General features: G+C 65.3%; 53 protein-coding genes and 1 tRNA gene (2 of these 54 cut by a window edge). 34 read left to right on the top strand and 20 right to left on the bottom strand.

The genetic code is table 11. The features are described from left to right. From atpA to AC1DHL_RS21840, 12 genes are all read left to right on the top strand, one after another. Window positions 1–1,186, top strand: the 3' portion of a protein-coding gene (gene atpA / locus AC1DHL_RS21895) for a F0F1 ATP synthase subunit alpha (RefSeq protein ID WP_478099109.1). The gene continues 368 nt to the left of window position 1, outside the view; 1,186 of the gene's 1,554 nt are visible here — the last part of the coding sequence; its start codon lies beyond the left edge, outside the window; the stop codon is at window positions 1,184–1,186. 21 nt (window positions 1,187–1,207) lie between these two features. Further along, window positions 1,208–2,083, top strand: coding sequence for a F0F1 ATP synthase subunit gamma (gene atpG / locus AC1DHL_RS21890; protein WP_478099107.1), 876 nt, complete (start codon window positions 1,208–1,210; stop codon window positions 2,081–2,083). Window positions 2,084–2,126: 43 nt separating this feature from the next. Then, window positions 2,127–3,542 (top strand): F0F1 ATP synthase subunit beta, encoded by a 1,416-nt coding sequence (gene atpD / locus AC1DHL_RS21885; protein WP_478099106.1) that lies wholly within the window; start codon window positions 2,127–2,129, stop codon window positions 3,540–3,542. Between the two features lie 9 nt (window positions 3,543–3,551). Then, window positions 3,552–3,971, top strand: coding sequence for a F0F1 ATP synthase subunit epsilon (locus AC1DHL_RS21880; RefSeq protein WP_478099104.1), 420 nt, complete (start codon window positions 3,552–3,554; stop codon window positions 3,969–3,971). 301 nt (window positions 3,972–4,272) lie between these two features. Beyond that, window positions 4,273–5,442, top strand: a complete 1,170-nt coding sequence (locus AC1DHL_RS21875; RefSeq protein WP_478163368.1) for an ROK family protein — start codon at window positions 4,273–4,275, stop codon at window positions 5,440–5,442. After that, entirely contained in the window at window positions 5,439–6,968 is a 1,530-nt protein-coding gene (locus AC1DHL_RS21870) for a sugar ABC transporter ATP-binding protein (protein ID WP_478163348.1), read from the top strand. Before AC1DHL_RS21875 ends, AC1DHL_RS21870 begins: the two co-directional genes overlap by 4 nt. Further along, complete coding sequence (locus tag AC1DHL_RS21865; RefSeq protein ID WP_478099101.1) at window positions 6,940–7,965, top strand: ABC transporter permease; 1,026 nt, start codon at window positions 6,940–6,942, stop codon at window positions 7,963–7,965. The genes AC1DHL_RS21870 and AC1DHL_RS21865 overlap by 29 nt, the downstream gene beginning before the upstream one ends. Before the next feature lie 67 nt (window positions 7,966–8,032). Then, the gene (locus tag AC1DHL_RS21860) at window positions 8,033–8,998 is read left to right on the top strand and encodes a substrate-binding domain-containing protein (protein ID WP_478163347.1); all 966 of its coding nucleotides are present in this window, start codon (window positions 8,033–8,035) and stop codon (window positions 8,996–8,998) included. A gap of 125 nt (window positions 8,999–9,123) precedes the next feature. Next, entirely contained in the window at window positions 9,124–10,290 is a 1,167-nt protein-coding gene (locus AC1DHL_RS21855) for a Gfo/Idh/MocA family protein (RefSeq protein WP_478163346.1), read from the top strand. A 41-nt stretch (window positions 10,291–10,331) separates the two neighbouring features. After that, complete coding sequence (locus AC1DHL_RS21850) at window positions 10,332–11,357, top strand: ligase-associated DNA damage response exonuclease (RefSeq protein ID WP_478163345.1); 1,026 nt, start codon at window positions 10,332–10,334, stop codon at window positions 11,355–11,357. Next, window positions 11,354–13,000, top strand: coding sequence for an ATP-dependent DNA ligase (locus AC1DHL_RS21845; RefSeq protein ID WP_478163344.1), 1,647 nt, complete (start codon window positions 11,354–11,356; stop codon window positions 12,998–13,000). The genes AC1DHL_RS21850 and AC1DHL_RS21845 overlap by 4 nt, the downstream gene beginning before the upstream one ends. A gap of 31 nt (window positions 13,001–13,031) precedes the next feature. Beyond that, window positions 13,032–13,604, top strand: coding sequence for a Crp/Fnr family transcriptional regulator (locus AC1DHL_RS21840; protein WP_478163343.1), 573 nt, complete (start codon window positions 13,032–13,034; stop codon window positions 13,602–13,604). An 11-nt stretch (window positions 13,605–13,615) separates the two neighbouring features. Here AC1DHL_RS21840 and AC1DHL_RS21835 read toward each other — a convergent pair whose 3' ends face one another. Genes AC1DHL_RS21835 through AC1DHL_RS21825 form a run of 3 tightly spaced genes read right to left on the bottom strand, consistent with a single transcriptional unit; the run spans window position 13,616 to window position 15,672 of the window. Then, window positions 13,616–14,125, bottom strand: coding sequence for a TPM domain-containing protein (locus AC1DHL_RS21835; protein ID WP_478163367.1), 510 nt, complete (start codon window positions 14,123–14,125; stop codon window positions 13,616–13,618). 11 nt (window positions 14,126–14,136) lie between these two features. Then, on the bottom strand, window positions 14,137–15,060 hold the full coding sequence (locus AC1DHL_RS21830) for a TPM domain-containing protein (RefSeq protein WP_478163342.1): 924 nt from the start codon (window positions 15,058–15,060) through the stop codon (window positions 14,137–14,139). A 15-nt stretch (window positions 15,061–15,075) separates the two neighbouring features. Continuing rightward, window positions 15,076–15,672, bottom strand: a complete 597-nt coding sequence (locus AC1DHL_RS21825; protein ID WP_478099085.1) for a LemA family protein — start codon at window positions 15,670–15,672, stop codon at window positions 15,076–15,078. Between the two features lie 45 nt (window positions 15,673–15,717). Between AC1DHL_RS21825 and AC1DHL_RS21820 the strand changes: the two genes are divergently transcribed. The 4 genes from AC1DHL_RS21820 to AC1DHL_RS21805 are packed head-to-tail and all read left to right on the top strand — an operon-like array spanning window position 15,718 to window position 18,514. Beyond that, complete coding sequence (locus tag AC1DHL_RS21820) at window positions 15,718–16,482, top strand: hypothetical protein (protein ID WP_478163341.1); 765 nt, start codon at window positions 15,718–15,720, stop codon at window positions 16,480–16,482. A gap of 44 nt (window positions 16,483–16,526) precedes the next feature. Continuing rightward, a complete protein-coding gene (locus tag AC1DHL_RS21815) occupies window positions 16,527–16,979 on the top strand; it encodes a YybH family protein (protein WP_478099081.1) in 453 nt (150 codons plus the stop codon). After that, on the top strand, window positions 16,979–17,941 hold the full coding sequence (locus AC1DHL_RS21810; RefSeq protein WP_478163340.1) for a YheT family hydrolase: 963 nt from the start codon (window positions 16,979–16,981) through the stop codon (window positions 17,939–17,941). The genes AC1DHL_RS21815 and AC1DHL_RS21810 overlap by 1 nt, the downstream gene beginning before the upstream one ends. A 27-nt stretch (window positions 17,942–17,968) precedes the next feature. Continuing rightward, window positions 17,969–18,514, top strand: coding sequence for a DUF2946 family protein (locus tag AC1DHL_RS21805; protein ID WP_478163339.1), 546 nt, complete (start codon window positions 17,969–17,971; stop codon window positions 18,512–18,514). Between the two features lie 59 nt (window positions 18,515–18,573). Here AC1DHL_RS21805 and AC1DHL_RS21800 read toward each other — a convergent pair whose 3' ends face one another. From AC1DHL_RS21800 to AC1DHL_RS21785, 4 genes are all read right to left on the bottom strand, one after another. Continuing rightward, window positions 18,574–19,197 (bottom strand): c-type cytochrome, encoded by a 624-nt coding sequence (locus tag AC1DHL_RS21800; RefSeq protein WP_478163338.1) that lies wholly within the window; start codon window positions 19,195–19,197, stop codon window positions 18,574–18,576. 191 nt (window positions 19,198–19,388) lie between these two features. Further along, window positions 19,389–20,798 (bottom strand): efflux transporter outer membrane subunit, encoded by a 1,410-nt coding sequence (locus AC1DHL_RS21795; protein ID WP_478163337.1) that lies wholly within the window; start codon window positions 20,796–20,798, stop codon window positions 19,389–19,391. Further along, complete coding sequence (locus AC1DHL_RS21790) at window positions 20,788–23,949, bottom strand: efflux RND transporter permease subunit (RefSeq protein ID WP_478163336.1); 3,162 nt, start codon at window positions 23,947–23,949, stop codon at window positions 20,788–20,790. The genes AC1DHL_RS21795 and AC1DHL_RS21790 overlap by 11 nt, the downstream gene beginning before the upstream one ends. 13 nt (window positions 23,950–23,962) lie before the next feature. Then, complete coding sequence (locus AC1DHL_RS21785; protein WP_478163335.1) at window positions 23,963–25,207, bottom strand: efflux RND transporter periplasmic adaptor subunit; 1,245 nt, start codon at window positions 25,205–25,207, stop codon at window positions 23,963–23,965. Between the two features lie 161 nt (window positions 25,208–25,368). Here AC1DHL_RS21785 and AC1DHL_RS21780 point away from each other — a divergent pair, with 161 nt between their 5' ends. The 3 genes from AC1DHL_RS21780 (at window position 25,369) to AC1DHL_RS21770 (ending at window position 29,374) form a co-directional block, all read left to right on the top strand. Then, a complete protein-coding gene (locus tag AC1DHL_RS21780) occupies window positions 25,369–26,007 on the top strand; it encodes a TetR family transcriptional regulator (protein ID WP_478163334.1) in 639 nt (212 codons plus the stop codon). A 44-nt stretch (window positions 26,008–26,051) separates the two neighbouring features. Beyond that, a tRNA-Arg gene (locus AC1DHL_RS21775) sits at window positions 26,052–26,126 on the top strand. A gap of 80 nt (window positions 26,127–26,206) precedes the next feature. After that, the gene (locus AC1DHL_RS21770) at window positions 26,207–29,374 is read left to right on the top strand and encodes a DEAD/DEAH box helicase (RefSeq protein ID WP_478163333.1); all 3,168 of its coding nucleotides are present in this window, start codon (window positions 26,207–26,209) and stop codon (window positions 29,372–29,374) included. Here the strand turns inward: AC1DHL_RS21770 and AC1DHL_RS21765 are convergent. Then, entirely contained in the window at window positions 29,352–30,332 is a 981-nt protein-coding gene (locus AC1DHL_RS21765) for a phosphorothioated DNA-binding restriction endonuclease (protein ID WP_478163332.1), read from the bottom strand. The genes AC1DHL_RS21770 and AC1DHL_RS21765 overlap by 23 nt on opposite strands. Before the next feature lie 157 nt (window positions 30,333–30,489). Then, window positions 30,490–30,720 (bottom strand): helix-turn-helix domain-containing protein, encoded by a 231-nt coding sequence (locus AC1DHL_RS21760; RefSeq protein ID WP_478163331.1) that lies wholly within the window; start codon window positions 30,718–30,720, stop codon window positions 30,490–30,492. A gap of 163 nt (window positions 30,721–30,883) precedes the next feature. Between AC1DHL_RS21760 and AC1DHL_RS21755 the strand changes: the two genes are divergently transcribed. From AC1DHL_RS21755 to AC1DHL_RS21745, 3 genes are read left to right on the top strand one after another with little or no spacing between them, the layout of a single operon-like run. Continuing rightward, window positions 30,884–31,570 (top strand): Bug family tripartite tricarboxylate transporter substrate binding protein, encoded by a 687-nt coding sequence (locus tag AC1DHL_RS21755; RefSeq protein WP_478163330.1) that lies wholly within the window; start codon window positions 30,884–30,886, stop codon window positions 31,568–31,570. A 17-nt stretch (window positions 31,571–31,587) separates the two neighbouring features. Next, window positions 31,588–32,562 (top strand): pseudouridine-5'-phosphate glycosidase, encoded by a 975-nt coding sequence (locus AC1DHL_RS21750; RefSeq protein WP_478163366.1) that lies wholly within the window; start codon window positions 31,588–31,590, stop codon window positions 32,560–32,562. Beyond that, window positions 32,559–33,287, top strand: coding sequence for a glutathione S-transferase (locus AC1DHL_RS21745; RefSeq protein ID WP_478163329.1), 729 nt, complete (start codon window positions 32,559–32,561; stop codon window positions 33,285–33,287). The genes AC1DHL_RS21750 and AC1DHL_RS21745 overlap by 4 nt, the downstream gene beginning before the upstream one ends. Window positions 33,288–33,340: 53 nt before the next feature. On the opposite strand, the gene AC1DHL_RS21740 is transcribed toward AC1DHL_RS21745, so the two are convergent. The 3 genes from AC1DHL_RS21740 to rsmI form a co-directional block, all read right to left on the bottom strand. Next, window positions 33,341–33,715: a type II toxin-antitoxin system RelE/ParE family toxin gene (locus tag AC1DHL_RS21740; RefSeq protein ID WP_478099031.1), complete on the bottom strand. Its 375-nt coding sequence runs from the start codon at window positions 33,713–33,715 to the stop codon at window positions 33,341–33,343. Next, entirely contained in the window at window positions 33,708–34,034 is a 327-nt protein-coding gene (locus AC1DHL_RS21735; protein WP_478099030.1) for a type II toxin-antitoxin system Phd/YefM family antitoxin, read from the bottom strand. Before AC1DHL_RS21735 ends, AC1DHL_RS21740 begins: the two co-directional genes overlap by 8 nt. Window positions 34,035–34,166: 132 nt before the next feature. After that, on the bottom strand, window positions 34,167–35,102 hold the full coding sequence (gene rsmI, locus AC1DHL_RS21730) for a 16S rRNA (cytidine(1402)-2'-O)-methyltransferase (RefSeq protein WP_478163328.1): 936 nt from the start codon (window positions 35,100–35,102) through the stop codon (window positions 34,167–34,169). Between rsmI and AC1DHL_RS21725 the strand changes: the two genes are divergently transcribed. Both AC1DHL_RS21725 and AC1DHL_RS21720 read left to right on the top strand, forming a co-directional pair. Then, the gene (locus AC1DHL_RS21725) at window positions 35,102–35,500 is read left to right on the top strand and encodes a YraN family protein (protein WP_478163365.1); all 399 of its coding nucleotides are present in this window, start codon (window positions 35,102–35,104) and stop codon (window positions 35,498–35,500) included. The genes rsmI and AC1DHL_RS21725 overlap by 1 nt on opposite strands. 86 nt (window positions 35,501–35,586) lie before the next feature. Further along, on the top strand, window positions 35,587–36,222 hold the full coding sequence (locus AC1DHL_RS21720; RefSeq protein WP_478163327.1) for an SIS domain-containing protein: 636 nt from the start codon (window positions 35,587–35,589) through the stop codon (window positions 36,220–36,222). A gap of 6 nt (window positions 36,223–36,228) precedes the next feature. On the opposite strand, the gene AC1DHL_RS21715 is transcribed toward AC1DHL_RS21720, so the two are convergent. Further along, window positions 36,229–37,710, bottom strand: coding sequence for a patatin-like phospholipase family protein (locus tag AC1DHL_RS21715; protein ID WP_478163326.1), 1,482 nt, complete (start codon window positions 37,708–37,710; stop codon window positions 36,229–36,231). A gap of 351 nt (window positions 37,711–38,061) precedes the next feature. Between AC1DHL_RS21715 and AC1DHL_RS21710 the strand changes: the two genes are divergently transcribed. Then, window positions 38,062–38,847 carry a BON domain-containing protein gene (locus AC1DHL_RS21710; protein WP_478163325.1) on the top strand — a complete coding sequence of 262 codons (786 nt, stop codon included), beginning with the start codon at window positions 38,062–38,064 and terminating at the stop codon, window positions 38,845–38,847. 19 nt (window positions 38,848–38,866) lie between these two features. On the opposite strand, the gene AC1DHL_RS21705 is transcribed toward AC1DHL_RS21710, so the two are convergent. The 3 genes from AC1DHL_RS21705 to AC1DHL_RS21695 are packed head-to-tail and all read right to left on the bottom strand — an operon-like array spanning window position 38,867 to window position 42,022. Then, window positions 38,867–39,787 (bottom strand): NAD(P)-dependent oxidoreductase, encoded by a 921-nt coding sequence (locus tag AC1DHL_RS21705; protein ID WP_478163324.1) that lies wholly within the window; start codon window positions 39,785–39,787, stop codon window positions 38,867–38,869. A gap of 22 nt (window positions 39,788–39,809) precedes the next feature. Continuing rightward, entirely contained in the window at window positions 39,810–40,946 is a 1,137-nt protein-coding gene (locus AC1DHL_RS21700; protein WP_478099018.1) for a PilT/PilU family type 4a pilus ATPase, read from the bottom strand. Between the two features lie 32 nt (window positions 40,947–40,978). After that, window positions 40,979–42,022 (bottom strand): type IV pilus twitching motility protein PilT, encoded by a 1,044-nt coding sequence (locus AC1DHL_RS21695; RefSeq protein WP_478099016.1) that lies wholly within the window; start codon window positions 42,020–42,022, stop codon window positions 40,979–40,981. 38 nt (window positions 42,023–42,060) lie between these two features. Here AC1DHL_RS21695 and AC1DHL_RS21690 point away from each other — a divergent pair, with 38 nt between their 5' ends. Then, window positions 42,061–42,747, top strand: a complete 687-nt coding sequence (locus AC1DHL_RS21690) for a YggS family pyridoxal phosphate-dependent enzyme (RefSeq protein ID WP_478163323.1) — start codon at window positions 42,061–42,063, stop codon at window positions 42,745–42,747. Window positions 42,748–42,774: 27 nt separating this feature from the next. Here the strand turns inward: AC1DHL_RS21690 and AC1DHL_RS21685 are convergent, their stop codons facing one another. After that, the gene (locus tag AC1DHL_RS21685) at window positions 42,775–43,689 is read right to left on the bottom strand and encodes a LysR family transcriptional regulator (protein ID WP_478163322.1); all 915 of its coding nucleotides are present in this window, start codon (window positions 43,687–43,689) and stop codon (window positions 42,775–42,777) included. 133 nt (window positions 43,690–43,822) lie between these two features. Between AC1DHL_RS21685 and AC1DHL_RS21680 the strand changes: the two genes are divergently transcribed. From AC1DHL_RS21680 to AC1DHL_RS21670, 3 genes are read left to right on the top strand one after another with little or no spacing between them, the layout of a single operon-like run. After that, window positions 43,823–45,190, top strand: a complete 1,368-nt coding sequence (locus tag AC1DHL_RS21680; protein WP_478163321.1) for an MFS transporter — start codon at window positions 43,823–43,825, stop codon at window positions 45,188–45,190. A 10-nt stretch (window positions 45,191–45,200) separates the two neighbouring features. Further along, window positions 45,201–45,704 (top strand): GAF domain-containing protein, encoded by a 504-nt coding sequence (locus tag AC1DHL_RS21675; RefSeq protein ID WP_478099009.1) that lies wholly within the window; start codon window positions 45,201–45,203, stop codon window positions 45,702–45,704. Between the two features lie 8 nt (window positions 45,705–45,712). Then, window positions 45,713–46,957: a metal-dependent hydrolase family protein gene (locus tag AC1DHL_RS21670; RefSeq protein ID WP_478099007.1), complete on the top strand. Its 1,245-nt coding sequence runs from the start codon at window positions 45,713–45,715 to the stop codon at window positions 46,955–46,957. Between the two features lie 12 nt (window positions 46,958–46,969). On the opposite strand, the gene AC1DHL_RS21665 is transcribed toward AC1DHL_RS21670, so the two are convergent. Then, complete coding sequence (locus tag AC1DHL_RS21665; protein WP_478163320.1) at window positions 46,970–47,449, bottom strand: Lrp/AsnC ligand binding domain-containing protein; 480 nt, start codon at window positions 47,447–47,449, stop codon at window positions 46,970–46,972. Between the two features lie 91 nt (window positions 47,450–47,540). On the opposite strand from AC1DHL_RS21665, the gene AC1DHL_RS21660 reads away from it, so the two are divergent. The 5 genes from AC1DHL_RS21660 to AC1DHL_RS21640 all read left to right on the top strand — a co-directional run bounded on the left by AC1DHL_RS21660 (window position 47,541) and on the right by AC1DHL_RS21640 (window position 53,579). Next, window positions 47,541–50,519, top strand: a complete 2,979-nt coding sequence (locus AC1DHL_RS21660; protein WP_478163319.1) for an L-glutamate gamma-semialdehyde dehydrogenase — start codon at window positions 47,541–47,543, stop codon at window positions 50,517–50,519. 84 nt (window positions 50,520–50,603) lie between these two features. Next, the gene (locus AC1DHL_RS21655; RefSeq protein WP_478099003.1) at window positions 50,604–51,875 is read left to right on the top strand and encodes a Glu/Leu/Phe/Val family dehydrogenase; all 1,272 of its coding nucleotides are present in this window, start codon (window positions 50,604–50,606) and stop codon (window positions 51,873–51,875) included. Then, window positions 51,872–52,498 (top strand): nucleoside/nucleotide kinase family protein, encoded by a 627-nt coding sequence (locus AC1DHL_RS21650; RefSeq protein WP_478163318.1) that lies wholly within the window; start codon window positions 51,872–51,874, stop codon window positions 52,496–52,498. The genes AC1DHL_RS21655 and AC1DHL_RS21650 overlap by 4 nt, the downstream gene beginning before the upstream one ends. A gap of 162 nt (window positions 52,499–52,660) precedes the next feature. After that, on the top strand, window positions 52,661–53,263 hold the full coding sequence (locus tag AC1DHL_RS21645; RefSeq protein WP_478099001.1) for a DUF2242 domain-containing protein: 603 nt from the start codon (window positions 52,661–52,663) through the stop codon (window positions 53,261–53,263). 55 nt (window positions 53,264–53,318) lie between these two features. Then, complete coding sequence (locus AC1DHL_RS21640; RefSeq protein ID WP_478163317.1) at window positions 53,319–53,579, top strand: hypothetical protein; 261 nt, start codon at window positions 53,319–53,321, stop codon at window positions 53,577–53,579. Between the two features lie 22 nt (window positions 53,580–53,601). On the opposite strand, the gene rocF is transcribed toward AC1DHL_RS21640, so the two are convergent. Further along, window positions 53,602–54,513: an arginase gene (gene rocF / locus AC1DHL_RS21635; RefSeq protein ID WP_478098998.1), complete on the bottom strand. Its 912-nt coding sequence runs from the start codon at window positions 54,511–54,513 to the stop codon at window positions 53,602–53,604. An 84-nt stretch (window positions 54,514–54,597) separates the two neighbouring features. Next, window positions 54,598–55,480, bottom strand: partial view of a WS/DGAT/MGAT family O-acyltransferase gene (locus tag AC1DHL_RS21630; RefSeq protein WP_478163316.1) — the 3' portion only. 620 nt of this gene lie beyond the right edge of the window; only the last 883 of its 1,503 coding nucleotides appear in the window; its start codon lies beyond the right edge, outside the window; its stop codon occupies window positions 54,598–54,600.

Here is a 55,480-nt window from a genome sequence, read left to right as displayed (position 1 = left end):
GGGTCCGGTCAACGCCAAGATGACCGATGTGATCGAGAAGGTTGCTCCGGGCGTGATCGCCCGAAAGTCGGTCGACCAGCCGATGCAGACAGGCCTGAAGTCCATCGACTCGATGGTGCCGATCGGCCGTGGCCAGCGCGAGCTGATCATCGGCGACCGCCAGACCGGCAAGACGGCCGTGGCCATCGACGCGATCATCAACCAGAAGGGTCAGAGCATGACCTGCGTCTACGTCGCGATCGGCCAGAAGGCTTCGTCGATCAAGAACGTGGTGCGCGCTCTGGAACAAGCCGGCGCGATGGAATACACCATCGTGGTTGCCGCCTCCGCCTCGGAATCGGCCGCCATGCAATACGTGTCGGCCTATTCGGGCTGCACGATGGGCGAATACTTCCGCGATCGCGGCCAGGACGCGCTGATCGTCTATGACGACCTGTCCAAGCAAGCTGTGGCTTACCGCCAGGTGTCGCTGCTGCTGCGCCGCCCGCCAGGCCGCGAAGCCTACCCCGGCGACGTGTTCTATCTCCACAGCCGTCTGCTCGAGCGCGCAGCCCGCGTGAACGCCGACTACGTCGAAGCCTTCACCAAGGGTGAAGTCAAGGGCAAGACCGGTTCGCTGACCGCACTGCCGATCATCGAAACGCAAGCCGGCGACGTGTCCGCCTTCGTTCCGACGAACGTGATCTCGATCACCGACGGCCAGATCTTCCTGGAAACCAACCTGTTCAACGCTGGTATCCGTCCCGCCATCAACGCCGGTATCTCGGTGTCGCGCGTGGGTTCGTCGGCGCAGACCAAGGTCATCAAGGGCCTGTCCGGCGGTATTCGTACCGACCTGGCGCAGTACCGTGAACTCGCTGCCTTTGCGCAGTTCGCTTCCGACCTCGACGAAGCGACCCGCAAGCAGCTCGACCGCGGCGCCCGCGTGACCGAGCTCCTGAAGCAGGCGCAATACAGCCCGCTGCCCATCTCGCTGATGGGTGCCTCGCTGTTCGCAGTGAACAAGGGCTTCATGGACGACCTCGACGTGAAGAAGGTGCTGCCGTTCGAACACGGCCTGCATCAGTTCCTCAAGTCCAGCCATGGTGCGCTGCTCGACAAGATCGAGCAGGCCAAGGCGATCGACAAGGATGCGGAAGCCGAACTGACGACCGCCGTCACCGCGTTCAAGAAGTCGTTCGCCTGATCGACCAAGCAAGGAGCCCCAATGGCAGCTGGTAAGGAAATCCGCGGCAAGATCAAATCGGTGGAGAACACCAAGAAGATCACCAAGGCCATGGAAATGGTGGCCGCGTCGAAGATGCGCAAGGCGCAGGAACGCATGCGTGCCGCCCGCCCCTACAGCGAGAAGATCCGCAACATCGCGGCCAATCTCGGCCACGCGAACCCGGAGTACACGCACGCCTTCATGAAGACGCACGACGCGAAAGCATCGGGCTTCATCCTTGTCACGACCGACAAGGGCCTGTGCGGCGGCATGAACACCAACGTGCTTCGCGCCTTGACCACCAAGATGCGCGAAGAGCAGTCGGCCGGTGTCGCCATCGAGGCGGTGGCAATCGGCAACAAGGGCCTGGGTTTCCTGAATCGTGTCGGCGCGCGCGTGGTGTCGCATGTCACCCAACTGGGCGACACGCCGCACCTCGACAAGCTGATCGGCCCCGTCAAGGTTCTGCTCGATGCGTATGCCGAAGGCAAGCTCAGCGCGGTCTACCTCTGCTACACCAAGTTCATCAATACGATGCGCCAGGAGTCGGTGGTCGAGCAACTGCTGCCGCTGCAGGCCGACTCGCTGAAGGTCGAGAAGGGCCAGCACTCGTGGGACTACATCTACGAGCCCGATGCGCAGAGCGTGATCGATGAGCTGCTGGTGCGCTACGTGGAATCGCTCGTGTACCAGGCCGTGGCCGAGAACATGGCGTCGGAGCAGTCGGCACGCATGGTCGCCATGAAGTCGGCCACCGACAACGCGGGCAACGTGATCAACGAACTCAAGCTGGTCTACAACAAGACCCGCCAGGCAGGGATCACCAAAGAGCTGTCGGAGATCGTTTCCGGCGCCGCGGCGGCCGCGGGCGTCTGAGCCCTTCGGACCTCAACAGATTTAAATTTTTATCGGAGCAGACATGGCTCAAGCAGAAGCAGTTCAAGGCAAGATCGTTCAATGTATCGGCGCCGTGGTCGACGTGGAGTTTCCGCGCGACAAGATGCCCAAGATCTACGACGCCCTGAAGTACGAAAGCGGCGGGCTGACCCTCGAGGTGCAGCAGCAACTCGGCGACGGCGTGGTGCGCACGATTGCGCTCGGCTCGTCCGACGGCCTGCGTCGCGGCCTGATCGTGACCAACACCGGCGCACCGATCACGGTGCCCGTCGGCAAGGCGACGCTGGGTCGCATCATGGACGTGCTGGGTCGTCCCATCGACGAGCGCGGCCCCGTGGGCCAGGAACTCCAGGCTTCCATCCACCGCAAGGCACCTGAATACGACGAACTCTCGCCCTCGCAAGACCTGCTCGAAACCGGCATCAAGGTGATCGACCTGGTTTGCCCGTTCGCCAAGGGCGGCAAGGTGGGCCTGTTCGGCGGCGCCGGCGTGGGCAAGACCGTGAACATGATGGAGCTCATCAACAACATCGCCAAGGCGCACTCGGGTCTGTCCGTGTTTGCCGGCGTGGGTGAGCGCACTCGCGAAGGGAACGACTTCTATCACGAGATGGCCGACTCCGGCGTCGTGAACCTCGAGAAGCTCGAGGACTCGAAGGTGGCCATGGTCTACGGCCAGATGAACGAGCCCCCGGGCAACCGTCTGCGCGTGGCGCTGACCGGCCTGACCATCGCCGAGTCGTTCCGCGACGAAGGCCGTGACGTGCTTTTCTTCGTCGACAACATCTACCGCTACACGCTGGCCGGTACCGAAGTGTCGGCTCTGCTGGGCCGCATGCCTTCCGCCGTGGGCTACCAGCCGACGCTCGCCGAGGAAATGGGCCGTCTGCAAGAGCGGATCACGTCGACCAAGGTCGGCTCGATCACCTCGATCCAGGCCGTTTACGTGCCGGCCGATGACTTGACCGACCCGTCGCCCGCCACGACCTTCGCCCACCTGGACTCGACCGTGGTGCTGTCGCGTGACATTGCCTCGCTCGGTATCTACCCCGCCGTGGACCCGCTCGACTCGACCTCGCGCCAGCTCGATCCGCTGGTGGTTGGCGAAGAGCACTACAACGTGGCCCGCTCCGTGCAAGGCACGCTGCAGCGCTACAAGGAACTGCGCGACATCATCGCGATTCTGGGCATGGACGAACTGGCACCGGAAGACAAGCTGGCCGTGGCTCGCGCCCGGAAGATCCAGCGCTTCCTGTCGCAGCCTTTCCACGTCGCTGAAGTGTTCACGGGCTCGCCCGGCAAATACGTGCCGCTGTCCGAGACCATCCGCGGCTTCAAGATGATCGTGAACGGCGAAGCCGACCACCTGCCGGAACAAGCGTTCTACATGGTGGGCGGCATCGACGAAGCGTTCGAGAAGGCCAAGAAGGTCGCTTAAGGAATCACCATGGCAGGCACCATTCACGTGGACGTGGTCAGCGCCGAGGAGTCCATCTTCTCGGGCGAGGCCAAGTTCGTCGCGCTCCCCGGCGAAGTCGGCGAACTCGGCATCTACCCGCGCCACACGCCGCTGATCACGCGCATCCGCCCCGGCGCCGTGCGCATCGAGACGGCTGACGGCGGGGAGGAATTCGTCTTCGTAGCCGGCGGCATCCTGGAAGTGCAGCCTACCTCGGTGACCGTGCTGTCCGACACCGCGATCCGCGGCAAGGACCTCGACGACGAGAAGGCGAATGTCGCCAAGGCCGCCGCCGAAGAAGCGCTGAAGAACGCCAAGACCGATATTGACATCGCGATGGCGCAGTCGGAACTTGCCGTGATGGCTGCTCAACTGGCCGCCCTGCGCAAGTACCGCGAGAAGAAGTAGCTCGCCCCCAGGTTGGCTCACTTCGTGTAGCCGCCCACCCCCTGCCGGGGGCAACACCAGTGGCCCGGCAAAGCCGGTTCCACGGTGTTTCTGGATTGAAAAGCCGCCTTTGGGCGGCTTTTTTCGTTTTTGGCGCCGATGGTCTCCATCTTCGATCTTTATTTGGTCGAAGTTAAGTCTTGTTTGGCTGAAGCTCCGCTCATAGTATTCGGCTTCGCTTCGGTTCTCATCGTGTCCGAAGCGGACAAGAACGAGACGGAGACAAAACGTGAGCCCCTGGAGTCGCCTGACGACGGATGAGCTGCAACTGCTGGAGACGACCTTCTGGTCGGCCGGCGGCTCGCGCCATCGCATGGCGGACGAGTTGGGCTTCTCCAAGAGCAAGGCGAACTCGCTGATCGCGGGGCTCGTCGAGCAGGGGCTTTTGGCCGAGGCGGGGCTCCAGCGTTCCACCGGCGGGCGGCGTCCCGAGAACCTCCAGTTGCATGCAGGGCTTGGCGTGTTGGTGGGCGTGGACATCGGCGCGACCAGTCTCGATGTCGCCGTCCTCGCACCCAATCTGAGCGTACTGGCCCATCACGCAGAGCCGGCCGATGTGCGCGAAGGGCCGGGCGTGGTGCTGGCTCGCGTCCGCAGTCTGATCCGGGAACTGCTTCAGAGGGCGGGCTTCGAGGCCAAACACGTGATCGGTATCGGCATCGGTGTGCCAGGGCCGGTCAACTTCGAGATCGGGCAGCTCGTGAACCCGCCGCTGATGCCGGCGTGGGACAGCTTTTCCATCCGCGACTACCTGCGCGAGGACTACGCTGCGCCGGTCTTCGTGGACAACGACGTCAACCTGATGGCGCTCGGTGAACTCTGGCGGCTGAAGCGTTCGCTTTCCAACTTCCTCGTGATCAAGGTCGGCACCGGCATCGGCTGCGGCATCGTGTGCCACGGCGAGGTGTATCGGGGCGCAGCAGGCTCTGCGGGCGATGTCGGCCATATCTGCGTTGATCAGGAAGGACCGCGCTGCCACTGCGGCAACCTGGGATGCGTCGAGGCGATGGCGGCCGGTCCGGCGATCACGCGCATGGCGGTCGAGGCCGCTGAGGCCGGCGAAAGCGCCGCGTTGGCCGAATGTCTTCGCACGCAAGGCCGCATCGAGGCCACCGATGTCGGCCAGGCGAGCCGCGCCGGCGACGCGGCGGCCAACGCCATCGTGCAGCGCGCGGGCAGCCTCATCGGGCAGATGCTCGCGTCGATCGTCAATTTCTTCAATCCGTCGCACGTCTTCATCGGCGGGGGCATCACGCGCATCGGGCCGCTGTTCCTCGCTGCCGTGCGGCAGAGCGTCTATCAACGTTCGCTGGCGCTGTCCACGAGGCATCTGGAGATCCAGTACACGCCGCTCGAAGGGCAGGGCGGCTTGATCGGCGCGGGCGTCCTGGCCATGCAGGAGACCCTCAAGGTGCGAGGCGTGGCGCCATGAAGGCAACCGCCGCCAAGCCCTCGCTCGTGAAGGCCGCCGTCGCGGTGGAATTCGAAAACGTCGAGAAATCCTTCGGCCCGGTACAGGTGCTGCATGGTGTCAGCTTTTCGTTGGCGCCAGGCCGCGTCTACGGCCTGCTCGGCGAAAACGGCGCGGGCAAATCGACGCTGATGAAGATCCTCGCCGGCTACGAGTCGCCGAGCGGCGGCAGCCTGCGCGTCAACGGCGAACTGCAGGTGTTCCACAGTTCGCGCGATGCCGAAGCGCTGGGCATCGTGCTGATCCACCAAGAGTTCAACCTCGCCGAAGACTTGAGCGTGGCGCAGAACATCTTCCTGGGGCACGAAAAGCGAAAGGGCTGGCTGCTCGACGATGCGGCCATGGTGCGCGACTCCGCCGCGGCACTGGCCCAAGTCGGACTTCGGATCGATCCGACGACCAAGGTGCGCCGGCTGATCGTCGCCGAAAAGCAGATGGTGGAAATCGCCAAGGCCATTTCGCGTCACGCACGCCTGCTGATCATGGACGAGCCCACGGCGACCCTGACGCCGGGCGAAACCGAGCGCCTCTTCAAGCTGATCGCCCAATTGCGTGCAGACGGCGTGACCATCGTCTACATCTCGCACAAGCTCGACGAGGTGGAGCGCGTGACCGACGAAGTCATCGTGATGCGCGACGGTCGCTTCGTGGCGCGTGCGCCGACCTCCGACGTCACGCGGCACCAGATGGCCAACCTGATGGTCGGCCGCGAACTGGCCGATCTCTATCCGCCGCGGGACGCGGTCGTCGCCAGCGCCGCCCCCGCGATGCAGGTGCGCAACTTCACGGTGCCGGGCTGGGCCGACAGCGCCAGTTTCGAAGTTCGCCCCGGCGAGATCCTTGGCTTTGCCGGCCTGGTGGGCGCTGGCCGCACAGAGTTGTTCGAAGGCCTGCTCGGCTTGCGCCCGGCCGGCGGCGTGGTCGAGATCGGGGGCCGCGCCGTTCAGTTTTGCAATCCGCGCGACGCCGCGAAACACGGCCTGACCTATCTCAGCGAGGACCGCAAAGGCAAGGGCTTGCACGTGCATCTCGGCTTGCGGCAGAACCTCACGCTGATGGCGCTGGAGCGCTACGCCGCGCCGTGGCTCAAGCCCGACGCGGAACGGGCCGCACTGGCCGAGGCCGTGAAGGACTACGGCATCCGCACCGGCAACCTCGATGCGCGCGCCTCGTCGCTGTCCGGCGGCAACCAGCAGAAGCTCGCGCTCGCGAAAGTGCTGCAGCCCCAGCCGAAGGTTGTCGTGCTCGACGAGCCGACGCGCGGTGTCGACGTCGGCGCCAAGCGCGACATCTATTTCCTGATCCAGCGGCTCGCCCGACAAGGGCTGGCCGTCATCGTCGTGTCATCCGAACTGATGGAACTGATCGGCCTGTGCCATCGCGTTGCCGTGATGCGCGCAGGCCGTCTCGTCACCACGCTCGACGCCGAACATCTCACCGAAGAGGAGCTGATCGCTCATGCCACTGGAACAGCCCCAGAGCGCTGACCCGCAAGCTCAGCCCGCGCACCGCAGCGAGGCCCGGCCGCGCTGGACCGAGCGTCTGCACGGCCTCGGCCCCGTGATCGGGCTGGTGCTGCTTTGCATCGCGGGCACGCTGCTCAACAGCGACTTCGCGACGCTCGACAACGCGATGAACGTGCTCACGCGCACGGCCTTCATCGGCATCATCGCGGTCGGGATGTGCTTCGTGATCATCTCGGGCGGCATCGACCTCTCTGTGGGTTCGATGGCGGCGCTGATCGCGGGTTGCGTGATCATGTTCATCAACGCCATGGGGCCGGCGCTCGGTTCGCCGTTGCTGGCGGTGATGCTGGGCGCGGTCCTCGCGGTGGTGCTCGGCGCGGTGTTCGGGCTCGCGCACGGGCTGCTCATCACCAAGGGGCGCATCGAACCCTTCATCGTGACGCTGGGCACGCTCGGGATCTTCCGCGCCTACCTGACCTACTTCGCCAACGGCGGTGCGCTCACGCTCGACAACGACCTCTCGGACCTTTACGCGCCGGTGTACTACGCGAGCCTGCTCGGCATTCCGGTGCCGGTGTGGGTGTTCCTGGTCGTCGCGGTCATTGGCGGCGTGATCCTCAATCGCACGGCCTACGGCCGCTATGTGCAGGCAATCGGCTCCAACGAACAGGTCGCGCGCTACGCGGCCGTCGGCGTCGACAACGTGAAGATCCTGACCTACGTGCTGCTCGGCGTGTGCGTCGGCATCGCAACCTTGCTCTACGTGCCCCGGCTCGGTTCCGCATCACCGACCACCGGCCTGCTGTGGGAGCTCGAAGCCATCGCCGCGGTGATCGTCGGCGGCACCGCGCTCAAGGGCGGCTCGGGCAGCGTCGTCGGCACGGTGATCGGCGCGATCCTTCTCTCGGTCATCAGCAACATCCTGAACCTCACCAGCATCATCAGCGTGTACCTCAACGCCGCGGTGCAGGGCTTCGTGATCATCGTCGTCGCCTTCCTGCAGAGAGGGCGCCGCTAGCCATGTTTTCAGCGTTTCCAGCGTTTCCCGTCCGTTCCGTTCCATCTATCCAAAGGAGACAAGCAGCATGACATCCATCACCCGACGCATCGCATTGAGCGCCGTTGCCGCCGCGGCCATTGCGGCCTTCCCGGCCCTCGCGGCCGCCGAGCCGGTCAATCTCGGCGTATCGATTCCCGCGGCGACGCACAGCTTCATGGGCGGCATCAACTACTGGGCCGAGCAGGCCAAGAAGGATCTCGAGAAGGAACACAAGGACCTGAAGATCACGATCAAGACGGCCGCCAATGCGCCCGAGCAGGCCAATCAATTGCAGGATCTGTCGACCGTCACCAAGATCAACGCGCTCGTGATCTTCCCGTTCGAATCGGCAGCGCTCACCAAGCCGGTGGCGCAGGTCAAGGCCAAGGGCACCTACGTGACCGTGGTCGACCGCGGCCTCACCGACACCAGCGCGCAGGACGCCTACGTGGCCGGCGACAACACGGCCTTCGGCAAGATCCCGGCCGAATACATCGCGAAGAAGCTGGGCGGCAAAGGCAATGTCGTCGCGCTGCGCGGCATCCCGACCACGCTCGACAACGAGCGCATGGACGCCTTCAACAGCGTGATGAAGAACTACCCCGACATCAAGATCCTCGATGCCAAGTACGCCAACTGGAACCGCGACGATGCCTTCAAGGTCACGCAGGACTACTTGACGCGCTTCAAGGACATCGACGCCATCTGGGCCGCCGACGACGACATGGCGGTCGGCGTGCTGAAGGCCGTCGAGCAGGCCAAGCGCAACGACATCAAGATCGTCTTCGGCGGCGCGGGTGCCAAGGGCATGGTCAAGACCATCATCGACGGCAAGGACCCGCGCATCGACGCCGACGTGAGCTATTCGCCCAAGTTCATCTACGACGCGATCAAGCTCACGGCCGAGGCGCGGCTGAAGGGCGAGAAGCTGCCGGCGACGACGATCATTCCTTCGGTGCTGATCACGAAGGACAACGCCAAGAGCTTCTATCACCCGGATTCACCTTTCTAAGGCTCGCCCCCAGGTTGGCTCACTTCGTGTAGCCGCCCACCCCCTACCGGGGGCAACACCAGCGGCCCGGCAAAGCCGGTTCCGCGGTGTTTCTCGAAGGGCGCGCTTCGCGGCGCTGGAATTCCATGAACCAAGATAACTCTCAACGCAAGCTGCGCTACGCCATGGTTGGCGGGGGGCGGGACGCCTTCATTGGCGCAGTGCATCGCAAGGCTATTGCGCTCGACGGGCAGGTCGAGCTGGTGGCGGGGGCGCTTTCTTCGAGTCCGGAGAAGGCGAAGGCCTCGGGGCGCGATCTGTTCCTGGCGGAGGACCGCAACCATGGGGACTGGCGCAGTCTTCTGGATGACGAGCTCAAGCGGCCGGCGGATGAGCGGATCGACTTCGTCTCGATCGTCACGCCGAACCACATGCACTATCCGGTGGCGCAGGCGTTTGTCGATGCGGGCTTCCACGTCGTTTGCGACAAGCCGCTGGTGCATACGCGCGAACAGGCGGATGCGCTGGTGGCGGCGGTGGCGCGGCAGGGCACGGTGTTTGGCGTGACCTACAACTACACCGGCTATCCGATGGTTCGGCAGGCGCGGGAGATGGTGCGGTCGGGTGAACTCGGCGAGATCCGGAAGGTGGTCGTCGAATACAACCAGGGGTGGCTCGCAGCGCGGCTGGAAGACTCGGGCAACAAGCAGGCGGCTTGGCGCAGCGATCCTGCACAAAGCGGGGCGGCCGGGGCGATTGGCGACATCGGCTCGCATGCGGAGAACCTTGTCGCGACCGTCACGGGGCTGGAGATCGAAAGCCTCTGCGCCGACCTGAGTTCGCTGGTGCCGGGGCGTCCGCTCGATGATGACGGCAGCATGCTGTTGAGGTTTCGCGGTGGGGCACGAGGGGTGCTGATCGCATCACAGATCAGCACCGGCCTCGAGAACGACTTGCGGCTGCGCGCTTCCGGCGCGCTCGGCACGCTGGAGTGGCACCAGGAGCGACCCAGCGAGCTGACGCATCTGCCGCACGACGGGCCGAAGCGCGTCTTCACGCGCGGCGGAAGCTGGCTTTGCGAATCGGCGCGGCGCGCGAGTCGGCTGCCGACGGGGCATCCGGAAGGCTTCATCGAGGCCTTTGCGAATATCTACGGCGGCGTGGTCGCGGATATCCGTGCGCGGTTGGCGGGCGTGGCTGCCGATCCGCTCTCGACGGACTATCCGCGGGTGGAGGACGGTGCGCGCGGCGTGCGTTTCATCGAACGCACGGTGACTTCGTCCGCCAGCACGGTCAAGTGGACGGGGTGGTAGCCGACATGACCAGAACGGCCCGGTCGGCTTAAGCTGGCGAGGTGTCGCGCGACCTCGTCATTGCCCGCCCCGAAGGGCTCTACTGTCCGCCGGGCGATTTCTACATCGACCCATGGCGGCCGGTCGATCGTGCGGTGATCACGCATGCGCATTCTGACCACGCGCGTATCGGCCACGGTCACTATCTGGCGCACACCGACAGCGAAGGCACGCTGCGCGTCCGGCTCGGCGAGATCACGTTGCAGACCATGCCCTACGGCGAGGCGATCTTGCATCACGGCGTACGAATTTCGCTCCACCCGGCCGGCCATGTGCTGGGGTCAGCCCAGATTCGCCTTGAACATGAAGGGCGCGTGTGGGTCGCGTCGGGCGACTACAAGACCGAAGCCGATGGCACCTGCACGCCGTTCGAGCCCGTGCCTTGCGACACCTTCATCACCGAATCGACCTTCGGCCTGCCGATCTACCGCTGGCCCGCACAGGCGAAACTCTTTGCAGAGATCAACGACTGGTGGCGCACCAACGCGGCGCAGGGGAGGGCCTCGGTGCTGCTGTGCTACGCCTTCGGCAAGGCGCAGCGCATCCTGCATGGCGTGGATGCGACGATCGGGCCGATCGTGGTTCACGGCGCGGTCGAGGCATTGAACGACGTCTACCGTGCGGCTGGCGTGGCGTTGCCGCCGACGCTGCGCGCGACAGATGCAGGCGTCGATGCGGCGTTGCTCAAGAAAGCACTCGTGCTTGCACCCCCCTCGGCCCACGGTTCGCCCTGGATGCGCCGCTTCGGCAACTACGCCGATGCCTTCGCCAGCGGCTGGATGCAACTGCGTGGCACGCGGCGCCGTCGCGGGGTGGATCGGGGCTTCGTGATGTCCGATCACGCTGATTGGGCGGGATTGCAAGCAGCCATCGCGGGAACCGGCGCGGGGCGCGTCATCGTCACGCACGGCAACGTGGCCGTGATGGTGCGTTGGCTCGGTGAGTTGGGGCTCGACGCGCAAGGCTTCGAGACAGAGTACGGCGACGAGGACCTGGAGCCGACCGGCACGGCGGTCGCGGCGCCATGAAGGCATTCGCCGCGCTCTACCGAGACCTGGATGCGACGACCTCCAGTCTCGCGAAGCAGGCGGCGCTTCAGCGCTACCTGCAAGTCGCGGCGCCTAAGGATGCCGCATGGGCGGTCTATTTTCTGGCCGGCGGAAAGCCGCGCCAGCTCGTGCCCACGAAGCTGCTGAGACTCCTGGCACAAGAAGCCGCGGGCCTGCCGGAATGGTTGTTCGACGAAAGCTACGAAGCCGTCGGCGACCTGGCGGAAACCATCTCGCTGCTGTTGCCGCCGCCCACGGAAGCGCACGACCTGGGGCTGGCGGACTGGGTCGAACAGCACCTTCTGCCGCTGCGCCAGATGACGCCGGAGGCCCTGTCGGATGCATTGCGCCGGCAATGGCGGCAATTGGCGCCGGAGGAGAGGCTCGTCTACTTCAAGCTGATCACGGGCGCGTTCCGCGTCGGTGTGTCGCGCCTGCAGGTGACCCAGGCACTCGCCGCAGTCGGTGCGCTCGATGCCAAGCGTGTCGCACAGAGGCTGATGGGCTACACGAACATCGGCGGCCAGCCGACCGCCGCCGACTATGCCGCGCTGATCGCGCCCGAGAACACCGGCGAACTGGATCAGCAGACGAGCGGACAGCCCTATCCGTTCTTTCTCGCGCATCCTTTCAACAATCCGCTCGATGAGTTCGATGCCACGCTCGGTGCGCCTTCGGCGTGGATCGTCGAGTGGAAATGGGACGGCGTCCGCGCCCAACTGGTCAAGCGCGCCGGCCAGGTATGGCTGTGGTCCCGCGGCGAGGAACTGGTGACCGATCGATTCCCCGAACTCGCGCAAATGGGCGAAACGCTTTCCGACGGCACGGTGATCGACGGCGAAATCGTCGTCTGGCGGGATGACCGCGTGCAACCCTTTGCCGATCTGCAGAAGCGCATCGGACGCAAGACGCTGACGCCGAAGCTGCTGCGCGAAATCCCTGTCGTGCTGCTCGCCTACGACCTGCTCGAATGGGAGGGCCGCGATCTGCGCGACTCGCCGCTGCAGGAGCGCCGGGGGCGTCTCGACGAACTGGTCACCGTCGCCCAGCATCCATCGCTCGTCGCCAGTCCCATGGTGCATGGCGACAGCTGGCAGGATCTCGCGCGACAACGCGAGGCTGCGCGTTCGATGGGGGTCGAGGGATTCATGCTCAAGCAGCGTGACGCGCGCTATGGCGTCGGGCGCACCAAGGACGTCGGTGTCTGGTGGAAATGGAAGATCGATCCTCTCTCCGTCGACGCCGTACTCGTCTACGCGCAACGCGGGCACGGGCGCCGCGCAAGCCTCTACAGCGACTACACCTTCGCGGTGTGGGACAGCGCACCCGACAACGCCGACCGCACGCTCGTTCCTTTTGCCAAGGCCTATTCGGGCTTGACCGATGCCGAAATGGCGAGCGTGGACGCGGTGATCCGCAAGACCACGATCGAAAGCTTCGGCCCCGTCCGCAGCGTGAAGCCGACGCTGGTCTTCGAGCTCGGCTTCGAGGGCATTGCACGGAGCGCGCGGCACAAGAGCGGCATCGCCGTGCGTTTCCCGCGGATGCTGCGCTGGCGCCAGGACAAGCCGGTGGAAGAGGCCGACACCCTCCAGACGTTGGAGACCCTGCTGCCGTCCTGACAGCCGAGGCGGGGCTGCCCGACAATGCGGCATGGACAATTCCCGTGACTCCTATCCCGCCGTCGATTTGCGCGAGCAGGCCGTCTACATGCTCACGCAGGCCGCGCCGATGATGGGCATGACCCCCAACGAGGCGCGGCTCGTGCTCGACGTGATGCGACCTGTGCATCTCCTGCCCGACACCTTGCTGTTCGAGGAAGGCGACACGGAGGACAACAACTACATGGTGCTCGTGCTCGATGGCCAGGTGCGCGCCACCAGCGCCGGACTGCCGGGCGAAGAAGTGGTGATCTCCGTCATCGGGCCGGGCAGCCTGATCGGCGAGATGGGCGTGCTCGATGGCGGTCCGCGTTCGGCCACCTGCACGGCGCTGACCGAGGTCAAGCTCGGCGTGCTGTCGCGCGAGGCCTTCATGGGGCTCATCAAGTTGCAGCCTGCGGCGGCGTCGCGGCTCGCACTGTCGTTGTCGAAAGGTCTCGCGGACCGTCTGCGTGAAAGCAATCGACGCCTGCGCACCTTGTCGCAGGTCACACGCGCCCTGCAATCCGAGCTGGATGCGGTGCACGCCGTCAACCGAAGGCTGCTGGACGCTCAGGGCTACTGAGGCGCAGCGCCTCAGAGGATGACGGGCGCGTCCGGGAGTTCGTTGCGGTCGGCCTCGCCTTCGGCCAGCGGAAAGTGTTCGACCAGCAGGGCCGACACTTCTTCGAGCGCCTGCGTGAGGCCATCCTCGAATCGGCCTTCGCGAAAGGCCGCACCCATGCGTTGAGCCATGGCGGCCCAGTCTTCATCGCTCACGCGCGAATCGATGCCGCGATCGGCCACGATCTCGATCGCATGCTCGGCCAGCAGCAGGTAGATCAGCACGCCATTGTTGTGCTCCGTGTCCCAGACCCGCAGCTTGCCGAACAGCGTGATGGCGCGCTCGCGCGGCGGCGCGTCTCGCCACAGGTAGGACATCGGCAGGCCGGCCTCGACGCAGATGCGGATCTCTCCGCTGTGCCGTCGTTCGCTCGCGCCCACGCGCCGCTCGAGGCGTTCGAGCACGTCGGGCGGCAAGGCCTTGCGCACCTCGGCCTCATCGACCCACCGGTGGCGCCAGAGCCGCGCGAAACGCGAAAGCATCGATGCCATGGTCACCAGTCCCCCGAGGCGCCGCCGCCGCCGAAATTGCCGCCGCCACCGGAACTGAAGCCCCCGCCGGAGGAACCGCCACCCCAGCCTCCGCCACCTCCGCCGAAGCCGCCTCCAAACCCTCCACCGCCAAAGCCTCCGCCCCGCCGACCGACGCCCGAGCCGAAGGCCAGCGACAGCAACGTGAAGAGCAGGGCGCCCAGGCCCGCCAGCACCGCGATCACGACGCTCGACGTCAGCACCATCACCACGACACCGGTGAGTCCGCCCATCGCCAGCGAGCCAGGGATCTTGCCGAAAATGCGTCGCGCGATCGGCCCCGCCACCAGCACGCCGACGAAGAGGAACACCGCGAGGTCTTGCCAGTTGAATCCGTTGTTGTTGCCGAGGCCGTCGCCGAAGTCGCCGCTGCGGGCATCGACCTCCGGCAGCGGCTCACCCTTGACGCGCGCGATCAACTGATCGGCCGCCGCATCGAGCCCGCCGGCGAAGTCGTTCTGCCGGAAACGCGGCTTCATCGCGTCGTCGATGATGTGCGCGGCGGCGAGGTCGGGCACCGCGCCTTCGAGCGCCTTCGCGACTTCGATGCGCATCTTGCGGTCGTTCTTCGCGACGATGACGAGAATGCCGTCGCCGACCTCCTTGCGCCCGATCTTCCACGCATTGCCGACGCGATTGGCATAGCTGGCGATGTCTTCAGGCTGCGTGGTCGGGACCATCAGCATCACGATCTGCGAGCCCTTCTGCTGTTCGAAGGCCTGCAGCTTGGCTTCGAGCGCCGCGCGCTGGGCATCGCTCAGCGTGCCGGTCTGGTCGATGACCCGCGCCTCGAGCTTCGGCACGGGCAACAGGCCCTGCGCGTGCGTACCGAAGACGGCCCACAGCAAGAGGACCGTCAGGGCGCGCAGGATGCGGGCAGCCGTCATGGCGATGGCCCGGGCCTACTTCTTCGGCGCGCTGAAGTCCACCGTGGGCGGGGTCGAGATCTGTGCCTCGTTCTGCACCGTGAAGTTGGGCTTGGGCTCGTAGCTGAAGACCTTGGCCGTCAGGTTCGTGGGAAAGCTGCGCGCCAGCACGTTGTATTCCTGGACCGTCTGGATGTAGCGGTTGCGCGCCACCGTGATGCGGTTCTCGGTGCCTTCGAGGGTCACGCGCAGATCGCGGAAAGCCTGGTTGGCCTTGAGATTGGGGTATTGCTCCGACACCGCCATCAGCCGCGACAGCGCGCTCGACAGTTCGCCTTGCGCCTGCTGGAACTTGTTGAAGGCCTCGGGGTTGTTGAGCGTCTCGGGCGTGACCTGGATCGACGTGGCCTTGGCGCGCGCCTCGATCACCTTGGTGAGCGTTTCCTGCTCGAAGTTGGCTTCGCCCTTGACCGTGGCCACGATGTTCGGCACCAGGTCGGCGCGGCGCTGGTACTGGTTGAGCACTTCGCTCCAGGCCGATTTGCTGGCCTCGTCGAGGCGCTGGAAGTCGTTGTAGCCGCAGCCCGCCAGCGAGAACGCCGCGAGGATGATCAAAAGCCAGCGTTTCAACATCACCAAGCCCCTTGTTGTGAAGTCGGCAAAGGTAGCATAGATGGAATGGCGGTCGATCCTCTCCAAGCGCTGCAGGCGGCCAACCGTGGGCCGGTGCCGAACATTGCGGCAAGTGAATCCAAGGGCACGCTGCTGATCTGCGGCGCGACCGGCGTGCTGGGCCAGGAGCTCGTCCGGCGCCTTGCCGGGAGGCACCGCTTTGATCACACCCTCGTGCTGGCGCGCGAACCGATTCGCGATGGGCTGCGCGGCGTCGAATCCGTACTGGCGCCGAACACGCCGATCGCCGAGTGGCCACGGGTCGAGGCCGATACGGCACTGGTCCTCTTCGAGCCGCCGCGGCTCTACTACGACCGCGAGCGTGCGCTCTGGACGCCCGAGCCGGCGCAACTGCTGGCGCTCGCGGCGTGGCTGCGCGCCTGCGGGGTGCAGACCCTCGCCATCGTGCAGCCGCACGCGCAGGGGCGGCTGCCGGAAGCACTCAAGCGCGGACTGGCGAGTCTCGATGAGCAGGCAGTGGTGGCGCAGGGTTTCGAACGCGTCATCCTCGTGCGTTCCGCCCAGAAGCCGATACAGGTCCGTTTCACGAATCCGGCCGAGCGGCTGGCGACATGGATGCTGTCCATCGCCCGCTTCATGGTGCCGACGAGCGAGCAGCCGGTGCGCGCGTCCAAGGTGGCTGAACTTGTCGACGTCGCACTGAGCATCGCGCCGCCGGGTGTGCGCGTGGCGGCGCCTGAATTGGTGTGGCAGGCGTCACAGGGGGATGTTCGCTCGGTGGTGGAGGGCTGGCTGGCCGGGCCTCCATGAAGCCCTCGTCCGAGGCAAAATCGGCGCTTCAGGCCGCATCACCCATGTCCACGAAGACCAAACTCCGCGCCGCGACTGTCGGCGGCACCGCCGACGATGTCGAAGCGGCTTTCTATGAGGCGCTGCAGCGCGGCGACGTCGATGCGCTGATGGACTGCTGGGCCGACGAGGATGAAATCTTCTGCGTGCATCCCGGCGGCCCGCGACTGGTCGGCGCGGACGCGATCCGAGCCGCTTTCGAACACATGTTCGGCAACGGTGCGATCCACGCGACGCCGGCGCGCGTGCGCAAGGTCGAATCGCTCGCGAGCGCGGTGCACAACGTGCTCGAGCGCATCGAGGTGCTGACCGCCGAAGGGCCGCGCCATGCCTTCGTGCTGGCGACCAACGTCTATCACAAGACGGCGCAGGGCTGGCGCATGGTCGCGCACCATGCCAGCCCGGGCAGCGTGCAGGACCCGGGCGACACCGGCGACGCACCGCAGACGATCCACTGATGCAATACGTCGCGCCGCGATGGTTGCCGGGCGGCAACCTGCAAACCATTTGGGCCGCGCTGTACGGGCGGCGCGTGGTGACACCTTTGCCCGACTATCGGCGCGAACGCTGGACCACGCCGGACGGCGACTTCATCGACGTCGATTTCCTCGACGCACCGGGCGAAGGGCCCAAGCCGTTGCTCGTGCTGTTTCACGGACTCGAGGGTTCGTCGCGCAGCCACTATGCCGAAGCGTTCGCGGCCTTCGCGAGCGAGCGCGGCTGGGACTATGCCGTGCCCCATTTCCGCGGCTGCAGCGGCGAGCTCAACCTGGCGCCGCGCGCCTACCACTCCGGGGACTTCGAGGAAATCGGCTGGATCCTGGCGCGGATGCGCGAGCGGCGCGAAGTCGTCAGGGCGGCGGGCGTGTCCCTTGGCGGCAATGCGTTGATGCGCTGGGCCGAGGAGGCGGGCAGCGAGGCGTCGAAGTTCGTGCGTGCGGTTGCATCCGTTTCGGCGCCGCTGGACCTGGCCGCGGGGGGCTCCGCCATCGGGCGCGGCTTCAACAAGCTGGTCTACACGCGCATGTTCCTCTCGACCATGAAGCCCAAGGCGCTGGCCAAGCTGGCGCAACATCCGGGCCTGTTCGATCGCGAAACGCTCATCGCGGCGCGGAACCTGTACGACTTCGACAACGTTTTCACCGCGCCGCTGCACGGCTTTCGCGACACGGATGACTATTGGACGCGCGGCTCGGCCAAGCCGCATCTGCACGCGATCCAGATTCCGGCGCTGGTCGTGAACGCCGCCAACGATCCCTTCGTGCCGGCCGACAGCCTTCCGCGGCCGGGGGAAGTCGGCCGCCACGTCACGCTGTGGCAGCCTGCCCATGGCGGGCACGTCGGTTTTCCGCTCGGAATGCCGCCCGGCCATGTGCGCGAAATGCCCGAGCGCGTAGTGACCTGGTTGGCGAACTGCTGACCGCCCCGGCAGGAGCAAAATTCCCTTATGGATGACATCGTCAAGCAAGCTTTGGCCAAGTGGCCGAACGTGCCGCACTGTTATGGATGGCTCGGCCTCGACGCACGCGGCAACTGGTACTTGCGAGACGACCCTACGCAAGCCGCAGGAACGTTCGCAATGGCCAAGGGGTCGATGCTGCGTCACGAAAAGCTGATCGAGTTCATCCAGCGCAACTACGAGCACGACGACCTCGGCCAGTGGTTTTTCCAGAATGGTCCGCAGCGGGTGTACGTCGAACTGGAAGTCGCGCCGTGGGTCTGGCGCATCGGCGAGGACTTCTCGGTCCGCTCGCATTCAGGCCTGGCCATCGAACCTTCCGCCTGTCTCCTCGATGAAAACGGCAAGCTGTATCTTGTGGCGCCCATCGGGCTCGGGCTGGTTCACACCCAGGATGTCGGCATGGCGTCGGAGGCCATCGAGCAGGGGCGATGGGTGCCGGAGGACGTGAGGGCGGATGATTTGCCCGGGCGCTTCGGATTCGTTGTGAGCCCCGCGGCGCGCCAACCGGCCAAGTCCGCTGCGTCTCACTGAGGACTGATCAGGCAATAAAAAAGCCCGCACATGCGGGCTTCTCTATTTCTGGGGTGATGCTATTGCTTGGTCTCGGCTGGTGCGGGCGCAGCTGCGGCGTCGGTTGCCGGTGCCGCCCCTTCCGCCGGAGCGGCAGCCGGGCGATCCGGCACAGGGAACGTGGCACCACCGGCATTCGCCATGTAAACCACTGCGCGACCCACTTCCAGATCCTCGAAATCACCGCCGCCTTGTGGAGGCATCGCGCCCTTGCCCTTGAGCGCATGCTCCAGCAGCGTCGCGTAGCCTTGACCGATGCGGGGGCCCCAGGCAGCGGCATCGCTGAAATGCGGGGCGCCGGGGATGCCCGGGCTGCCGTGGCAGATCACGCACTGCGCCTTGAACACCGCTTCGCCGGTGGCGAGGGGGCGGTTGGCGTCGCGGATCTCGATCGAGCCCACCTTCTTCAGGCGCTCGGCGATCTCTTTGTCGCGCACTTCCTTTGAAACACCGTAGAGCGACATGCTTTCGCCAACCGCGGAACCCGAAGGATGGGTGCCCGAGACCACGTACGAGACAAGGCCCGCAATGATCAGGATCGGAGCAACGAACGAGAAAAATACAGCGATCAGGAGTTGCTTGGGATTCTTGATCGGGCCGGTGTGGGCTTCTTCTGCGGCCTGGTAGTGCGGATCGTCGCTCATTGGGTCCTCAGTATCTGGGGCTCTTCGGGGGGCTTTTCTAAATCAACCGCGGATTATAGGGATGAGCACACCCCCAGGTTGGCTCACTTCGTGTAGCCGCCCACCCCCTTGCAGGGGGCGCTGCCGGCGGACCGGCGAAGCCGGATCCGCGGCAGCCCACGAAGGGGCGGGCGCTTTGCGCCGCCGTCGTCTTAGCGGGTGCTCCAGCCGCCGCCTAGGGTCTTGAAGAGCGTTACCTGGTTTTGCAGCTTCGATTGGCGTGCTTGCGCTGTCGCGAGTTGTGAGGTGTACAGGGAGCGTTGCGCGTCCAGCAGGTCGAGGCCGCTCGCGACGCCGTTGCGATAGCGGAGGTCCGACAGCTTGAAACGGATCTCTTCCGCGTTGGACTGAGCAATCAAGGCGCGGAGTTCATCGTCGAAGGTCGCACGGCCCGCGAGCGCGTCGGCGACCTCGCGGAACGCGTTCTGGATGGCCTTTTCGTACTGCGCCACGGCGATCTCGCGGCCTGCGCGCGCTGAATCCAGGGTCGCTTGATTGCTGCCCGCGTTGAAGATCGGCAAGGTGACCTGCGGTGCGAAGGTCCATGCCTTGGACCCGCTGCCGAAGAGTCCCGAGAACTCGGTGCTGGCGGTGCCGATCGACGACGTCAGCGTGACGCGCGGGAAGAAGTTGGCCCGTGCGGCGCCGATGTTCGCGTTGGCCGAAATCAATTGCTGCTCGGCCGCGCGGATATCGGGGCGTTCGGTCAACAGGTCCGAAGGCAGTCCGGCGGGCAGGTCCTGCATCGGCGCGAGGGCCTGCAGCCCTTCCTTGCTTCCTGTGGTGGCCTCGGGCGGCACCGGCGCGCCGAGCAGCAGTGCGAGCGCGTTCTCGTCCTGCATGCGCACGCGCTGCTGCTGCGCATAGGCGGCGCGGGCGGTTTCGGCCTGCGATTCCGCAAAGCGAAAGTCGATCTCGGAAGACACGCCGTTGTCGAACCGCATCTTCGTGAGCTTGAGCGACTCGTCGCGCGTCACCATGGTCTGGCGCGTGATCTCGAGCACTTCGTCGTCACCCAGCACCGCGAGCCAGCCGTTGGCAACCGCGGCAACCAGGCTGATCTGCACCGCCTTGCGCGACTCCTCGGTGCCGAGGTATTGCGCCAGTGCCGCATCCTTCAGGCTCGCGATGCGCCCGAAGAAATCGATCTCCCAGGACGTGATGCCGACGCCGACCGTGTAGACCGACGACACACCCGTCCCGACCAGCGAAGGCCGCTGACGCGTTTCGCTGGCGGCCGCATCGAGTGCCGGAAACAGCGCCGACCGCTGGATCTGGAACTGCGCGCGCGCCTGCTCGATGTTGAGCACTGCCACACGCAGATCGCGATTGTTGGCCAGTGCCATGTCGATCAGCTTCACGAGACGTGGGTCCGTGAAGTAGTCCTGCCACGCAATGGTCGCGGCCAGCGGTTGTTGCGCTTCAGCCGGCTGCGCGTTCGGAAACACTGCAGGCACGGGCGCCGCCGGTCGCTCATAGGTAGGAATCAACGAACAACCGCTCAGGAAAAGAGCCGAGGCCGTCGCGACAGCGGCCAGGCTGGGGGTGTACTTACTCTTCATGGTTTTCCTCAATACCCGCAGCCTGCGCATGGCGCTTGTCCATCTCGTGCTGGCGCTCGCTGCCCTTGAACAGCGTGCGCACAACCACGAAGAACACCGGCACGAAGATCACGGCGAGTGACGTGCCGGTCAACATGCCGCCGAGCACGCCGGTGCCGATCGCACGCTGGCTCGCCGAGCCGGCGCCGGAGGCGAGCACCAGCGGCAGCACGCCCAGGCCGAAGGCCAGCGAGGTCATGATGATCGGACGGAACCGCAGGTGGGCGGCGGCCAGGGCGGACTCGATCACGCCCTTGCCTTGTGCCTGCAGGTCCTTGGCGAATTCGATGATCAGAATCGCGTTCTTCGCGGACAGGCCGATGATCGTGATCAGCCCGACCTGGAAGTACACGTCGTTGGAGTAGGAGCGGATCAGCGTCGCGAGCAGCACGCCGAGCACGCCCAGCGGCACCACCAGGATCACCGACAGCGGAATCGTCCAGCTCTCATACAGCGCGGCGAGGCACAGGAACACCGCCAGGATCGCGAAGCCATACAGGATGATGGCCTGCGAGCCCGCGAGCTTTTCCTCGCGCGATTGCCCGGTCCATTCGTAGCCGAAGCCGGCCGGCAGTTGGGCAGCGAGCTTCTCCATCTCGGCCATGGCGGCGCCCGAGCTGTAGCCCGGTGCGGCGGAACCCGAAATGCGGATGGCCGGATAGCCGTTGTAGCGCACGGTCTGTTGTGCGCCGGTTATCCAGCGCGTACTCGCGAACGTCGAGAGCGGCACAGGCAGGCCCTGGGCATTGCTCGCATTGAGCTTGAGCAGGTCTTCCGGCTGCATGCGTGCCGGCGCGTCGGCCTGCACCACCACGCGCTGCAGACGACCCTGATTGGGGAAGTCGTTCACGTAGGAGGAACCGAGTGCTGTCGACAGCGTGGTGTTGATCGAATCGAAGGTCACGCCCAAGGCATTCGCCTTGTCGCGATCGATGTCGATCTGCAACTGCGGCGCGTCTTCCAGGCCATCCGGACGCACCTGCGTCAGCAGCGGGCTCTTGCTCGCCATGCCCAGCATCTGGTTGCGCGCGTTGACGAGCGCTTCGTGGCCCAGCCCCGCGCGGTCCTGCAGGCGGAAGGTGAAGCCGCTGGCGTTGCCCAGTTCGGGAATGGGCGGCGGGCTCAGCGGGTAGATGAACGCATCGCGCACGCTCGAGAGTGCACCGAAGGCGCGACCTGCCAATGCATCGGCGGAGTGCGCCGGGTCCCTGCGCTGGTCCCAGTCCTTGAGCGTCACGAAAGCGAGACCGGCGTTCTGGCCCTGGCCCGAGAAGCTGAAGCCCAGCACACCGACCATGCTCTCGACTTCAGGCTGCTTGAGGATGTACTTCTCGACATCCTTGATCACCGACAGCATGCGCTCCTGCGTGGCGCCCGGAGGCAGCTGCACGTTCACGATGATGTTCCCCTGGTCTTCCTGCGGCAGGAAGGAGGTGGGTAGCTGTCGATACACCAGCACCACCGCGCCGATGATCGCTGCGTAGATCACGAGATAGCGTGCAGCACGCCGGAGAATGCGCGACACCAAGCTCTCATAGCCTTTGGCCGTGCGCGAGAAACCGCGGTTGAACCAGCCGAAGAAGCCCGTCTTCGCGTGGTGATGACCCGCTTCGACCGGCTTGAGCAGCGTCGCGCACAGGGCCGGCGTCAGCGACAGCGCCATGAATGCCGAGAAGCCGATCGAGGCCACCATCACCGCCGAGAACTGCCGGTAGATGTTGCCGGTGGAGCCCGCGAAGAAGGCCAGCGGCACGAACACCGAGATCAGCACCACCGTCACGCCGATGATGGCGCCGGAGATCTGGCGCATGGCCTTGCGCGTGGCTTCGAGCGGCGATAAACCTTCCTCGCTCATGATGCGCTCGACGTTCTCGACCACCACGATCGCATCGTCCACCACGATGCCGATCACCAGCACCATGCCGAACATCGTGAGCACGTTGATCGAGAAGCCCAGCGCGAAGAGGACGGCGAATGTCCCCAGCAGCGCGATCGGCACCACGATGGTCGGGATGATCGTGTAACGCCAGTTCTGCAGGAACAGGAACATCACGAGGAACACCAGCGCCACGGCCTCGAACAGCGTCTTGACCACTTCGCGGATCGAGATGCTCACAAAGCGCGAACTGTCGTACGGGATCACCCACTTCACGCCCGGCGGGAAGAAGCGCGCGAGTTCCGTCATCTTGGCGCGGATGGCCTTCGCCGAAGCCAGCGCATTGCCGCTCGGCGCCAACTGGACACCGATACCGACGGCAGGCTCGCCGTTCAGGCGCGCGGACGTCGAATAGGCCTGGCCGCCGAGTTCGATGCGCGCGACATCCTTCAGCCGAACCGCCGAGCCGTCGGTGTTGGCGCGCAGCACGATGTTGCCGAATTGCTCGACCGTCGTGAGCTGGCCGTTGACCACCACCGTCGCGGCGATCGCCTGGCCCGGCACATTCGGCAGGTCGCCGATGATGCCGGAGGACACTTGCGCGTTCTGCGCCTTGATCGCCGCATTGACATCACCCGGCGACAGGTTGAAGCCATGCAGCTTGGCCGGATCGATCCACACGCGCATGGAACGCTCGGTGCCGAACAACTGGGCCTGGCCGATGCCGGAGACACGTTGGAGTTCGGGCACCACGTTGCGTGATGCGTAGTCGCCCAGCGCGATCGGATCGAAGGCGGGGTTGTCCGAAGAGAGGATCGTGAACAGCAGGAAGTTGTTGCGCGACTTGTCGACGCGCACGCCCTGCTGCGTCACCGCGGCCGGCAGGCGCGGCGTGGCGCGGGAGAGGCGGTTTTGCACATCCACCTGCGCGAGGTCGGGGTTGGTGCCCGTCTCGAAGGTGATCGTGATCGTGCCCGTGCCGTCGGCCTGAGCGACCGACTCCATGTAGATGAGACCGGGCGAGCCGTTCATCTCGCGCTCGATCACCGACAACACGCTGTCTTCCAGCGTCTGAGCCGATGCACCGGGGTAGGCCGTGCTGATGACGATCGCAGGCGGAGCCACCGGCGGATATTGCGAGATCGGCAATTGCGTGATTGCAACGCCGCCCATCACGATGATGAACAGCGCGATCACCCACGCAAAGATGGGACGATCAATAAAGAATTTAGCCATGCGGGCGCGCTCCTTACTGCTTCGCGGCGGGAGCCGGAGCTTCTGCCGCGGCAGCAGGAGCTGCCGTCTCGACGGGCTTCCATGGCACTGCCTTCACGGCCGTGCCCGGCGGCATCATCTGCAGCTTCTGGAAGCCGTCGACCATGACCTGCTCGCCGGCCTTCAGGCCTTCGAGCACCACCCACTGGTTGTTCTGCGCCGCGCTGATCTTGACGGTGCGCTTGGTGAGCTTGCCGTCGGCTTCGACCACCGTGAGCGTGTCACCCTGCTGCGTGCGCGTGACCGCCTGCTGCGGAACCGTGATGGCGTTGGCGGCCTGCGCCTGCTCCAGGCGGACCCGCACATACAGCCCGGGAAGTAGCGTGCCGTTGGGATTGGGAACCTCGGCGCGCAGCGTGACCTGGCCCGTCGTGGCGTCGACCGTCAGGTCGGAAAACAGCAGCCTGCCGGGCAGCGGATATTCGCTGCCGTCTTCGAGCACCACGCGCACGCTGGCGGCATTCGCGCCGCTGGCGCGCTTGAACTGGCCGGCTTCCATCGCACGGCGCAGCCGGAGAACGTCCGTGGCCGATTGCGTGAAGTTCACATACATCGGATCGATCTGCTGGATGATGGCCAGCTCGGTGGCATCGCTTTGGCCCACGAGCGCGCCTTCGGTCACCAGCGCGCGGCCGATGCGGCCGGAGATCGGCGCCGTCACGGCGGCGTAGCCGAGATTGATCTTGGCCGTCGTCAGCGCGGCACGGCTCACGCCCACGTCCGCTTCGGCCGTCTTTTGCGCGGCCACCGCGTTGTCATATTCCTGCTTGCTGACGGCGTTGACCGCTACCAGCGGCTTGTAGCGATCGGCCAGCGCCTTCGCCTGCACTGCATTGGCTTCGGCGCGCGCGAGGCTCGCCTCGGCACTGCGCGCGGCAGCAGCGTATGGAGCGGGATCGATGCGGAACAGCAGCTGCCCGGCCTTCACGTCGCTGCCTTCCTTGAAGACACGCTCCAGCAGGATGCCGGCCGCGCGTGCGCGCACCTGGGACACCCGCGACGCTTCGAGCCGACCCGGAAGCTCGGTGATCAGGCCGACATTCGTCGGTGTGGCGACCACCACGCCGACTTCAGGCGGCGGTGGCGCCGCGCCGCCGTGCCCGGCCGGGGCATCGCCCTTGCCGCAGGCCGTCAGTACGAGGAGCGCGGCGGTGGCGGCTGCAATGGCCGCGTTGCGCGGCGAAAACAATGGGTGGCGCGAGACATGCAGGACGGGCATGCGATTCCTTTGAAACGAGGACTGGGACGGCGAATGCCCGCGCGGTTGCCAAAGGCAATACGGCGAGGTCGGCCATCGGGAAAGGGCCGTAGTTTACATACATTCATGCATGTATAGTGACAGCCTTGCGCAGCGTAGTGAATTCTATAAAAGGGGACAAGGTGGTTCGTCGTACCAAGGAAGAGGCACAGGAGACTCGGCATCGCCTGCTCGATGCGGCCGAAGTGCTTTTCCAAGCGCAGGGCGTATCGCAGACCTCGCTGCAGCAGATTGCCCAGCACGCCGGCGCCACGCGCGGCGCGATCTACTGGCACTTCAAGGACAAGGCCGACCTGTTCAACGCGATGATGGATCGCGTCACGCTGCCGCTGGAGGCTGCCGCGCAGAAGGTGGCCGGCGGCCCCGACGCCGACCCCGTCGAAGACGTCGAACGCATGATGGTCGAGGCCCTGAAACAGATGACCAGCGACCCCCAGGTGCGGCGCGTGTTCGAGGTGGCCACGCACAAGGTCGAATACACGCACGACATGGAATCGGTGCACCAGCGGCACCTGGAAGCACGCAACGCCTGCGTGGTCGATTTCGAGAAGGCCCTGCTCGGCGGCGCCCGCCGCGCCCGGATCCGGATGCCGATTCCTGCGGCGGCGGCGGCGCAGGGGCTGCATGCGCTGATCAGCGGGCTGATCCAGGACTGGCTGCTGGACCCCGAGGCCTTCGACCTGGTGTCGACGGGGCGGCGAACGTTCCGGGTCTATCTTTCAGGGCTGGGGTTTGTGCGGCCTTTGGCGAGCGCTGGCTGATAGGCGATAATGCAAGGCTCCTGACGCGGTCAGGAGACACCCATCTCGCTGTATTTCAACGGATAGAATTCGGCCCTCCGAAGGCTGAGATCCAGGTTCGATTCCTGGCGGCGGGACCAGATTTGCAACGTTTCACCGAGCATCAGAAACCCGCACGCTTTCCGGCGTAGCGGGTTTTTCTTTGACCCCGAGGAGCGCGATGGCATTGATCGATGGCCTGTACGACTTGTTGTTGACCGAGGGCCTGGCTCGGTCGCTCGCAGCTATTGACCCAAACAGCGCCGACGTACAGACCCTTAGGGGCGGTGGAGCCGAGTTCCTGGCTGACGTCATAACTCGGCAACTCGGGGCCATCCTTGACGATGTCACCGGTGACGATGCAGACAAGCCTAAACGGCAGCTTGAACTAGTCAATGAACTCCTGGTAATGCTTCGGCAGAGGCTCGCAGTTGGCGACAACTCGATCAAGCCCATCGCCTCCGCCGAAGTCATAGACCTAGTGGCGTCGCCGCTGCGCGTTCTCAAGGCTGTCCAACTCGATCGTCAGTTCCCCCTGTCGCCCGAGATTGGTCTTGCCGCCCCTTGGCTTTTCACGGCGGGCAAGGGTTCGCCGTCCCTGTTACAGGAGATTCGGCGCGAACTCGCCTCAAGTGACCAAGTGGACATCCTTGTCAGCTTCATCACAGTATCCGGCGTCCGTAAGCTGCAGGACGTTTTTCAGCAGATCACGGCCATGGGCGCACATGGCCAAGGCGCCACGCGGTTGCGAATCCTCACGACGACTTACACAGGCGCCACAGAGGCCCGGGCCTTGGATGAACTGGCTCGTTTGCCGGGATGTGAAGTGCGCGTGTCGCTCGACGGCCGGCGCACTCGCTTGCATGCGAAGGCTTGGCTGTTTCAGCGCAAGACAGGCTTCGGCTCAGCCTATGTCGGCAGCGCCAACCTGTCAGGTGCGGCACTGACCGGTGGGCTGGAGTGGACCGTCAAGCTGACTCAGCGCGCTCAAGAAGCCCTATTCGCTCGGGCCGTAGCTCATTTCGAGACGTTGTGGGCCGACAGCGAGTTCCAGCGCTATGACCCAGACAACGTCAGCCATCGGCAGGCACTGGCGGCCGCGCTCGGCCGCGAGTCCTTCGGTGGCGAGCCTACAGCCACGATCAGCTTTTTCGACCTGCAGCCCAAGACCTATCAGCAAGACATGCTGGAGCAATTGGTCGCAGAGCGCGCCCACGGTCGCAGTCGCAATTTGTTGGTCGCTGCCACTGGCACTGGCAAGACGGTGGTGGCGGCGTTTGACTATCGGAACACCTGTCGTACTGAAGGAGGACGTCCGCGTCTGCTTTTTGTGGCCCACCGTGAGGAAATCCTGCGCCAATCCCTGCGGACCTATCGCGAGGTATTGCGCGACCCAGAGTTCGGGGACCTGCTTACCGGTAGCCATCAGCCCGAGCGCTGGGACCATCTCTTTGCCACCATCGATAGCGTAACCAGCCGCGATCTGGTGGCAACCGTTGGCGCCGATCACTGGCATACCGTCGTGGTGGATGAATGCCATCGACTGGCGGCCGATCGGTTCGACGCCTTCGCTAAGGCTGTTCGCCCCAGCGTTCTGCTCGGCTTGACCGCGACGCCCGAGCGCAGCGATGGGCAACCCATCGCACAGTATTTCGATCCACGCCCAGACGGCAGCCCGGCGGTCGAACTGCGGCTATGGCACGCACTCGATTTGCAACTGCTGGCGCCATTCGAGTACTACGCCTGCGACGACGCCACCGACTTTTCGGCGGTGCCGTGGGATAAGCCGGGCGAACGTGAGGCCGTGGACAAGTTGGTCACGGGCAATGATGTGCGCGCTCGGCTCGTGATCAATGAATGGTGCCGGCTGGCGTCCGACGCATTGCGGTCCCGCGCTATCGTTTTTTGCGTGTCGGTCGCTCACGCCGAGTTCATGACCGATTGGCTCAACCGCGCCGGGTTGCCGGCGGCCTGTGTCGTGGGTACGACGGCGAGCGAGGACAGGCGCAGAGCGCCCCAACGCCTGCTCAGCGGCGAACTGTGCGCACTGGTGACGGTCGACCTTTACAACGAAGGCATCGACCTGCCCATGGTCGACACACTGTTGCTGCTGCGGCCTACGCAGAGCCCGGTGCTGTTTCAGCAGCAGATTGGCCGCGGGCTGCGACTAGCACCGGGAAAGGAGAGTTGTCTTGTGCTCGATTTCGTTGGCCAGCATCGCACTGAATTTCGATTCGACCGCTTGTTGTCGAGCCTGACCGGTTTGTCGCGCCGCGAACTGGTCGATGGCGTCGAGAACGGATTCGGCAGCCTGCCACCTGGCTGCCACATCCACCTTCAACGACAGACCCGGGAGCAGGTGCTGCAAGGCCTGCGGGCCTTGACGACGCAGAATTGGCGCCGCCTCCGAACCGAGTTGCAGACCTATGCGGCCCTGCGCGGCCGCGCGTCGGTGCGGTTGGCGGATTTCCTGCACGACCAAGCTCTGGAGCTCGAAGACGTCTATCGCAGCGGTACCGGCCAGGGCCGCAGCGGGTGGACGGCGCTGAAAAGGGACTCAGGACTGATCGCCGGTGAGGGAGGCCCCGAGGAGGACTACTTCAGCCGCCGTTTCGGCGACCTACTTCATGTGGATGATCCATATCGGCTCGACGTGATGACGGCGCTAGGCGAACGTCATGTCCATCAGCAGGCATTCGATGAGAAGGGCGCCCTGTGTGTCCAGATGCTGGCCTACCAGATTGATGGCCGCCACGAGCAGGCGGCCGGTCACGATGCTTTCGTCGAACGCCTCGATCGACACTCCGACATCGCCTCGGAGCTTGTCGAATTGTCTGGCTTGCTACAGACCCGCAGCAGCCTCAGCCCAACCTCAGTGCCAGGACTCGAAGACACACCGCTGTGCCTGCACGCCGCCTATGGTGCGCGTGAGGTGCTCACGGCAGTAGGCTGGTTGACCGCATCGCGACGTGCGCCGTTCCAGGCCGGTGTGTTGCCGCTGACCAGCCGAAAAACCGAATTATTGTTTGTGACGCTCGACAAAAGTGAGGGCTATCACGATCGAATCTCCTATCACGACTACGCGATAAGCGCCGAGCTCTTCCACTGGCAGACGCAGAATAGCGCTGGCCCGGATACACCGAGCGGCCGGCGCTATATGGAGAGTTCGGTCAACGGTTGGCAGTTCCAGCTGTTTGTTCGTCCGCGCAAAGGTGATGCGTACCGCGCTTGTGGGCGCGTGAAGCTAGAGTCAGCCGAAGGCGACCGCCCCATGAGCATCATTTGGAAGCTGGAAACGTCGCTGCCTGCTCGGCTGTTCAGGGAGTTCAGCGTGCTGCGCGGGGTGTAGCGCCAGCAGTTGTGATTTGCCGCGCCGGAATCTTGAACACGTTCTTCGTGTTCCACGCCAAGAACTCTGGCGCGGGTAGCAGGTCGCCGTGCTGTGGCGCTTGGATCAGTCGACCATGGAACTGCAGTTCGCCTTCCGTGCCGCGACCACCACTGATCGCATGCTGACTGAAGACTACGCGGTGTTCTGTCGGCTCGACCGTGAACACGCCCAGGTCAAAGAGCTTGTGATGCAGCGCGCAGAGCGAGAGTCCATTTGACTCGATATCCGGCCCGCCTACGTGGTGCCATTGGATGTGCGCGGCCTCTAGGCCCGCGGGGATATGTCCAATTCGAAGATCGAAGCCGCAGACGCAGCATCGGTATTCGTAGGCACGCAGCACCCGCTCGCGAAAGGCAGGGTCGCGCCTGCGGCGCCCTGAACTGACGTAGGCTTCAGCGAGCGGCGCGCCGTCGCATACTTCGCTGGCCCCGTCGAGATCAAGACCCACCGAGGCCGCGATGTCGGGATGCAGCGTTGACGGGAAGTACGCATCGAGCACACGTAACGCCACGGCCTGCAGTAGGCCGGGGATGTTACGCAGGGCCTCGTCGATGTCGGTAGGAAACCCACCTTTGATGTGATGGTCCCGCAACTCCCCGAGACTGGGCGTGGCAGCGGCGGAGCGATTCAGCACTCCACGCGGACCGCTCAGGTCCCACAGGGCCCCATGGCCATCGGTGGCAAGGTGCCAAAACGGATAGTGCCGCGACTTGGCGGCGCTGCTGGGGCCGAACTCAGCCAGCAACTGTCTTAGCGGGCCATCGATCGTCGCGAATTCGACCAGTCTCGGTTCACCGCGCTGCACGCGTGCCAACGCGAGCAGGATCAGCAGCGGCTTGTGCGGTGCGTAGATGCCCGCCCGTTGTGCGCGGCGGATGTTCTCGAAGGAGTTCAGTACTTCGATCGCCGTCTTCATGTCAGGTCCACCCTTGACGGCGCGTCATGAACGCCACTTTTCACCTACGCTTCAGAGCAAACTGACGATCTTTCGCACGCTTCTGCTGATCTTTCAGCCGCACTTGTTCATGGCCGCTGATCGGCTGCGCGCAAAAATGTCTGTGCGACGGCACGGCCTATGCAAGCTGGTTGACTAGTGCAGCTGGCGAAACGCCGAGCGCTCTGCACACATCGATGAACTCGATCACGTCGAGTTGCCGCTCTCCGTTTTCATACTTCGAAACGAAGGACTGCGGTCGCTTCAAGCGATCCGCCACCTGCGACTGCGTCAATGCCGCTTCACTGCGCGCCTGCGCGAGCAGCTGCCGAAGCTTCGAATAGGGATTGGGTTGCAGTCCACGTGGCACGCGGCCGAACGTACATCCCGTTTTCGAATATCCCGTTTCAGGATATTATGGGTGCGAAGCGCAGGGCCTTGGGTGCAATGCGGGTCTCGTCAACTCGCGCATCTCTGTAGCGAAATGTGGGCTCTACGCGGCAGTTCTACCAACGCGCTTTCAGGGAGACACCATGCAACACCTGCTCAGACACCTCACCCTCGACATCACATCTTTCAAGCGGCAGACCACCCTTGCCGCAGAGTCCGCCAATTCGACTTACCCCACCCGCCCGATCCGTATGGTTGTTGGCTACTTATGCAACCCCGCCGTTGAAGGCATCGCACGGGTAGTCGCCGGCAGGCTCGGCGTCGAGCTCGGGCAGCCAGTCGCGATCGACAGCAGACCTAGTGTGGGCGGCACACTGGGTCTCGCGGCAGTAGCGCGTGCGGCGCCGGACGGCCACACGCTGCTGATGAGCAGCACCACGACGATGTCGATCGCGCCACACCTCTACAACAAGCTCGAGCACGACCCGTGCGAGGACTTCGTGCCCGTGGCACTGGTCAGCCTATTGCCATGCGGGGTGGCGGTGAATTCGTCCATCCCCGCGACAGACCTCCAAGATCACATCGAGTGGCTGAAGAACAGCGGCGGCAAGGTCGACGGCATCTACGCACCACCCAGCACGTCCGCCGCGATCGTCGAAAAGCTGGCCGACGCAATCAAGCGCGCGATCCACACGGCCGACGTGCGGGCGCAACTCGCAAACCAGGGCGTCGACCTCGTGCTCCTCACGGGACCCGCCGTCCGTGCCTTCCTCGACCAGGAAGATGAGAGCCAAGCTGCGACTTCCAGTAGATCTCGCCGCCGACTTTGATCATGATGGCGGGCATGGTGACCACCGACCTTGCCCGCTCCTGGCTAACCTTCAGCGCCCCCGTCGTCGCAGCGCAAGCCGCCGGCCGACCCATCGTCGCGCTGGAATCAACCATCATCGCCCACGGCATGCCGTACCCGGAAAACGTCCGCACGGCACGCGAAGTCGAAGCCCTGATCCGCGCCCTGGGCGCCGAGCCCGCGACGATCGCCGTGATCGGCGGACACATCCGCATCGGCCTGTCCGACGACGAGCTGGAGCTGCTCGGCCGCTCGAAAGAAGCGCAGAAAGTCAGCCGCCGCGACCTCCCAGCCGTGCTCGCCGCCGGCGGACTCGGCGCGACCACGGTGGCCGGCACGATGATCTGCGCGGCGCTGGCCGGCATCGAAGTCTTCGTCACCGGCGGCATCGGCGGCGTGCATCGCGGCGCGTCGGAGAGCTTCGACATCTCCGCCGACCTGCAGGAGCTGGCGCGGACCTCGGTGGCCGTGGTGTGCGCGGGCGCGAAGTCCATCCTCGACATCGGGCTCACGCTCGAATACCTGGAAACCCACGGCGTGCCGGTCCTCAGCTGCGAGCAGGACAACTTCGCGGCCTTCTACACGCGCGACAGCGGCTTCCGCGCCGACTACAGACTCGACAACGCGGAAGCGCAAGCCCGCTTCATCCATACCAAGTGGGACCTCGGCCTGGCAGGCGGCGTGGTGCTGAGCACGCCGGTCCCGGAAGCCGCGGCGATGCCGCGCGAGGAGATCGACGCGTTGACCGAACAGGCGCTCGATGAGGCGAAGGCGCAGGGCATCACGGGCAAGGCGGTGACGCCTTTCCTGCTGGCGCGCATCAAGGCGCTGACAGGCGGTCGCAGCCTGGCCACCAACATCGCGCTCGTGAAGCACAACGCCGAGGTGGGCGCGAGGCTGGCGCTGACATTGGCGTCGCAGTCGGGCCGCCAGGATGCCCGCCTGACGGTTTCTTGCGCGGAGGTTCCGTGACTTATCAACTGCACTATTGGCCCTCGATCCAGGGTCGCGGCGAATTCGTCCGTCTGGCGCTGGAGGCGGCTGGCGCTCCGTATGTCGACGTAGCCCGCGAGCCGCCGTCCAAAGGCGGTGGCGAAGCCGCGCTGATGCGCAAGCTCGATGACCCCGGCAATCCGCGCCCATCTTTCGCGCCGCCGTTTCTGATCGACGGCGACATCATCGTCGGGCAAACGGCCGCCATCCTGCTCTACCTTGGCCCGAAGCTGGGTTTGGCCGGTGCCGGCGAGGCCGACGCGCTCTGGACTCATCAACTGCAACTCACCATCGCCGATGCGGTGATGGAAGCGCACGACACGCATCACCCGCTATCGACCGATCTCTACTACGAAGATCAGCGCGACGCAGCACTCGCGCGGGCGGAGGCCTTCCGTGAAGAACGCATCCCGAAGTTCCTCGGTTGGTTCGAGAAGATCCTGCAGCGCAATCGCTCAGGCGATCTGCATCTGGTCGGCGACTCGCTGACCTACGCCGATCTCTCGCTGTTCCAACTCGTGTCGGGTCTGCGCTATGCGTTCCCCAAGGCCACTGCGCGGGCGCTCGCACGAACGCCCGCCGTTGCCAAGCTCGCGACGAACGTGAGCCGCCGGCAGCGAGTGCACGACTATCTGCAGAGCCCGCGGCGCATCGCCTTCAACGAGGACGGCATTTTCCGCGGGTACCCCGAACTCGATGGCTGACGCCGACCGCGGGCGGTCACCGTCAGGTTTTTCACCCGTGCTTCTGGTACTTGCTACGTTGGCCACAGGCCTGCAAAGTCGAAAGACAGTTGCCGGTGATGACGAATCGACAACAGATAGACCACTTCTTCAAACACCGCATACAGCATCAGGTAGTCGCCGTGCAGGTATATCCGCAAGCGATCAAGCGCCCCTGCAGGCAGCTTGGCCAGTTGTTCCAGCGCTTCAACGGATTGGGGCGGTTGCTCAACGTAGCGACGTCCTATCAACGGAAAGCGCGCAAGGTTGGGTACTACTGTCTTGCGCAGACCTGCGAGCAGGTTGTCGTAGGCAAATGGCGCATTGGCCTCTGTCAAGAACAGTTCAATGGATTCGAGGCGCGCAATGAAGCTGTCTGTCAGCTCGACCCGGTGAAGGCGCTCAGCCACGCTTTTTGACTGCCCTGGCCGTCGAGGCTGCGGCAGCCCTTCGTTTCTGGAGCGAAGCCAGAGCCGAGTCCGCGTCATGCGTGCGGCCACCCGTGATGTCGTCGAGCCCGCGCTTGGCGTCGTCGATCAGCAGCAGGTGGATGTGTTCCAGCTCCAGGCGGTGGTAGTAGTCCAGGCGGTCGACGTCGATCAACGCAACATAGCTCTCGCCATTCTTGGTGATGATCTTCTCGGCGCCGGCCCTGACCTGGTCCGCCAGCTCAGAAAGGTTGGCACGGGCCGCCGTGAATGGCACAACATCTCTAGCTGAAAAGCCCATGGCCGGCTCCTTTGAGGGGGTTACAGAATTCTGTGCATTTTATGCCTGCGAGAGAACTCGCTGCGGCCGCACGATCGGCATCTTCCGCGCATACCCCGAACTCGATGGCTGACGCCGACGCGCGGACGGTTCCTAGTCGTCTTGCACGTCGCGCAGCCGAAGGCCAGCTTCGTAGAGCGCATTGCGCGGTGCGCCGCTGATCTCGGCGGCAAGACGCACGGCGCTCTTGAGTGGTAGTTCCGCAAGCAGCAACCGCAGCACGCGCTCGCCCTCCGCGCCATCGTCGGCCGCAGCGGGTTTCGGATGCAACACCAACGCGAATTCGCCGCGCGTGCGATCGCGGCTCTCCGCGAACCAGCCGGGCAGGGCGGCAGCGGCGACGGTCGCGATCTCCTCGAACTGCTTCGTCAACTCGCGCCCGACGGTCACGCGTCGTTCACCAAGGCTCGCCAGCGCTCGTGCCAGTGCCTCGATGCGGTGAGGCGCTTCAAGCAGCACAACGCTGCGCGACTCGCTGGCAAGTTCAAGCACCGCGGCATCGCGCTCGCCGGCCTTGCTGGGGAGGAAGCCGGCGAAAACGAATGCGCTGGCCTGATCACCATCGGCCACCAAACCCGCCGCGCCGACCAAGGTCGTCACGCTGCTCGCACCCGGCAGCGGCAGCACGCGATGGCCGGCCTCACGCACGGCGGCCACCAGACGCGCACCGGGGTCGCTCACGCCGGGCGTGCCGGCATCGCTGACATACGCAATGCGTTCCCCGTTCGCGAGCCGCGCAATCACGGACTGCGCCGCCTCGGCTTCGTTGTGCTGATGCACGGCCAGCAAGCCCGCGGAGGGCCGGTCGATGCCGTAGGCGCGCAGCAGGCTCTGCGTATGCCGGGTGTCCTCGCACGCCACCGCATCGACGATCTGCAGCACGTGCAGCGCGCGCAGCGTGATGTCGGCCAGGTTGCCGATCGGCGTGGCGACGACGTAGAGCGTCGCCTGCGGATAATGCTGCGCGCCCGCGGCATCGCTTGCGGCTTGCAGGGCGGCGCCGAACGAAGCGGGAGCGAATGAGTTCAATGGGTTTTCTCCAGAACAAGACAACAGGGACGTCGTCTCGTGTGACGACCAAGCAGCGCGGCGATGCCGCCGAAGACGCCGCGCTCGAACATCTAGAAGCGGCAGGCCTGCGCCTGGTTGCGCGCAATTATCGAACGCCGGGGCGCGGCGGCGGTGAGATCGACCTGATCATGCGAGATCCGCGCGACGGCACGCTGGTCTTCGTCGAAGTCCGTCGGCGCACCGCGGCCACGCATGGCGGTGCCGGCGGGAGCATTACGGGCGTGAAGCAGCGGCGCATCGTGTTTGCCGCGCGGCACTACATCAGCGGGCTTCGAGCGCTGCCGCCGTGCCGTTTCGACGTTGTCTTGCTCGAGCAGGAAATTGAATGGATACAGGGTGCCTTCGATGCCGGTTGAGGGCCGATCGGGCATCTCACCGCACTCTCCGCATACACCTTTTGTTTCATCAGTCGCACACGCATGCACAGTTATCATCCCGCCCCATGTTCGAGCAACGGATTCAGCAGCATTTCATCGACAGTGCCGACCTGAAGTATCAGGCGGGTCCTCTCCTCGGGAAATCGGTTTCCCAGGCCATGCAGGCGCTGCTTGCGTGCGTGACCAGCGGCGGCAAGATCCTCTCGTGCGGCGCGGGGGTCTCGGGCTTTCTCGCGGCGCAGTTCGCGGCGCAGTTCGTCGGCCGGTTCGAGCGCGATCGTCCCGAGTTGGCCGCGATTGCATTTTCCGGCGACGCTACCGACCCCGCCGCCGACACGCTCGATGCGCCGGACTCCGACCGCTATGCGCGGCAGGTCCGCGCGCTGGGCCAGGCCGGCGACGTGCTCCTGGTATTGAGCGCGAGCGGCCAATCTGCCTCGGTGCTGGCGGCGGTCGAAGCCGCCCATGCGCGGGACATGACAGTCGTCGCGCTTCTGGGCAACGCGGCGAACACGGGCGGCGGCCCCGGCGGCGCCGTGGGCCGGGCGCTGCGCGAAACCGACGTGCAGATCTGCGTGCCGCATGAGCGCGCCGCGCGCATCCACGAAATCCACCTGCTGGTGCTGCATTGCCTGTGCGACGGCGTGGACGCGCAACTGCTCGGCGATCAGGACAGCGATTCTTCCCTGCTGTCCTCCTGATTCGTCCTACTGCTGCGCGGCGGCGTCTCGCTTCGAAGCCGCATTGCTTTCGTCGACTCTTTTCAGCACGTCCTGATAGGTCGGCGATTCGCGCAGCAGGCGCCCGCCGAGTTCGCGCAAGCGATCGACGGCTTCGGGGGGCAGGACGAAACTGGTGGGCAGGTTCATGAAGTAGCGCCGCTCGTCGGGGTTCTCGATGGTGTCGAAGCTCACGTCGATGGCATCGAAGCTCAGCTTGGGCACTGCCGCTTCGGCTTGGGCCTTCGACATGCCGGCCAGGCGGCGCTCGGCGATCTCCAGTTCCCGCTTGTCGGCCCAGCGCTGCGCGATGTCCTTCAGCAGTTCGACCGACTCGTAAGAGAAGTGATCGATCGGCACGCTCGACGATTGAAAGAGCTGCGAAATGACGCCCGGTGGTCGCGCCCTTCGATCCCAATCGGTGTCCGGGGCGGAACGCGAATTGACGACCACTACGACGATGCGGCGAATGTTCTCGAATCCGATTTCGCGCTGGAAGGTCGGGCTCGTCTCGACCTCTTCGAGCGCTTCGAGGAGCCCGCGCAAGCCCAGGTTGTCGGAGACCCCGCCGTCGACCACATGGATGTAGGGGCGGTTCTTGCTGTCCTGGTAGTTCTGGATGTCGCGATAGCGCAGCAATGCTCGACCGGCCGGTCGGCTGGGTCCGGCCGGATTGGTCACATCCTTCACCCACGCCGGCATCACCGCATTGCAACGGCCGCCGTAGTTGTGATACGTGACAGGCGACAAGACCGCCGGCACCGCGGAAGACGTTGCCGCCGCGCGGGCCAGGCGAACCTTGCCGAGGTCGGAGCACAGCAGGTCGAACTGCTCCTGCGAGAAGCCGAAGCGCGCCCCGGTCGAGAGGTCGGTACCGGTAACGGCCGTCGCCGGCGTCGGCTTGTCGAGCAAGTCCGCGAAGGTCGCTCCGTTGAAGAGGATCTCGTCGTAGTAGTCGGCCGCCATTTCCGAGCGACCGTAGAGTCCGCTGCCGAGAGCGAACCAGTTGACGGGGTTCAATGCGCGCCACGTCAGCGTGCCCTGGACGTCGCGCTTGAGGAATCGAGGCTCGTATTCGGTGAAGAGCTGATCGCCATACAACGCGTAGGCAAGCGCAGTGAAGCTGCCGCCTGAAACGCCGGCGATGGCATCGACCTCCGAAAGAAGATTGACGGTCTTGCCCTTGACGACGACATTCGTGCGCTTGAGCTCTTCGAGCACGCCGTACGAGAAGGCCGCGGCGCGCGTGCCGCCTCCTGAGAAGGTCAGCAGGAACAAGGTGTCGACGTCAGTCTTGAAGCCGTGCGTTCGCTTGATCAGCTGGCTCATTCGATAGCCGCCGTTCACGTCGACCTGATCGATCGGCGGATTGACGGGTGCGAGCGAGTTGCACCCAGCCAGAGCCAACGTTGCCAGCGCCCCGCAGAGCCTGCGGGCAAGCCATGTCTGCGACCCGGAGAATGGATTCAAGGAGCTTCCTTTCTCGCTCGGACACTGCGAGCGGACACGCCTTGGCCCCCGCAACATTTGCGCCACCGAGCCACTGGTCGAGCGGGAATTGTAGGGATGTGGGTCGATCGCGCGTGTAGGTGTCGGACGATGACACGCGGTAACGGGCCTGCAAATCCGCTGGGCTAAACTCGCCGCGATCAGGCACAGGGAGCGGGCGAAAGCCTGTCCGGCATTGGCCCGGACCCGAACTTTTCGGCACCGGTCAACTCATCAGGCAAGGCGACAAACGGGTCTCCACATGGATTCCAAAGTTGTCTTGTGCGCCGTCAATCTCACAATCTCATTACCCAGCATCGGAAGGTCCTACTCATGACGAAGACATCCCCACAACGCATCGCGATCGCACTGGCCGCAAGCGCCGTCTTGGTGGCCGGTCTGTCCGCATGCGTGCCACTGGCCGTCGGAGGTGCTGCCGCGGTCGGTGCGGGGATGGTGGCCACCGATCGCCGCAGCTCGGGCGCACAGGTGGACGATCAGTCGATCGAGTTGCGCGGGGCCGCGCGCATACGCGACATCGCCAACGACGACATGAATGTCACCATCACGAGCTTCAATCGCCAGGTGCTGCTCACGGGCTCGGTCGGCACGGACGCCGATCGACGCAAGGTCGAGGATGTGGTGCGGCGCGTTGAGAACGTGCGTTCGGTCGTCAATGAATTGACGGTCGGTCCGTCGAGCACCTTCCAGGAGCGGTCGAACGACACCTTCATCACGGGCAAGATCAAGGCCTCGCTGCTCGATCAGAAGGACATCTTCGGCAACTCGTTCAAGGTCGTGACCGAGCGCGGCACGGTCTACCTGATGGGCATCGCCACCCGACGCGAGACCGATCGCGCCACCGACGTCACGCGCGGCGTGTCGGGTGTCCAGAAGGTGGTTCGCATCGTGGAAATCATCAGTGAATCCGATCTGGCGAACATGCAGTCGCAGCAGCTGCAGCCGGGCGGTACGGGGGCGGCGCCGGCGCCGGCTTCATCCGCACCTGCTTCGCGTTCGAATGTCCCGCTGCCGCCGATGGACCCTCTGCCGGCATCGCCGTCGTCGCCGTCGCCGCAGCCGCCGGCCAGCGGCGTGACGACGTCACCCATCCGCTAAGGGCAGGCCGGGCACTGCGCTACTTGAGCCTGGTGATCAGGCTCGAGGTGTCCCAGCGACGGCCGCCTGCCTGTTGCACGTCGGCGTAGAACTGGTCGACCAGCGCGGTCACCGGCAGTCGTGCACCGTTGCGCTTGGCCTCGTCGAGAACGAGGCCGAGGTCCTTGCGCATCCAGTCCACCGCGAAGCCGAAGTCGAACTTGCCTTCGATCATGGTCTTGCCGCGGTTGTCCATCTGCCAGCTCTGCGCGGCGCCCTTGCCGATGACGGCGAGCACTTCGTTCATGTCCAGCCCGGCCCGTTGGCCAAAGGCGATCGCCTCGGACAAGCCTTGCACCAGGCCGGCGATCGCGATCTGGTTCACCATCTTCGCGAGCTGGCCGGCGCCGCTCTCACCGAGCAGGGCGACCGAACGCGCAAAGGCCGACATCACGGGCTTGACGCGATCGAAGGTGGCCGAGTCGCCGCCGCACATCACGGTCAGGATGCCGTTCTGCGCACCGGCCTGGCCGCCGGAGACGGGCGCGTCGATGAATTGCAGGCCGCGCTCGATGGCGGCCTTCGAGAGTTCGCGTGCGACATCGGCGGACGCGGTGGTGTGGTCGACGAACACCGCGCCTTTCTCCATGCCGGCGAATGCACCGTTTTCACCGAGCACGACCGAACGCAAGTCGTCGTCGTTGCCGACGCAGCAAAAGACGATGTCCGCGTTCGAGGCTGCGCCGCGTGGCGTTGCCGCGTGAGCGAGGGTGCCCTTGGCCTGGGGCTTCAGTTCCTCCTGCCAGGCGATGGATTTGGCGTCGGTCCGGTTGTAGACCGTCACGCTATGGCCCGCGAGCGCAAGGTGGCCGGCCATGGGGTAGCCCATCACGCCCAGGCCGAGGAAAGCGACCTTCTGCGGGGGAATGGTGTCGTAGTTTTTGGGGTTGAGGCTGCTCATCCCCTCAAGCTTAGCGCGAGCGTCAGACTATCGCGAAGTGCTCGGTGCCGGCTGAGAGATCGGTGGTGCGCGCGCGCTGGCTGTTGAGCTTGATCTGCAGGCGCAGGTCATTCGCCGAGTCTGCATTGCGGATGGCGTCGTCGAAGCTGATCGCATTCCCCTCGAACAGGTCGAACAGCGCCTGGTCGAAAGTCTGCATGCCGAGGTTGCGGCTCTTCTTCATGATTTCCTTGATCTCGCCGACTTCGCCCTTGAAGATCATGTCGGAGATCAGCGGGGTGTTGAGCAGCACCTCGACGGCCGCGATGCGCCCATGGCCGTCTTCGGTCGGAATCAGGCGCTGAGAGACCAGCGAACGCAGGTTCAGCGACAAGTCCATGAGCAGCTGCGCACGGCGTTCTTCGGGGAAGAAGTTGATGATGCGGTCCAGCGCCTGGTTGGCGCTGTTGGCGTGCAGCGTGGCCATGCAAAGGTGGCCGGTCTCGGCGAAGGCCACCGCGTGCTCCATGGTTTCACGGTCGCGGATTTCGCCCATCAGGATCACGTCGGGGGCCTGGCGCAGCGTGTTCTTGAGCGCGGCTTCCCAGCTGTCGGTGTCGATGCCGACTTCGCGCTGCGTCACGACGCAGTTCTTGTGCGGATGCACGAACTCGACTGGATCCTCGACCGTGACGATATGGCCGTAGGAGTTTTCATTGCGCCAGTCGATCATCGCGGCCAGCGTGGTCGACTTGCCCGAGCCTGTCGCGCCCACCAGGATGCACAGGCCGCGCTTGCTCATCGAGACATCCTTGAGCACCTGCGGCATGCCCAGCCCGTCGATCGTCGGCAGCTTGGCGGGGATGGTCCGCAGCACCATGCCGACCTTGCCCTGCTGAACGAAGGCGTTGACGCGGAAGCGTCCGATGCCGGTCGGCGAGATCGCGAAGTTGCATTCCTTGGTCCGCTCGAACTCGGCCGTCTGCCGGTCGTTCATGATGGAGCGCGTGAGTGCCAATGTGTGCTGCGCGCCTAGCGCCTGCTGCGACACCTTGGTGACCTTGCCGTCGACCTTGATCGCTGGCGGGAACTCGGCGGTGATGAACAAGTCGCTGCCGTTTCGGCTCACCATGAGCTTCAGCAGGTCGTTGATGAACTGGCTGGCTTGATCGCGTTCCATGTGGTTACTCCGGTACGGCGGCTATGGGCTGGTCAGCCAGGGAAATTCTCTGGGATCTTGGCTTTTCCGCGCGCCTCAGCAGATGAGATCACACTGCGGCGCACAAGGTCAGTAAGGTTTTGATCGAGCGTCTGCATCCCCTGGCCGCTGCCGGTCTGGATCGACGAATACATCTGCGCCACCTTGCCCTCGCGGATGAGGTTCCGGATTGCGGGCGTGCCGAGCATGATCTCGTGCGCCGCCACGCGGCCCTGGCCGTCCTTGGTCTTGCACAGCGTTTGCGAGACCACGGCCTGCAGCGATTCCGACAGCATCGCGCGGATCATTTCCTTTTCCTCGCCCGGGAAGACATCGATGATCCGGTCGATGGTCTTCGCGGCGGAAGAGGTGTGCAGCGTGCCGAACACCAGGTGGCCGGTTTCAGCCGCGGTCATCGCGAGGCGGATGGTTTCGAGGTCGCGCATTTCGCCGACGAGGATTGCGTCGGGGTCTTCGCGCAGGGCGGAGCGCAGCGCGTTCGCGAAGGAGAGCGTCATCGGCCCGACCTCGCGCTGGTTGATCAGGCACTTCTTGGACTCATGCACGAATTCGATCGGGTCTTCCACCGTGAGGATGTGGCCGTACTCGGTTTCGTTGAGGTAGTTGATCATCGCCGCCAGCGTGGTCGACTTGCCGGAGCCGGTCGGGCCGGTCACGAGCACGAGTCCGCGGGGCTTGAGCGCGAGATCGCCGAAGATCTTCGGCGCGTTGAGCTGCTCCAGCGTCAGGATCTTGGACGGAATGGTCCGGAACACCGCCGCCGCGCCGCGCGACTGGTTGAAGGCGTTGACGCGGAAGCGGGCCAGGCCGTCGATCTCGAACGAGAAGTCGACTTCGAGGAACTCTTCGTAGTGCTTGCGGTGCGTGTCGCTCATGATGTCGTACACCATGGCATGCACCGCCTTGTGGTCGAGCGCGTCGACGTTGATGCGCCGCACATCGCCGTGCACCCGGATCATGGGCGGCAGGCCGGACGACAGATGCAAGTCGGAGGCCTTGTTCTTGACGCTGAAGGCCAGCAGTTGGGTGATGTCCACGAAGCTCCTCGGTGACGTTTTGATACGCTTTGATGATTATGACGATGATTAGCGGCAACCTCCAGCAAGTTCGGGCCCGGATCGTGACGGCGTGCACGGCGGTGGGACGCGATCCTGCGAGCGTGCACTTGCTTGCGGTATCCAAGACTTTTCCGGCCGAAGCCGTGCGCGAGGCCTACGCTCTGGGCCAGACGGCCTTCGGCGAAAACTACGTCCAGGAAGGCGTCGCCAAGATCGCGGATCTGCACGACCTGCGCGACAGGCTTCAGTGGCACTGCATCGGGCCGCTGCAGAGCAACAAGACGCGCGTCGTCGCGGAGAATTTCGACTGGGTGCACAGCATCGACCGGCTGAAGATTGCCGAGCGCCTGGCCGAGCAGCGGCCGGCGCATTTGCCGCCGCTGCAAGTGTGTTTGCAGGTCAACGTGGATGCGGGCGCCAACAAGTCAGGCGTGTCGGTCGAAGAAGCGCTGCCGTTGGCGCGCGCTGTGGCGGCGTTGCCACATTTGCGGCTGCGCGGGGTGATGGCGATCCCGGAGCCGACACCGGACTTCGAGGCGCAGCGCGATCTGTTCCTGCGCGCGGCCCGTGTCTTCGACGAGATTCGCAAGGACGGTATCGCGCTCGACACCCTGTCGCTCGGCATGTCCGCTGACCTCGAGGCTGCGGTCGCCGCAGGCAGCACGATGGTGCGGGTGGGGACGGCGATCTTCGGCCAGCGCTAGGCGCCGGCCGGCCGCGGCCTGATCGAGCTATTCGAACAGCCCGAGCAACTCGTCCTTCACCCATTGATGGAGCGCCGAGGTCTCGTGGCGCTGGTGCCAGAACAATTCGACCATGCGGGGCGGCGCCTCCAGCGGGACGGGCACGTGCCGCAGGCCGGCCATGCGCGAAGGGTCGAGGCCTCTTGACCACGGCAGCACCGCGATCAGGTCGGAACCACGGACCACGTCGTAGGCGGTCGCATAGTGGTTCACGGTGGCGACCAGGTTGCGCTGGAGGCCTCGGCTGCGCAGGAACACGTCGTAGGTCGGCAGGGTCTTGCCGACCAGGCTGACGTCGATGTGGCGCGCGGCGAGGAATTTCTTGAGGGGAATCTTGTCGAGGCGGGCGAGCGGATGGCCCGTGCGCATGACACAGACGAAGCCAGGCGACCACAGCGCCCGGGACTTGAGAAAGGCCGGCCGCTGCACTTCATCGGCGTAGACGCTGATCGCGAAGTCCGCGTGGTTGTTCGCGAGCACCGGGCCGAAGTCCACCAGCGTGTTGGGGATGGTGTGGACCTGCATGGAGGGCGCTGCCTCGCTCAATCGGCTGCTCAGCCGGGGCACCACGATGCTGGCGACGTAGTCGGACATCGCGATGCTCAGGCTCGCGGTGCTGCGCAGCGCATCGAAGCTGCCGGCCTCCAGGGTGCCGCGGATCGTCTGCAGCGACTGGGCGAGCGGCTCCCAAAGATCGATCGCCCGCCGCGTCGGCTTGATGCCCGCGCCGCTGCGCACGAACAGCCGGTCGTCGAAGGTATCGCGCAACCGGCGCAGGGCGTTGCTGACGGTCGGCTGGGTGAGCGACAGCTTTTGCGCCGCACGCGTGACGTTGCCTTCCGTCATGAGCGCTTCAAAGACTTTCAACAGATTGAGGTCGGCGCTTCGATAGGTTGTAGCCATGCGGGACCATTCAGCAGATCAATAAACACCATAGTAACTATAAATTTGTCGCAATAAATCGCCGAACCTACGATCCGCCACGGCGCCCATGCCATCCAAAAAGATCAGCGAGACAAAGGGTTAAAGGGTTCACATGACGATTCTTTCAGCGCGCATCGAACGGCTGCCGTTTTCGGGCTTTCATCGGCGGTTGCTTCTCGTGGGAGGACTCGGCTACAGCTTCGATGCGATGGATGCCGCCGTGATCGCGTTCGTGCTGCCCGTGCTGCGCACGGCCTGGGCGCTGAGCAGCGTGCAGATCGGCGTCCTGGCGAGCGCGAACTTCATCGGCTTCTTCTTCGGTGCCCTGGCCGCGGGTTCGCTGGGCGACCTGATCGGCCGACGCAAGGTGATGATGTCCGCACTGGCGGTCTACTGCGTGGCATCGCTGTTCAGTGCGATGGTCAACGACTGGAGCCATTTCCTGGTCCTGCGCGTCATCGCCGGTTTCGGCACCGGTGCCGAGAGTGTGATCATCGCGCCCTACCTGTCGGAGTTCGTGGCGCGCCGTTACCGCGGCGCTTTCACCGGTGCGCTGGCCGGCTTCTTCTCTTTCGGCTTCGTGGCTGCGGCCTTGCTCGGCTACTTGATCGTGCCCGCGTATGCCGAAGGCTGGCGCGTCGTGATCTGCCTCACGGCGACGCCGGTCCTGATGCTGTTGTGGTGGCGCCGCGTGCTGCCCGAGTCGCCGCGCTGGCTCGAAAGCCAGGGGCGCGTCGTCGAGGCCGGCGCCATCATGGATGCGGTCGAGGCCGACTTCGAGCGGCGTGGCCATGCACTGCCGGCGCTCGACCCGCAGGACGTCGCGGCGCCGCCGCCCAGCGAAAGCCGGGGAAGCCTCTGGAAGAACTACGCGACCTTGCTGTCGCGCAAGCTCTTCCGCATCACGAGCATGACCTGGCTGATGTGGCTGTCGATCACGTTCAGCTACTACTCCTTCTTCACCTGGATTCCGAGCTTGCTGGTCCAGAACGGAATGACGATCACCAGGAGCTTCGGCTATTCGCTGGTGATGTACCTGGCGCAGGTCCCGGGCTACTTTTCCGCGGCCTGGCTCAATGACCGGATCGGCCGCCAGGCCACCATCGTCAGCTACATGTTGCTGGGCGGGCTGGCCGCGTTGGGGCTGGCGTTCACGCACAGCGATGGGCAGATCATGCTGGCGGGCGTGCTGTTGTCCTTTTTCATGAACGGCACTTACGCGGGCGTCTATGCCTACACGCCCGAGGTGTTCCCTACGCAGGTGCGGGCGACGGGTGCCGGACTGGCTTCGGCGATCGGGCGCATCGGCGGGATCACCGCGCCGATTCTGGTCGGCTTGATCTACCCGACGCTGGGGTTCGGAGGTGTCTTCGGGATGACGACGGCTGTGCTCCTGTTGGGATCGGCGGCGGTGATGATCATGGGCGTACCCACGCGCGGCCGGTCGCTGGAAGACATCGCGGCGGCAAAGTTGTCCTGAGGCGCGAGCGATGCCATCCGATATCCAACAACTGCTGTCGACAGTCGCCAGCGCCCACGACGACACACGCCAGCCGCAGGCCACTTTCAAGGCCATCGAAGCGGCTTCGGCGAAGTCGATCGGGCATCGGCTGTTCACGATCCTGGTCCACCACCGCGCCGAGCGGGAGTCCGAGCGGATCTACTCCAACATGCCGGACGTCTACCCCGTGCAGGGGCGCAAGCCCGTCACCGATTCACCCTGGATGCAACAGGTCATGGCGCGCGGCTTGCCGTACATCGGCCGCAACGCCGACGACATCCGCGACGTGTTCTTCGATCACGAACTGATCCTTTCGCTGGGCTGCCAGAGCGTGTTGAACATTCCGTTGCGGTGGCGCGGCCAGACGCTGGGGACGCTCAATCTGCTCCACGAGGAAAACTGGTATCAGGTCCACCACATCGAAATGGCGACGGTGCTGGCGCAATTGGCCGTTCCGGCTGTCATGGCGCAACATCTTCCGGTCTACTTTTGAGGGTCTCCATGACGACTGCCGTACTTTTCAAGAATGCCCATCTGCTCGACCCGCTGCTCGGGGAGTTGCAGGCGGGCCGTGACATCCTGGTCGAGGAGGGTGTGCTGAAAGAGATCTCGGACAGGCCGATTCGCACGAACACCGCGGCACGTGTCATCGACGTCAAGGGCAAGACCGTGATGCCTGGCCTGATCGATCTGCACGTGCACGTGGTGGCGGTGGAACTCAACCTCGCGCAGCAAGTGCGCATGCCCAATGTGCTGGTGACCTTGCGGAGCGTGCCCATGCTGCGCGGGATGCTTCGCCGCGGCTTCACCACCGTCCGCGATGCCGGTGGCGCGGGCTTCGCGTTCAAGCAGGCCGTCGAGTCCGGCCTGGTCCAAGGGCCCCGGTTGTTCGTCTCGGGGCGCGCGCTGAGCCAGACGGGCGGCCACGGCGACATGCGGACGCGCTCCGATTACCTGAGCAACGACCCGCCATGTTCCTGCGTGCGTGTCGGCGCGCTCGCGCGCGTGGTCGACGGCGTCGACGCGGTGCGCAAGGCCGCGAGGGAAGAGCTTCAGATGGGTGCCGACCAGATCAAGATCATGGCTTCCGGTGGTGTGGCCTCGCCGACCGATCCGGTGGGTGCCTTCGGCTACTGCGAGGACGAAATCCGCGCCATCGTTGGCGAGGCCCGGGCGCGCGGCACCTATGTTCTGGCGCATGCCTACACGGCGGAGGCCATCGCGCGGGCCGTGCGATGCGGCGTGCGGACCATCGAGCACGGCAATCTGGTCGACGCGCCGACCGCCTCGTTGATGGCCGAGGCCGGCGCCTATGCGGTTCCGACGCTGGTGACCTACGACGCGTTGGCCAGCGAAGGCGCAACCTATGGCCTGCCGAAGGAAAGCGTGGCGAAGGTGGCGGATGTGCGCGAGGCCGGCCTGCGCTCGCTGGAGATCTTCAAGGCCGCCGGCGTGAAGATGGGCTTCGGGTCCGACCTGCTTGGGGAATCGCAACGTCTCCAGAGCAACGAATTCCGCCTGCGCGCAGAGGTGCTGTCGCCTGCCGAGGCGGTGGCCAGCGCGACGATCGTGGGCGCCGAGGTACTTGGCATGAGCGACCGCCTTGGCCGACTGGTGCCCGGCGCGTTGGCCGATCTCCTGGTCGTCGACGGCAATCCGCTTCAAGACATCAACTGCCTGCTTGGCCAGGGCGAGCGCATTCCGCTGGTCATGAAAGAAGGCGTAGTTCAATTCGAATCGCTGTGAACTCGCCCCGGGTCAGGAGCCGAGCGGCAGCTTGGCGCTGCTTTTCACTTCTTCCATGACCGCGTAGGTCCTTGTTTCACGCACGCCCGGTAGCTGCCAGAGCACGGTTCCGGCGAAGGCGCGGTAGTCCGCCATGTCGGCCATGCGCGTCTTCAACAGGTAGTCGAATCCGCCCGCCACCATGTGGCATTCCATGATTTCGTCGCGCACCTGCACCGCGGCCTTGAACTCGTCGAAGACATTGGGCGTGGTGCGGTCAAGCAGCACTTCGACGAACACGGTGAAACCCCGGCCGAGCTTCTGCGGATCGAGCCGGGCTTCGTAGCCCAGGATGAAGCCCTCGCGTGTGAGCCGCTGAACACGCGCCAACACGGCAGTCGGCGAGAGCGCGACGGTTTCGGCCAGCTTGAGGTTGGAAATTCGACCGTCTTCCTGAAGAACCTTCAGGATTTTCATGTCGATGCGGTCGAGATCGGCGGATGAGCTGCTCATTGATGGTGAATTATCCGGTCGGTGGCTGATATTTGGTGAATAACTCAGCGCGAGAAGGCGGAGCATTCGTTGCATCTCTCGGAGTTGAACCATGCGCCTGCCCAACCCCTACCGACCTGAATCCGAAGTCGTCTCCCACCGCCTCGCCTCGCTGAGAGGCGTCCTGGACTGGACCTTCGTCGCAGCATCCGCCGCGCCCTGGGTTCGCGCAGTGCGCGACCATCCGCCGCCCTTCTGGGCCATGGAAAGCCTCCTGCGCGAATACCCGATCTCCAGCGCTGAAGGCCTGGCCCTGATGCGTCTGGCGGAAGCGCTGCTGCGCGTGCCTGACGCCGAGACGGCCATTGCGCTCACGGCGGATCAATTGGGCCGTGCCAATTTCGACGGCGCCGCTGACTCGACGCTATCGCGCCTTTCAGCTTCCGCCATCGCGTTGTCGAAGAAGTTTCTTCCGCACTTGTCGGCGGAGCCGGGGCAGGCCGAACCCGGACCCGGCCTGATGGCGCGACTGGGCGCCCGGACAGTGGTGGCCGCGACCTTGAGGGCCGTGCAACTGCTCGGCCGCCAGTTCGTGCTCGGACAGACCATCGACGAGGCGATGGGCGAGGCACGATCCGCACACCGAAAGCACGCCGCCCTCCGGTTCAGCTACGACATGCTGGGCGAAGGCGCGCGCACCGACGCGGATGCATTGCACTACCTGGACAGCTACGTCAACGCGATCCAGTCGATCGCCGCCGGCGCCGACAGGGCCGGCAAGCCGGAAGACAACGACGGAATCTCGATCAAGCTCAGCGCCCTGCATCCGCGCTATGAAGATGCCCAGCGCGATCGCGTGATGAGCGAACTGGTGCCGCGCGTGTGGCGGCTCTGCGAGCTGGCGGCGGACGCTCAGCTCAATCTCACCATCGATGCGGAAGAGGTGGACCGGCTCGAACTGTCGCTCGACGTGTTCGAAGTGCTGGCAGCGCGTGTCGCGGCCGAGCGTCCCGAGTGGCGGGGCTTCGGGCTCGCGATGCAGGCCTACCAGACGCGTGCGCTCGAACTGATCGAGCACGTCGCCGCGATCGCGCGCAAAAACAAGCTGCGCTTGATGTGCAGGCTGGTCAAGGGCGCCTACTGGGATGCGGAAATCAAGCGCACCCAGGAACTGGGGCTGCCGCACTACCCGGTCTTCACGCACAAGCACCACACAGACCTGAGCTATCTGGCCTGTGCGCGCGCGCTGCTCGCCGCGCCCGACGCGATCTATCCGCAATTCGCGACCCACAACGCGGGGACCATCGCGGCGATCTTGCAGATGGCTGGCGATGCGCCCTTCGAGCTGCAACGGCTCCATGGGATGGGCGAAGGCGTTTACCGCGAGGTCATGAAGCGCAGCGGCGTGCCGGTACGGGTCTACGCCCCGGTCGGCCGGCACAAGGACTTGCTGGCGTATCTCGTGCGCCGTCTGCTGGAGAACGGGGCCAACTCGTCCTTCGTCAACCAGCTCGGCGACGAGTCGGTTGGAATGGACGAACTGCTCGTGTCGCCCCTCTGGCTGGACCGCGACAGTTCGCTGCCCTTGCCCCACGCGCTTTACGGACCGCCGCCTGCTCGCCGCAACAGCCACGGCGTCGATCTCACGGTCGAATCGATGCGCGCGCCGCTGCTCGACGCGCTCCGGTCCGTCAGCGTTCCAGTCGTGCCGGAGGCTGATTTGCGCCGCGTCCCCGAAGCTGTCGCTGCGTCGGCGGCAAGCTATCGCTTATGGACCTACGCGCCGGTTGCCCAGCGAGCGGCGGTGCTGCGACACGCGGCGGACGCCCTCGAAGCCGCCTTGCCGCGCTTCTGTGCGCTACTCGTCAAGGAGGCTTTCAAGACCTGGGGCGACGCCGTCGCCGAAGTGCGCGAGGCCGTCGATTTCCTGCGCTACTACGCCGACGAGGCCGAGCGCGTCATGGCGCCGGTCGTCTTGCCCGGGCCGACCGGCGAGAGCAACGAATTGCGCCTGACGGGGCGGGGTCCCTGGGTGTGCATCAGTCCCTGGAATTTCCCCCTGGCGATCTTCCTGGGCCAGGTGGCCGCCGCGCTCGCAACCGGCAACACCGTGCTGGCGAAGCCCGCGGAGCAGACACCCGCCGTCGCGTCGGAGGCGGTCAAGCTGCTGCATGCGGCGGGCGTGCCGGCGGATGCCCTGCAGTTGCTGCACGGCTCGGGTGAAACCGTCGGCGCTGCGCTCGTGGCAGCGGCCGGCGTGGCGGGGGTCGTGTTCACCGGATCGACGCAGGTCGCGAAGATCATCCATCGCACGCTGGCGGGCAAGGACGGTCCCATCGTCCCGCTGATCGCGGAGACCGGTGGCATCAACGCGATGCTGGTCGACTCCAGCGCGCTGCCGGAGCAGGTCGTCGATGCCGTGGTCCAGAGCGCCTTCCGCTCGGCGGGTCAGCGTTGTTCGGCGCTGCGCCTGTTGCTGATCCACGAAAGCATCGCCGATGACGTGATCGAGATGATCCGCGGCGCGGCGAAGGAACTGGTTGCGGGCGACCCGGCCTTGCTGTCGACGGATGTCGGTCCGGTGATCGACCGCGAAGCATTCGACGGCATCCAGCGCCACCTGGAGCGCCTGAACGCCGAGGCCAAGGTGCTGGTCGATTCCGACGGGCCGGCGGCATCGCGCATCGCCAACCTCGTGCTGCCCCATGCCTACGAGGTGCCTTCCATCGAGAGCGTGCAGACCGAGATCTTCGGGCCGGTGCTGCATGTCGTTCGCTGGTCGGGCGATCCGCAGGCTGTCATCGACAAGGTCAACGGGCTCGGTTTCGGACTCACGCTCGGCATCCAGACGCGCATCGACAGCCGCGCGCAGGCGCTGGCGGCTCGGGCGCGCGTCGGCAACGTCTACGTGAACCGAAACATCATCGGGGCCGTGGTCGGCGTGCAGCCTTTCGGCGGCGAGGGCTTGAGCGGAACCGGCCCCAAGGCGGGCGGACCGCACTATCTGCCGCGTTTCTGCGCGGAGCAGACACTCACCATCAACACCACCGCCGCCGGCGGCAACGCGGCACTCCTTGCCGCAAGCGCATAACCGGCAAAGCAACGCGCATAGGCATGGCGCGGCCGGTGCCGGAGGACTATCGTCGCGGCCATCCGTTCAACCACAAGGATCGCCATGAGTTCCGTCTTGTCCTACGTTCAGCCGACCGCCAACAGCCCCTGGGGCACCTATCTTTCGCAGGTCGACCGCGTGGTCCCCTACCTGGGCGAACTGGCCCGCTGGGTGGAGACGCTCAAGCGCCCCAAGCGCGCGCTGATCGTCGACGTGCCGATCGAGATGGACGACGGCTCCATCGCCCATTTCGAGGGCTATCGCGTGCAGCACAACCTGTCGCGCGGCCCCGGCAAGGGCGGTGTGCGCTTTCACCCGGACGTCACGCTCGAGGAAGTCATGGCCCTGTCGGCCTGGATGACGGTCAAGACGGCCGCCGTGAACCTGCCGTACGGCGGCGCCAAGGGCGGCATCCGCGTCGACCCCAAGAAACTGTCGATGAAGGAACTTGAAAAAGTCACGCGCCGCTACACCAGCGAAATCGGCATCATCATCGGCCCGCACAGCGACATTCCGGCGCCGGACGTCAACACCAACGCGCAGATCATGGCGTGGATGATGGACACCTATTCGATGAACGTCGGCGGCACGGCCACCGGCGTCGTCACGGGCAAGCCGCTGCATTTGGGCGGATCGCTCGGCCGCGTCAAGGCGACCGGCCGGGGCGTGTTCGTGACAGGGCGCGAAGCCGCGCGCCGCCTGGGTCTCGACTTGCGGGGCGCGCGTGTGGCCGTGCAGGGCTTCGGCAACGTGGGTTCGGTCGCGGCGGAACTCTTCGCCGAGGCAGGCGCCAGGATCGTCGCGGTGCAGGACCACACCGGCACCATCTTCAACGACAAGGGCCTCGACCTCGCCAAGCTGGTGCCGCTTTCGCGCACCGATGGCGTCGTCGGCTTCAAGGGCGGTGACGTGATCGAGAACGAGGCCTTCTGGGACGTGGCCTGCGACATCCTGATTCCGGCCGCGCTCGAAGGCCAGGTCACCGCCGAGCGCGCAAGCAAGACCAAGGCGAAGCTGGTGCTCGAAGGCGCCAACGGCCCGACCGTGCCGGAAGCCGACGACATCCTCGCCGAGCGCGGCGTGCTGGTCGTGCCCGACGTCATCTGCAACGCGGGCGGCGTGACGGTGAGCTACTTCGAATGGGTGCAGGACTTCTCGTCCTTCTTCTGGGACGAGGACGAGATCAACGAGCGCCTCGACCGCATCATGATGAACGCGCTCAACCACATCTGGGACAAGGCCGACGAGCACAAGATCAGCCTGCGCACCGCCACTTACGCGGTGGCCTGCGGACGCATCCTGATGGCTCGCCAGGAGCGCGGTCTCTATCCATGATCGAGGTGCCCGCCGACGCCCTGGCGCGGATCGATGCGCTCCTGGCCGGCGGGCAGCGCCGGCTGCTGGGGCTGGTCGGGGCGCCCGGTTCGGGCAAGTCGACGCTGGCGCAGGCGCTGCTGCAGCCGTTGCAGGGCCGCGCGCAGGTGGTGCCGATGGACGGATTCCACCTGGCCAACATCGAGTTGCGCCGTCTCGGCCGTGCGGATCGCAAGGGCGCGCCGGACACCTTCGACGGCGCCGGCTACGTCGCGCTGCTGAGGCGCCTGAGAGAACAGCGCGAGGACGAGATCGTCTACGCGCCGGAGTTCCGGCGCGAAATCGAAGAGCCCATTGCCGGCGCGATCGCGGTGCTGCCCGAAACCCGGCTGGTCATCACTGAAGGCAACTACCTGCTGTTGGATGACGGGCCGTGGGCCGGGGCCGCGTCCTTGCTCGATGAGGTCTGGTACGTGGATGTCGACGACGCGTTGCGGCATGAACGCCTCGTACGGCGGCACGAGCAGTTCGGGCGCAGCAGAGCCGAGGCACTGGCCTGGGTGGAGCAGACCGACGAACCCAACGCGCGCCGCATCGCGGCCACACGCGGGCGGGCGCGGCATGTGATCCGCCTGGACGGCTGATTCCTGCCGCGAATCGGGAACGCCGGAGCGCCCGGCATGTCCAAGCAGGGCCGCCGACCGGCGGGTTCCCGCTAGCATTGCCGAGTTCCGCCCAATTCCCTGCTGCCCACCCCTGCTCTCATGCGTCTACCGATTTCCCGTGCGGCGGCTGCCGCGCTGTCGATGTCTCTTCTTTTTCTGGTTGCCGGATGCGGCGTCTCGTCGCCGCGACGCGTCTCGTACGAGCCGGAAGAATTCGATTCCACCACCACCCACACACGCACCTACGTCGCCACCGAGGGGCAGACCTGCGAGGCCGCGCGGCGGGCGCTGCTCAGCCAGGGGTACATGATCACCGCGGCCAACCAGGAACTGGTGACCGGCCGCAAGAGTTTCCAGCCGGACGCCGAGGTGCATGTGGAGGTCGAGTTCCGGGTGGTCTGCGCTCGCGAAGCCGGCGGCCGCAAGCGCAGCACCATCGCCTTCGCGAGCGCCTTGCAGGACCGCTACGGGGTGAAGAAGGTCAACAATTCGGCCAGTGTCGGCGTCGGTGCGATCGGCTCGCTGTCGCTGCCGTTCTCGTCGAGCGACGACGCCATGGTCAAGGTGGCGAGCCAGACGCTGACCGATGACCGGTTCTACGATCGCTTCTTCTCGTTGATCGACCGTTTCCTGCCCGAGACGACCGAGGAGCCTCCGGCGGAGGTGCATCCCATCGTTCCCGCCAAGCCGCTGGTCGAGACGCCGCTTCAGCCGGTCCCCGCGTCTCCTCCCACGCAAGGCTGAGGATCGCGGCCCCTCGGGGCTTGGCGCTCGGGCGGCATTGTGCGATTCTGCGGGGATGATCAAGATCGGCACGCTCTGCTACGTGGTCCCGAGCTGCGTAGCCAGCCCGTTGACGCAGCGGGCGGTCGGCAGGATCGTCGAAGTGGTGTCGGCACCCTACGATGCACCCGACTGGACTTATCTGCCCGGCACGTACTACGACGTGCAGTTCGAAGGCTGGACTTTCTATTGCCGCAGCGACAAGCTGCAGCCCATCTCGGACCCGGGTATGGATGTGTCCGAACCTGCTTCCGAAAGCATCGGGCAGGACGCCTGACCGGAAAAGCCCGCCGCCGCCTTCAGCGGGCCAGCGTGGATTTGCCGAACAGGCTTTCGATCAGCTCCACCGCCACTTCCGCCGTGCGGTTGCGCACATCCAGCGCCGGATTGAGCTCGACCACGTCGAGCGAGCCCAGCCGGCCCGTGTCGGCAATCATCTCCATGCACAGCTGCATTTCGCGCCAGGTCGGGCCGCCGCGCACGCCCGTGCCGACGCCGGGCGCGTAGTCGGGGTCGAGGCAGTCGAGGTCGAAGCTCACGTGGAGGTGCGTGTCCTCGTCCACGTCCTGCAGCGCCTCGGTCATCGTCGTGCGCATGCCGTGCTCGTCGATGTGGCGCATGTCGAACACGCTGAGCCCGAGGGCGCGGATGGCAGCCTTCTCGTCCGCGTCGACACTTCGGATGCCGATGAAGCGGATCGCGTCGTGTTCGAGCGCCGCCCGCTCGCCGCTCCAGCCCGTCAGCGCCGCGGGTCCATGGCCGAGCAGGCATGAAACCGGCATCCCATGAAGGTTGCCGCTCGGGCTGGTGGTTTCGGTATTGACGTCGGAATGGGCATCGAGCCACAGCACGCGCAGTTTCTTGCCGCGCTGGCGTGCATGCCACGCGACGGCGCTGATGGAGCCGATCGCAATGCTATGGTCGCCCCCCAGCAAGATTGGCAGGTGATTGGCATGGAACGCCCGATCAACGGCCTCGTAGACCGCCCGGTTCCACGCGATGACTTCCTCCAGGTGGTGCAGGCCTTCCGCCGGCGCAACCCAGGGCGTCGCCGGGCCGGCCAGGTTGCCGCCGTCGACAACGTTGAAGCCCAATCGCGCCAACATGACGGCGATACCCGCGACCCGCAGCGCGTCGGGGCCCATGCCGGCACCCCGGGTGCTTGCGCCGATGTCGGTCGGCGCGCCGATCAGTTGAAGGGTCGCGGTCATGTGCAGAGGCCTCCTGGAAAGTGCCGGGCGTTCGGCACCTGACGGTACAGCATGAACATGACGTTGACTTCGATGCGCAACCTTTCAGCGCGCGGCCGCGGCGGCAGTCCTGCGGGCCGTCGTCTTTCGCGGTGCCGCCTTCGCCGCGACGGCAGTGCTTTCGGGCGCGTCGAGCGCCTTCACACGCGCCAGCAGCGCACGGTGTTCCTCGACGAGGTGGTCCGCGATGTCATCCACGTCGGGCACCGCCCGACGGCAGGCGATGAGGCCGAAATCCAGCATGCCGTTGTAGCTCTGCACCGTCATGTTGAGCGCCATGCCGTGGCTCGGGATCGACACCGGGTAGTAGGTCAGCAGCTTCGCCCCGGCGAAATGGAGCGCAACCTGCGCGCCGGGCACGTTGGAGATCACCAGGTTGGCCACTGGTGGCAACCGGTCCGCAAGACGCGAGCGGCCGTACATCGACGCCAGCCCCGACATCAGCCATGGTGCGCCGAATGACGGGAAGTCCGTCGGAATCGCCGCCTTCACGTTGCCCACCAGCGACTTCGCGGCCGCTGACGATTCGGAGATGGCCTTGATGCGCTCCACCGGATCGGCCACGTCGGTGGCCAGCGTCATGACGGTCATCGAGACCTGGTTGTTCGATGTCGTGTCGCCCGGCTCGCGCAGGGTGACCGGAATCGCCGCCGTCAGCGGCTTTTTCGGCAGCTTGCCGAGATCCGACAGATACCGGCGCAGCGCGCCCGCGCAAAGCCCGAGCACCACGTCGTTGAGGCTTGCGCCCAATCGCTTGCCGATCAGCTTGACTTCAGCCAGCGGAATCGAGCGAACCGTATAGGCGCGCTGATTGGTGATCGCGACGTTGAGCGGCGTTCGAGGGCCGAGAAGGTTGAGATTCTTCGGCACGTTCCAGAGCCGGCTGCCCTCGCTCGTCGGCTGCGGAACGACGAGGCTGCGCACCGCG

The organism is Variovorax sp. 10L426, assembly GCF_056395305.1.
Note: the sequence above shows the minus strand (reverse complement) of the source record. Positions and strands in the feature narration are given on the sequence as shown.

Coding starts and splice junctions, on each gene's coding strand:
- atpG (WP_478099107.1), top strand. CDS start 1,208: ATGGCAGCTGGTAAGGAAATCCGCGGCAAGATCAAATCGGTGGAGAAC.
- atpD (WP_478099106.1), top strand. CDS start 2,127: ATGGCTCAAGCAGAAGCAGTTCAAGGCAAGATCGTTCAATGTATCGGC.
- AC1DHL_RS21880 (WP_478099104.1), top strand. CDS start 3,552: ATGGCAGGCACCATTCACGTGGACGTGGTCAGCGCCGAGGAGTCCATC.
- AC1DHL_RS21870 (WP_478163348.1), top strand. CDS start 5,439: ATGAAGGCAACCGCCGCCAAGCCCTCGCTCGTGAAGGCCGCCGTCGCG.
- AC1DHL_RS21865 (WP_478099101.1), top strand. CDS start 6,940: ATGCCACTGGAACAGCCCCAGAGCGCTGACCCGCAAGCTCAGCCCGCG.
- AC1DHL_RS21860 (WP_478163347.1), top strand. CDS start 8,033: ATGACATCCATCACCCGACGCATCGCATTGAGCGCCGTTGCCGCCGCG.
- AC1DHL_RS21855 (WP_478163346.1), top strand. CDS start 9,124: ATGAACCAAGATAACTCTCAACGCAAGCTGCGCTACGCCATGGTTGGC.
- AC1DHL_RS21845 (WP_478163344.1), top strand. CDS start 11,354: ATGAAGGCATTCGCCGCGCTCTACCGAGACCTGGATGCGACGACCTCC.
- AC1DHL_RS21840 (WP_478163343.1), top strand. CDS start 13,032: ATGGACAATTCCCGTGACTCCTATCCCGCCGTCGATTTGCGCGAGCAG.
- AC1DHL_RS21835 (WP_478163367.1), bottom strand. CDS start 14,125: ATGCTTTCGCGTTTCGCGCGGCTCTGGCGCCACCGGTGGGTCGATGAG.
- AC1DHL_RS21830 (WP_478163342.1), bottom strand. CDS start 15,060: ATGACGGCTGCCCGCATCCTGCGCGCCCTGACGGTCCTCTTGCTGTGG.
- AC1DHL_RS21825 (WP_478099085.1), bottom strand. CDS start 15,672: ATGTTGAAACGCTGGCTTTTGATCATCCTCGCGGCGTTCTCGCTGGCG.
- AC1DHL_RS21820 (WP_478163341.1), top strand. CDS start 15,718: ATGGCGGTCGATCCTCTCCAAGCGCTGCAGGCGGCCAACCGTGGGCCG.
- AC1DHL_RS21815 (WP_478099081.1), top strand. CDS start 16,527: ATGTCCACGAAGACCAAACTCCGCGCCGCGACTGTCGGCGGCACCGCC.
- AC1DHL_RS21810 (WP_478163340.1), top strand. CDS start 16,979: ATGCAATACGTCGCGCCGCGATGGTTGCCGGGCGGCAACCTGCAAACC.
- AC1DHL_RS21805 (WP_478163339.1), top strand. CDS start 17,969: ATGGATGACATCGTCAAGCAAGCTTTGGCCAAGTGGCCGAACGTGCCG.
- AC1DHL_RS21800 (WP_478163338.1), bottom strand. CDS start 19,197: ATGAGCGACGATCCGCACTACCAGGCCGCAGAAGAAGCCCACACCGGC.
- AC1DHL_RS21795 (WP_478163337.1), bottom strand. CDS start 20,798: ATGAAGAGTAAGTACACCCCCAGCCTGGCCGCTGTCGCGACGGCCTCG.
- AC1DHL_RS21790 (WP_478163336.1), bottom strand. CDS start 23,949: ATGGCTAAATTCTTTATTGATCGTCCCATCTTTGCGTGGGTGATCGCG.
- AC1DHL_RS21785 (WP_478163335.1), bottom strand. CDS start 25,207: ATGCCCGTCCTGCATGTCTCGCGCCACCCATTGTTTTCGCCGCGCAAC.
- AC1DHL_RS21770 (WP_478163333.1), top strand. CDS start 26,207: ATGGCATTGATCGATGGCCTGTACGACTTGTTGTTGACCGAGGGCCTG.
- AC1DHL_RS21765 (WP_478163332.1), bottom strand. CDS start 30,332: ATGAAGACGGCGATCGAAGTACTGAACTCCTTCGAGAACATCCGCCGC.
- AC1DHL_RS21755 (WP_478163330.1), top strand. CDS start 30,884: ATGCAACACCTGCTCAGACACCTCACCCTCGACATCACATCTTTCAAG.
- AC1DHL_RS21735 (WP_478099030.1), bottom strand. CDS start 34,034: ATGGGCTTTTCAGCTAGAGATGTTGTGCCATTCACGGCGGCCCGTGCC.
- AC1DHL_RS21725 (WP_478163365.1), top strand. CDS start 35,102: ATGGGTTTTCTCCAGAACAAGACAACAGGGACGTCGTCTCGTGTGACG.
- AC1DHL_RS21720 (WP_478163327.1), top strand. CDS start 35,587: ATGTTCGAGCAACGGATTCAGCAGCATTTCATCGACAGTGCCGACCTG.
- AC1DHL_RS21710 (WP_478163325.1), top strand. CDS start 38,062: ATGACGAAGACATCCCCACAACGCATCGCGATCGCACTGGCCGCAAGC.
- AC1DHL_RS21705 (WP_478163324.1), bottom strand. CDS start 39,787: ATGAGCAGCCTCAACCCCAAAAACTACGACACCATTCCCCCGCAGAAG.
- AC1DHL_RS21700 (WP_478099018.1), bottom strand. CDS start 40,946: ATGGAACGCGATCAAGCCAGCCAGTTCATCAACGACCTGCTGAAGCTC.
- AC1DHL_RS21690 (WP_478163323.1), top strand. CDS start 42,061: ATGACGATGATTAGCGGCAACCTCCAGCAAGTTCGGGCCCGGATCGTG.
- AC1DHL_RS21685 (WP_478163322.1), bottom strand. CDS start 43,689: ATGGCTACAACCTATCGAAGCGCCGACCTCAATCTGTTGAAAGTCTTT.
- AC1DHL_RS21680 (WP_478163321.1), top strand. CDS start 43,823: ATGACGATTCTTTCAGCGCGCATCGAACGGCTGCCGTTTTCGGGCTTT.
- AC1DHL_RS21675 (WP_478099009.1), top strand. CDS start 45,201: ATGCCATCCGATATCCAACAACTGCTGTCGACAGTCGCCAGCGCCCAC.
- AC1DHL_RS21670 (WP_478099007.1), top strand. CDS start 45,713: ATGACGACTGCCGTACTTTTCAAGAATGCCCATCTGCTCGACCCGCTG.
- AC1DHL_RS21665 (WP_478163320.1), bottom strand. CDS start 47,449: ATGAGCAGCTCATCCGCCGATCTCGACCGCATCGACATGAAAATCCTG.
- AC1DHL_RS21660 (WP_478163319.1), top strand. CDS start 47,541: ATGCGCCTGCCCAACCCCTACCGACCTGAATCCGAAGTCGTCTCCCAC.
- AC1DHL_RS21655 (WP_478099003.1), top strand. CDS start 50,604: ATGAGTTCCGTCTTGTCCTACGTTCAGCCGACCGCCAACAGCCCCTGG.
- AC1DHL_RS21650 (WP_478163318.1), top strand. CDS start 51,872: ATGATCGAGGTGCCCGCCGACGCCCTGGCGCGGATCGATGCGCTCCTG.
- AC1DHL_RS21645 (WP_478099001.1), top strand. CDS start 52,661: ATGTCTCTTCTTTTTCTGGTTGCCGGATGCGGCGTCTCGTCGCCGCGA.
- AC1DHL_RS21640 (WP_478163317.1), top strand. CDS start 53,319: ATGATCAAGATCGGCACGCTCTGCTACGTGGTCCCGAGCTGCGTAGCC.
- rocF (WP_478098998.1), bottom strand. CDS start 54,513: ATGACCGCGACCCTTCAACTGATCGGCGCGCCGACCGACATCGGCGCA.